General features: G+C 64.4%; 53 protein-coding genes and 2 pseudogenes (1 of these 55 running past the window's edge). 21 read left to right on the forward strand and 34 right to left on the reverse strand.

All coding sequences use genetic code 11. The features are described 5' to 3' along the window. Positions 1-70: 70 nt before the first annotated feature. The 4 genes from folE2 to V6E02_RS09145 form a co-directional block, all read right to left on the reverse strand. Positions 71-880, reverse strand: a complete 810-nt coding sequence (gene folE2, locus V6E02_RS09130) for a GTP cyclohydrolase FolE2 (RefSeq protein WP_347308487.1) — start codon at positions 878-880, stop codon at positions 71-73. Positions 881-920: 40 nt separating this feature from the next. Next, positions 921-2,807, reverse strand: a complete 1,887-nt coding sequence (dxs, locus tag V6E02_RS09135; protein ID WP_347308488.1) for a 1-deoxy-D-xylulose-5-phosphate synthase — start codon at positions 2,805-2,807, stop codon at positions 921-923. Positions 2,808-2,809: 2 nt separating this feature from the next. After that, entirely contained in the window at positions 2,810-3,655 is an 846-nt protein-coding gene (locus V6E02_RS09140) for a polyprenyl synthetase family protein (RefSeq protein ID WP_347308618.1), read from the reverse strand. Between the two features lie 62 nt (positions 3,656-3,717). Then, on the reverse strand, positions 3,718-3,951 hold the full coding sequence (locus tag V6E02_RS09145) for an exodeoxyribonuclease VII small subunit (protein ID WP_347308489.1): 234 nt from the start codon (positions 3,949-3,951) through the stop codon (positions 3,718-3,720). Positions 3,952-4,352: 401 nt separating this feature from the next. On the opposite strand from V6E02_RS09145, the gene V6E02_RS09150 reads away from it, so the two are divergent. From V6E02_RS09150 to V6E02_RS09170, 5 genes are all read left to right on the forward strand, one after another. Next, positions 4,353-5,456 carry an aromatic ring-hydroxylating oxygenase subunit alpha gene (locus V6E02_RS09150; RefSeq protein ID WP_347308490.1) on the forward strand — a complete coding sequence of 368 codons (1,104 nt, stop codon included), beginning with the start codon at positions 4,353-4,355 and terminating at the stop codon, positions 5,454-5,456. Between the two features lie 143 nt (positions 5,457-5,599). Next, on the forward strand, positions 5,600-6,478 hold the full coding sequence (locus tag V6E02_RS09155) for a DMT family transporter (protein ID WP_347308491.1): 879 nt from the start codon (positions 5,600-5,602) through the stop codon (positions 6,476-6,478). Positions 6,479-6,758: 280 nt separating this feature from the next. Further along, entirely contained in the window at positions 6,759-7,100 is a 342-nt protein-coding gene (locus tag V6E02_RS09160) for a SpoIIAA family protein (protein ID WP_347308492.1), read from the forward strand. A gap of 58 nt (positions 7,101-7,158) precedes the next feature. Beyond that, positions 7,159-8,442 carry a S1C family serine protease gene (locus V6E02_RS09165; RefSeq protein WP_347308493.1) on the forward strand — a complete coding sequence of 428 codons (1,284 nt, stop codon included), beginning with the start codon at positions 7,159-7,161 and terminating at the stop codon, positions 8,440-8,442. Then, positions 8,430-9,398 carry an FHA domain-containing protein gene (locus tag V6E02_RS09170; protein WP_347308494.1) on the forward strand — a complete coding sequence of 323 codons (969 nt, stop codon included), beginning with the start codon at positions 8,430-8,432 and terminating at the stop codon, positions 9,396-9,398. Before V6E02_RS09165 ends, V6E02_RS09170 begins: the two co-directional genes overlap by 13 nt. Positions 9,399-9,672: 274 nt before the next feature. On the opposite strand, the gene V6E02_RS09175 is transcribed toward V6E02_RS09170, so the two are convergent. Continuing rightward, positions 9,673-10,149 (reverse strand): DUF6231 family protein, encoded by a 477-nt coding sequence (locus V6E02_RS09175; RefSeq protein WP_347308495.1) that lies wholly within the window; start codon positions 10,147-10,149, stop codon positions 9,673-9,675. 434 nt (positions 10,150-10,583) lie between these two features. Between V6E02_RS09175 and V6E02_RS09180 the strand changes: the two genes are divergently transcribed. Next, a complete protein-coding gene (locus V6E02_RS09180) occupies positions 10,584-11,363 on the forward strand; it encodes a ParA family protein (RefSeq protein ID WP_347308496.1) in 780 nt (259 codons plus the stop codon). 5 nt (positions 11,364-11,368) lie between these two features. Here V6E02_RS09180 and rssA read toward each other — a convergent pair whose 3' ends face one another. From rssA to V6E02_RS09265, 17 genes are all read right to left on the reverse strand, one after another. Beyond that, positions 11,369-12,268, reverse strand: a complete 900-nt coding sequence (rssA, locus tag V6E02_RS09185) for a patatin-like phospholipase RssA (RefSeq protein WP_430626794.1) — start codon at positions 12,266-12,268, stop codon at positions 11,369-11,371. 4 nt (positions 12,269-12,272) lie between these two features. Beyond that, positions 12,273-14,078 (reverse strand): 3'-5' exonuclease, encoded by a 1,806-nt coding sequence (locus V6E02_RS09190; protein WP_347308498.1) that lies wholly within the window; start codon positions 14,076-14,078, stop codon positions 12,273-12,275. Positions 14,079-14,473: 395 nt separating this feature from the next. Further along, positions 14,474-15,196, reverse strand: a complete 723-nt coding sequence (locus V6E02_RS09195) for an LrgB family protein (protein WP_347308499.1) — start codon at positions 15,194-15,196, stop codon at positions 14,474-14,476. Continuing rightward, positions 15,193-15,552 (reverse strand): CidA/LrgA family protein, encoded by a 360-nt coding sequence (locus V6E02_RS09200; protein ID WP_347308500.1) that lies wholly within the window; start codon positions 15,550-15,552, stop codon positions 15,193-15,195. The genes V6E02_RS09195 and V6E02_RS09200 overlap by 4 nt, the downstream gene beginning before the upstream one ends. A 41-nt stretch (positions 15,553-15,593) precedes the next feature. Then, on the reverse strand, positions 15,594-15,827 hold the full coding sequence (locus V6E02_RS09205; RefSeq protein ID WP_347308501.1) for a hypothetical protein: 234 nt from the start codon (positions 15,825-15,827) through the stop codon (positions 15,594-15,596). Between the two features lie 16 nt (positions 15,828-15,843). Further along, positions 15,844-16,971, reverse strand: a complete 1,128-nt coding sequence (locus tag V6E02_RS09210) for a glycerate kinase (protein WP_347308619.1) — start codon at positions 16,969-16,971, stop codon at positions 15,844-15,846. Between the two features lie 2 nt (positions 16,972-16,973). Beyond that, complete coding sequence (locus V6E02_RS09215) at positions 16,974-17,924, reverse strand: D-2-hydroxyacid dehydrogenase (RefSeq protein ID WP_347308502.1); 951 nt, start codon at positions 17,922-17,924, stop codon at positions 16,974-16,976. Positions 17,925-18,006: 82 nt separating this feature from the next. Continuing rightward, positions 18,007-18,885: a 2-hydroxy-3-oxopropionate reductase gene (locus V6E02_RS09220; protein WP_347308503.1), complete on the reverse strand. Its 879-nt coding sequence runs from the start codon at positions 18,883-18,885 to the stop codon at positions 18,007-18,009. 29 nt (positions 18,886-18,914) lie between these two features. Beyond that, positions 18,915-20,285: an amidase gene (locus V6E02_RS09225; protein WP_347308504.1), complete on the reverse strand. Its 1,371-nt coding sequence runs from the start codon at positions 20,283-20,285 to the stop codon at positions 18,915-18,917. 13 nt (positions 20,286-20,298) lie between these two features. Beyond that, positions 20,299-20,451, reverse strand: a complete 153-nt coding sequence (locus tag V6E02_RS09230; RefSeq protein ID WP_347308505.1) for a hypothetical protein — start codon at positions 20,449-20,451, stop codon at positions 20,299-20,301. 6 nt (positions 20,452-20,457) lie between these two features. After that, a complete protein-coding gene (locus tag V6E02_RS09235) occupies positions 20,458-22,596 on the reverse strand; it encodes a TRAP transporter large permease (RefSeq protein WP_347308506.1) in 2,139 nt (712 codons plus the stop codon). After that, positions 22,593-23,180 carry a TRAP transporter small permease subunit gene (locus tag V6E02_RS09240; RefSeq protein WP_347308507.1) on the reverse strand — a complete coding sequence of 196 codons (588 nt, stop codon included), beginning with the start codon at positions 23,178-23,180 and terminating at the stop codon, positions 22,593-22,595. Before V6E02_RS09240 ends, V6E02_RS09235 begins: the two co-directional genes overlap by 4 nt. 57 nt (positions 23,181-23,237) lie before the next feature. Further along, a complete protein-coding gene (locus tag V6E02_RS09245; protein ID WP_347308508.1) occupies positions 23,238-24,386 on the reverse strand; it encodes a TRAP transporter substrate-binding protein in 1,149 nt (382 codons plus the stop codon). 170 nt (positions 24,387-24,556) lie between these two features. After that, complete coding sequence (locus V6E02_RS09250) at positions 24,557-26,050, reverse strand: CoA-acylating methylmalonate-semialdehyde dehydrogenase (RefSeq protein ID WP_347308509.1); 1,494 nt, start codon at positions 26,048-26,050, stop codon at positions 24,557-24,559. Positions 26,051-26,131: 81 nt separating this feature from the next. Beyond that, positions 26,132-26,758, reverse strand: coding sequence for a LutC/YkgG family protein (locus V6E02_RS09255; protein ID WP_347308510.1), 627 nt, complete (start codon positions 26,756-26,758; stop codon positions 26,132-26,134). Then, the gene (locus V6E02_RS09260) at positions 26,755-28,161 is read right to left on the reverse strand and encodes a LutB/LldF family L-lactate oxidation iron-sulfur protein (RefSeq protein ID WP_347308511.1); all 1,407 of its coding nucleotides are present in this window, start codon (positions 28,159-28,161) and stop codon (positions 26,755-26,757) included. Before V6E02_RS09260 ends, V6E02_RS09255 begins: the two co-directional genes overlap by 4 nt. Continuing rightward, complete coding sequence (locus V6E02_RS09265; protein WP_347308512.1) at positions 28,152-28,895, reverse strand: (Fe-S)-binding protein; 744 nt, start codon at positions 28,893-28,895, stop codon at positions 28,152-28,154. The genes V6E02_RS09260 and V6E02_RS09265 overlap by 10 nt, the downstream gene beginning before the upstream one ends. Positions 28,896-28,998: 103 nt before the next feature. Here V6E02_RS09265 and V6E02_RS09270 point away from each other — a divergent pair, with 103 nt between their 5' ends. Continuing rightward, complete coding sequence (locus V6E02_RS09270; RefSeq protein ID WP_347308513.1) at positions 28,999-29,775, forward strand: IclR family transcriptional regulator; 777 nt, start codon at positions 28,999-29,001, stop codon at positions 29,773-29,775. Positions 29,776-29,784: 9 nt separating this feature from the next. Here the strand turns inward: V6E02_RS09270 and V6E02_RS09275 are convergent, their stop codons facing one another. After that, positions 29,785-30,201 (reverse strand): Hsp20/alpha crystallin family protein, encoded by a 417-nt coding sequence (locus V6E02_RS09275; RefSeq protein WP_347308514.1) that lies wholly within the window; start codon positions 30,199-30,201, stop codon positions 29,785-29,787. Between the two features lie 100 nt (positions 30,202-30,301). Here V6E02_RS09275 and V6E02_RS09280 point away from each other — a divergent pair, with 100 nt between their 5' ends. Further along, entirely contained in the window at positions 30,302-30,802 is a 501-nt protein-coding gene (locus tag V6E02_RS09280) for a GlcG/HbpS family heme-binding protein (protein WP_347308515.1), read from the forward strand. Positions 30,803-30,862: 60 nt separating this feature from the next. Next, a complete protein-coding gene (locus V6E02_RS09285; RefSeq protein ID WP_347308516.1) occupies positions 30,863-31,264 on the forward strand; it encodes a hypothetical protein in 402 nt (133 codons plus the stop codon). A gap of 18 nt (positions 31,265-31,282) precedes the next feature. On the opposite strand, the gene V6E02_RS09290 is transcribed toward V6E02_RS09285, so the two are convergent. Next, a complete protein-coding gene (locus tag V6E02_RS09290; RefSeq protein WP_347308517.1) occupies positions 31,283-32,188 on the reverse strand; it encodes a LysR family transcriptional regulator in 906 nt (301 codons plus the stop codon). A gap of 90 nt (positions 32,189-32,278) precedes the next feature. On the opposite strand from V6E02_RS09290, the gene metE reads away from it, so the two are divergent. Then, positions 32,279-34,558, forward strand: a complete 2,280-nt coding sequence (gene metE / locus V6E02_RS09295) for a 5-methyltetrahydropteroyltriglutamate--homocysteine S-methyltransferase (RefSeq protein ID WP_347308518.1) — start codon at positions 32,279-32,281, stop codon at positions 34,556-34,558. 9 nt (positions 34,559-34,567) lie between these two features. On the opposite strand, the gene V6E02_RS09300 is transcribed toward metE, so the two are convergent. The 3 genes from V6E02_RS09300 to V6E02_RS09310 are packed head-to-tail and all read right to left on the reverse strand — an operon-like array spanning position 34,568 to position 37,278. Then, a complete protein-coding gene (locus V6E02_RS09300) occupies positions 34,568-35,698 on the reverse strand; it encodes a pyridoxal-phosphate-dependent aminotransferase family protein (protein WP_347308519.1) in 1,131 nt (376 codons plus the stop codon). 45 nt (positions 35,699-35,743) lie between these two features. Then, positions 35,744-36,529: a PP-loop family protein gene (locus V6E02_RS09305; RefSeq protein ID WP_347308520.1), complete on the reverse strand. Its 786-nt coding sequence runs from the start codon at positions 36,527-36,529 to the stop codon at positions 35,744-35,746. Then, on the reverse strand, positions 36,526-37,278 hold the full coding sequence (locus V6E02_RS09310; RefSeq protein ID WP_347308521.1) for a pteridine reductase: 753 nt from the start codon (positions 37,276-37,278) through the stop codon (positions 36,526-36,528). The genes V6E02_RS09305 and V6E02_RS09310 overlap by 4 nt, the downstream gene beginning before the upstream one ends. 205 nt (positions 37,279-37,483) lie before the next feature. Between V6E02_RS09310 and V6E02_RS09315 the strand changes: the two genes are divergently transcribed. Continuing rightward, positions 37,484-38,641 (forward strand): class I SAM-dependent methyltransferase, encoded by a 1,158-nt coding sequence (locus V6E02_RS09315; protein ID WP_347308522.1) that lies wholly within the window; start codon positions 37,484-37,486, stop codon positions 38,639-38,641. On the opposite strand, the gene V6E02_RS09320 is transcribed toward V6E02_RS09315, so the two are convergent. Beyond that, on the reverse strand, positions 38,568-39,509 hold the full coding sequence (locus tag V6E02_RS09320) for a LysR family transcriptional regulator (RefSeq protein ID WP_347308523.1): 942 nt from the start codon (positions 39,507-39,509) through the stop codon (positions 38,568-38,570). The genes V6E02_RS09315 and V6E02_RS09320 overlap by 74 nt on opposite strands. Positions 39,510-39,607: 98 nt before the next feature. Between V6E02_RS09320 and V6E02_RS09325 the strand changes: the two genes are divergently transcribed. Then, positions 39,608-39,940: a TusE/DsrC/DsvC family sulfur relay protein gene (locus V6E02_RS09325; protein WP_347308524.1), complete on the forward strand. Its 333-nt coding sequence runs from the start codon at positions 39,608-39,610 to the stop codon at positions 39,938-39,940. A 588-nt stretch (positions 39,941-40,528) separates the two neighbouring features. Here the strand turns inward: V6E02_RS09325 and V6E02_RS09330 are convergent. The 3 genes and pseudogenes from V6E02_RS09330 to V6E02_RS09340 form a co-directional block, all read right to left on the reverse strand. Beyond that, complete coding sequence (locus tag V6E02_RS09330; RefSeq protein WP_347308525.1) at positions 40,529-41,089, reverse strand: ferritin-like domain-containing protein; 561 nt, start codon at positions 41,087-41,089, stop codon at positions 40,529-40,531. A 27-nt stretch (positions 41,090-41,116) separates the two neighbouring features. Then, positions 41,117-42,046, reverse strand: a complete 930-nt coding sequence (locus V6E02_RS09335) for a ZIP family metal transporter (RefSeq protein ID WP_347308526.1) — start codon at positions 42,044-42,046, stop codon at positions 41,117-41,119. Between the two features lie 202 nt (positions 42,047-42,248). After that, positions 42,249-43,081 (reverse strand): annotated as a pseudogene (locus V6E02_RS09340) (transposase). A 239-nt stretch (positions 43,082-43,320) separates the two neighbouring features. On the opposite strand from V6E02_RS09340, the gene V6E02_RS09345 reads away from it, so the two are divergent. After that, the gene (locus V6E02_RS09345) at positions 43,321-44,250 is read left to right on the forward strand and encodes a LysR substrate-binding domain-containing protein (protein WP_347308527.1); all 930 of its coding nucleotides are present in this window, start codon (positions 43,321-43,323) and stop codon (positions 44,248-44,250) included. After that, positions 44,195-47,992 (forward strand): annotated as a pseudogene (gene hrpA, locus V6E02_RS09350) (ATP-dependent RNA helicase HrpA); the annotation flags it as partial. The gene V6E02_RS09345 and the pseudogene hrpA, both read left to right, overlap by 56 nt. A gap of 146 nt (positions 47,993-48,138) precedes the next feature. Here the strand turns inward: hrpA and V6E02_RS09355 are convergent. From V6E02_RS09355 to V6E02_RS09365, 3 genes are all read right to left on the reverse strand, one after another. Beyond that, the gene (locus V6E02_RS09355; protein ID WP_347308529.1) at positions 48,139-50,103 is read right to left on the reverse strand and encodes a PhoX family protein; all 1,965 of its coding nucleotides are present in this window, start codon (positions 50,101-50,103) and stop codon (positions 48,139-48,141) included. 151 nt (positions 50,104-50,254) lie between these two features. Further along, positions 50,255-50,959 carry a DNA/RNA nuclease SfsA gene (gene sfsA / locus V6E02_RS09360; protein WP_347308530.1) on the reverse strand — a complete coding sequence of 235 codons (705 nt, stop codon included), beginning with the start codon at positions 50,957-50,959 and terminating at the stop codon, positions 50,255-50,257. Between the two features lie 38 nt (positions 50,960-50,997). Continuing rightward, positions 50,998-51,576 (reverse strand): ankyrin repeat domain-containing protein, encoded by a 579-nt coding sequence (locus tag V6E02_RS09365; RefSeq protein ID WP_347308531.1) that lies wholly within the window; start codon positions 51,574-51,576, stop codon positions 50,998-51,000. Positions 51,577-51,826: 250 nt separating this feature from the next. Here V6E02_RS09365 and V6E02_RS09370 point away from each other — a divergent pair, with 250 nt between their 5' ends. The 7 genes from V6E02_RS09370 to V6E02_RS09400 all read left to right on the forward strand — a co-directional run. Next, entirely contained in the window at positions 51,827-52,084 is a 258-nt protein-coding gene (locus V6E02_RS09370; RefSeq protein ID WP_430626796.1) for an FmdB family zinc ribbon protein, read from the forward strand. A 56-nt stretch (positions 52,085-52,140) separates the two neighbouring features. Next, positions 52,141-52,773: a DUF502 domain-containing protein gene (locus tag V6E02_RS09375; RefSeq protein ID WP_347308532.1), complete on the forward strand. Its 633-nt coding sequence runs from the start codon at positions 52,141-52,143 to the stop codon at positions 52,771-52,773. 192 nt (positions 52,774-52,965) lie between these two features. Beyond that, a complete protein-coding gene (locus V6E02_RS09380) occupies positions 52,966-54,213 on the forward strand; it encodes an OmpP1/FadL family transporter (protein WP_347308533.1) in 1,248 nt (415 codons plus the stop codon). A gap of 79 nt (positions 54,214-54,292) precedes the next feature. After that, on the forward strand, positions 54,293-56,086 hold the full coding sequence (aspS, locus tag V6E02_RS09385) for an aspartate--tRNA ligase (protein ID WP_347308534.1): 1,794 nt from the start codon (positions 54,293-54,295) through the stop codon (positions 56,084-56,086). Positions 56,087-56,164: 78 nt separating this feature from the next. Further along, positions 56,165-56,479, forward strand: a complete 315-nt coding sequence (locus V6E02_RS09390) for a DMT family transporter (RefSeq protein WP_347308535.1) — start codon at positions 56,165-56,167, stop codon at positions 56,477-56,479. Between the two features lie 6 nt (positions 56,480-56,485). Then, complete coding sequence (nudB, locus tag V6E02_RS09395; RefSeq protein ID WP_347308536.1) at positions 56,486-56,926, forward strand: dihydroneopterin triphosphate diphosphatase; 441 nt, start codon at positions 56,486-56,488, stop codon at positions 56,924-56,926. Between the two features lie 4 nt (positions 56,927-56,930). Beyond that, a protein-coding gene (locus V6E02_RS09400; protein WP_347308537.1) for an endonuclease/exonuclease/phosphatase family protein crosses the window boundary here: on the forward strand, positions 56,931-57,179 show its beginning. It continues 501 nt past the right edge of the window; only the first 249 of its 750 coding nucleotides appear in the window; its start codon is at positions 56,931-56,933; its stop codon lies beyond the right edge, outside the window.

Raw genomic sequence — 57,179 nt, forward strand, 5'->3', positions numbered from 1 at the left:
TCCCCTGCCGCAGGGCGGAGCAGGGGCCCCGCGCCAGCGGGGATGCGACCCCGAAGGCAGGGACTTCGAGTCAGGCCACGCGCTTGGTCTTGTCGCGCTCGATCAGTGCGTAGGCGGAGTGGTTGTGAATGGACTCGAAGTTCTCCGCCTCCACCACATAGGCGTCGATGCGCGGGTCGCGGTTGAGGGCAGCGGCCACGTCGCGCACGATGTCCTCGACGAACTTGGGATTGTCGTAGGCCTTCTCCGTGACCCACTTCTCGTCCGGGCGCTTGAGCAGCCCAAACACTTCGCAGGAGGCCTGCTCCTCCGCGATGCGGATGAGATCCTCGATCCACACGAAGGTATTGGCGCGAGCGGTGATGGTCACGTGCGAGCGCTGGTTGTGGGCGCCGTAGTCGGAAATCTTCTTGGAGCACGGGCACAGGCTGGTGACCGGCACCACCACCTTCATGGTCTGGCGGTACGCCCCGTTCTCGATGGCGCCGATGAAGGTCACTTCGTAATCCATCAGGCTCTGCACGCCGGACACGGGGGCGGTCTTGTTGACGAAATAAGGGAAGGTCATTTCGACATACCCCGACTCCGCTTCCAGGCGCTTCACCATTTCCCGCAGCATGTGTTCGAAATTTTCCACGGAAATCTCCCGCTCGTAGCCGTTGAGGATCTCCAGGAAGCGGGACATGTGCGTGCCCTTGAAGTGGTGAGGCAGGTAGACGTACATGTTGAACACGGCCACCGTGTGCTGTACGCCCGCGCTCCTGTCGGCCACACGAATGGGATGGCGGACGGCTTTCACGCCCACCTTGTCGATGGCGATGTGCCGGGTATCGGCCGTGGCCTGGACATCGGCCATGGGCAAGACTTCGCATTGGTTCATGGGATCATCCTTCTGCTGACGGGGCGGGGCCCGGACGGGCTTACGAGTTGACAGTATAAGCGAGCTCAATACCCGAGTAAATAGCTCGGGTATGCTTTTGCACCGCCGCCACCACCCCGGCCACATCCAGGCCACATTCAGCCAGAAGCTGCGCCGGGTCCCCATGCTCCACGAAGCGGTCCGGCAGACCAAGCTGCAGGACCCGTTTCACAATCCCCTGTTTTTGCAGCGATTCCAACACCGCGCTGCCGGCGCCGCCCTGGATCACGTTCTCTTCCAGGGTGACCAGCAGATCGTGGCATTGGGCCAGTTCCCGCACCAGGTCGTCATCCAGCGGTTTGACGAAGCGCATATTAGCCACCGTGGCATCGAGCGCCTCGCCGGCGGTCAGCGCGGGGGCAAGCATGCTGCCGAAGGCAAGCAGGGCGATTCGGCTGCCATGACGCCGAACCTCCCCCTTGCCCACCGGCAGGGCTTGCATCTGCCGCCGCTCTGGCACGCCTTGCCCTGCGCCACGTGGATAGCGCACCGCCGCGGGGCTGTTAAGCAGGTAGGCGGTGTAGAGCATCTGCCGGCATTCGTCCTCGTCGGCGGGGGTGAAGAGGGTCAAATTGGGGATGCATCGCAGGAAAGAGAGGTCGAAGGCGCCGGCATGGGTGGGCCCGTCCGCCCCGACCAGGCCAGCGCGGTCGATGGCCAGCATCACCGGCAAATTCTGCAGGGCGATGTCGTGGATGAGCTGGTCGTAGGCCCGCTGCAGGAAGGTGGAGTAAATGGCCACCACCGGTTTCAGACCCTCGCAGGCAAGGCCAGCAGCGAAAGTGAGGGCATGCTGCTCGGCAATGCCCACATCGAAGAAGCGATCTGGGAAGCGCTCGGAGAAGGCGACCATCCCCGAGCCTTCACGCATGGCCGGGGTGATGGCAACCAACCGCGGGTCTTGCTCCGCCATGTCGCACAGCCAGTCCCCGAACACCTGGGTGTAGGTGCGCAGGGCGGCGCCTTTGGCCGCCACGCCCTGGCGTGGGTTGAAACGCGCCACGCCGTGGTAGAGACAGGGATCGTCCTCGGCGAGCTTATAGCCCTGTCCCTTCTTGGTCACCACATGCAGGAACTGGGGGCCTTCCAGCCGCCGGATGTTAGACAGGGTGTCGATCAGTACGTCCAGGTCGTGACCGTCGATGGGGCCGACGTAATTGAACCCGAATTCCTCGAACAGGGTGCCCGGCATCACCATGCCCTTGAAGTGTTCCTCGGCGCGCCGCGCGAATTCGCGGATGGGTGGCATCGCCTTCAGCACCTCGCCGCCGCGGCGACGCACCTCGGTGTAGAAACGGCTGGAAAGCAGCCGCGCCAGGTAGTTGGTGAGGGCACCCACATTGGGCGAAATGGACATCTCGTTGTCGTTGAGAATGACCAAGATGTTGGCATCGGATGCCCCCGCATTGTTGAGCGCCTCGAAGGCCATGCCACCGGTCAGGGCACCGTCCCCGATGATGGCCACCGCGCGCCGCGCCAGCCCCGCCCGCTTGGCCGCCACCGCCATGCCCAGCGCGGCGGAGATGGACGTGCTGGAATGACCGGTGCCGAAAGTGTCGTAGGGACTTTCCTCGCGCTTCGGGAAGCCGGCGATGCCGCCATGCTGGCGCAGGGTGGCCATCGCCTCGCGCCGGCCAGTGAGGATCTTGTGGGCATAGCTCTGGTGCCCCACGTCCCAAACCAGCCGGTCATCAGGTGTGTTGAACACGTAGTGCAGCGCGATGGTGAGTTCCACCGCGCCAAGGTTGGAGGCGAGATGCCCCCCCGTGCGGGAGACGCTCTCCACCAGGAATTCGCGCAGCTCGGCGGCCAGGCGCGGCAGCTCTCGGCGATCCAGCTGACGCAGCTCACCGGGATGATCGATACGCCTGAGGAGGGAATCGGGCATCTTCAGAACCGGCGCAACACGATGAAATCGGCGATCTCGCGTAGGCGGCGCGCGCGCTCGGCGAAAGGCGCCAGGGCGGCGACGGCTTCATCGCGCATCTCCTGTGCCAGGCGGCGCGCTTCGACTAACCCCAGTAGGCTCACGTAGGTGGGCTTGTTCTGCTCGGCATCCTTGCCCGCGGTCTTGCCTAAGGTAGCCGTGCTCGCTTCCGCGTCCAGCACGTCGTCCACCACCTGGAAGGCCAAGCCGACGAACTTGGCGAAATGGTCCAGCCGGGCGATGTCCACCTCCGCCAGCCCACCGCACAGGGCCCCCAGCATGACCGAAGCGCGGATCAGGGCGCCGGTCTTGTGCACGTGCATGAATTCCAGCTCCGGCAGCGTGAGGGTCTTGCCCACGCTGGCCAGATCGATGGCCTGACCGCCGGCCATGCCTCGGGAGCCTGCTGCCACTGCGAGCAAGGCCACCATTTCCAGCTGGCGCTGGGCATCGTCGGCGAGGGGATATTGGGCCAGAAGCTGGAAGGCCAAGCTTTGCAGGGCATCCCCCACCAAAAGCGCCGTAGCCTCGTCGAATTCCACGTGCACGGTGGGCTTGCCCCGTCGCAGCACGTCGTCGTCCATGCAAGGCAGGTCGTCGTGCACCAGGGAATAGGCGTGGATCAGTTCCACCGCACAGGCCACCACTTCCAGCCGGTCGGGATGCGCGCCCGCCACTTCCCCAGCGGCGAAAGCCAGCAGCGGCCGCACCCGCTTGCCACCACCTAGCACGGCATAACGCATGGCCTGATGCAGGCGCACCGGCGAGATGTCGGAGGCAGGCAGATGGCGCGCCAGTGCCGCCTCCATGCGTGCCTGGAGGCGGTGGGCCCAATCCTCGAAGGCGGGGGAAACGATCACGCGGCCGTCGTTCACTTGGCTAATTCGCCAGAGAAGTTCTCCAGCTCGCCCGACTCGCTCAAGATGCGCACCTGCTGCTCTGCATCCTGCAACTGCCGCTGACAGAGTTTGAGAAGCTCGCTGCCACGCTTGTAGGCGGCAAGGGAGTCCGCCAGGGAAAGCTGCCCGCTCTCCATGCTGGCGACGATCTTTTCCAACTCCGCCAGCGCGGCCTCAAAGCTCGGCGCTTTGGGGGCTTTGCTCATCACGCGCCCTACACAAGAAAAGAGGTTAAAGCTACCCCAAGCCAGGGGTGCCGGTCAATCCGGCCCGCGAGGCGTCGCTTGCCGCCAGCGTGAGGCCAGCGCCCGCATGTATTAGGAATGGCGAGTGCGTGACTGGTTTCCATCATCCTAAAGAAAGCGCGGCAACGGCCAGGAAAACGAGTCTAATTCGCGGCAATGGCACGCATCCCTCATCTCGGCCATACGTCGCGCGAGCCGAAACCCAAAAACGCGGGTGATCACTCACCAACCCGAGTGCCAAAGGTGGTGGACTCATACACGCGCTTGCCCCGGGTCACCAATTCGGACATAATCGTCGCCTTACGGTCCGGCGGTGCCGGCCGCCCAGGGTTGATCCAACGCGTTCATTCCGTTAGGGGCCTATGTCCGACCTGTCCACTTCCAGCGCGCTTGAGCGCAATCCCACCCAGCTTCCCATCGACTGGTATTTCGATCCAAAGATCTACGAGCTGGAGAAAAAGCTCCTGTTCGAGCAGGGGCCGGGCTACGTGGGCCACGCCCTGATGGTGCCCAATGCTGGCGACTATCAGGTGCTGGACTGGATGAACAGGGGCAAGGTGCTGGTCAACACTGGCCAAGGCATCGAACTGTTGTCCAACGTCTGCCGCCATCGCCAGGCCCTCATGCTCAATGGCCGTGGCAACGCGCGCAACATTGTCTGCCCGCTGCATCGCTGGACCTATGACCTCTCGGGTAAGCTGCTCGGCGCGCCCCAGTTCGCAGGCAACCCCTGCCTGAATCTGGAACGCACGTCCCTTGCCAACTGGAATGGCCTCCTATTCTCCGGTCCGCGGGACGTGGCGCAGGATCTGGCTGGGCTCGGTGTGGCGGCCCAGCTCAGCTTCGAAGGCTACATGCTGGACCGGGTGCTCATTCAGCCCTATGCCTTTAGCTGGAAGACCTTCATCGAAGTCTATCTCGAGGACTACCATGTGGTGCCCTTCCACCCGGGCCTCGGCCATTTCGTCAACTGCGATGAACTGAAGTGGGAGTTCGGTGAGTGGTACAGCGTGCAGACAGTGGGCATTGCCGACGCGCTCGCCAAGCCAGGCACGCCGGTGTACCGCAAGTGGCACGAACAAGTGCTGCGTTATGACGAGGGGCGACTGCCGAAGTACGGCGCCATTTGGCTCACCTATTACCCCAACATCATGGTGGAGTGGTATCCCCACACGCTGGTGGTGAGCACCGTCTGGCCCACTGGCATCGAATCCTGCGTAAACGTGGTGGAGTTCTACTATCCCGAGGACATCGTGCTCTTCGAGCGCGAGTACGTCGAGGCCGAACAAGCCGCCTACCAGGAAACAGCAGTGGAGGACGAGGAAATCTGCCAGCGCATGCAGGACGGGCGCAAGGCCCTTTGGCTACGCGGCGCCAACGAGGTGGGGCCCTATCAGTCGCCCACCGAGGATGGCATGCTGCACTTCCATGAGTTTTTGCGGCGACAGCTCACACCCCATTTGTGACCGACCCCATCGCCAAGCCAAAGCGTAAGATCGGCAGCAACTCCACGGCAAGGGCGCAAGGGCATGGCTGATGGTCATTGCATCTTTGTAAGCGGTGCGCCCGACACCCGCAGCCTCCTTTCACGCCCAGCGCTGGCCAGCAGATGAAATCCGGCTGGATGGTGGTCGCGGGCTTGCTGTTTGCGCTCATGGGCGTATTCGTCAAGCTCGGGGCGCGGCATTTCTCGGCGGCAGAACTGGTGTTCTACCGCTCCCTGGTCGGGCTTCTCATCATCTGGGGCATGGTACGCCGACGGGGCCTAAGTCTGGCTACCCCGCACCTGCGCATGCACGTCTGGCGAGGCCTGTCCGGTTTCTTCGCGCTAATGCTGTTCTTCTATGCCATCAGCGCCCTGCCGCTGGCCACCGCCATCACCCTCAACTACACCTCGCCCTTGTTCCTTGCCCTGCTGCTCACCCTGGTTTTGGGCCAGAAACCCGCCTGGTGGCTGATCGCGGCGCTCCTGCTAGGATTCGTGGGTGTCGCGCTCCTGCTCCATCCCCGCTTCGACGACACCGACTTCCTGGCCCGTCTCATGGGCTTGGCATCGGGGTTCCTCGCCGGGGTGGCCTATCTCAACGTCAAGCAATTGGGCGCGGCGGGCGAACCGGAATGGCGCGTGGTGTTCTACTTCACCCTGGTGTGTACCGTGGGCGCAGCCTTTTGGATGCTGGCGCATGAGTTCCACGGCATCGACTGGCGCGATCTGCCTCTGCTGCTGGGGCTCGGTCTCAGCGCCACGCTGGCACAATTGGCGATGACCCGCGCCTATCGGCTGGGCCACCCGCTGGTGGTAGGCAGTCTCGCCTACAGCACGGTGGTATTCGCCAGTCTGTTCGGCATTGCCCTGTGGGGCGAGGTGCTTGCGCCCCTGTCGTGGCTGGCCATCGGCCTCATCATCGCCAGTGGCGCCATCAGTAGCGCCGTTACCAGCCGGCGCTCTATCGCGCAAGACTCACGGAAGTCGCAACACGCTCAGTAATGGGCGGATGGGTCGCGCGCAACCGTAAATCCAAGCCGGGGTGGCCGTGACAAGCAGCGTTTTTGGGTAGTAGCACTCGCTGGGCTCGGCCGCAATGCCGGTTGGGGCGTTCCCCACGCAGTCGGCGACCATACGACTGCACAGCAATTTTCGTGGGCGCGCACTTGGGCAGGGCGCCACCCATGGGTCACGCCGTTAGCGGGGTCTCGTTAAGTCGCTCTTGCCCGCACTCGAGGGGCGTTCCTACAATGCACCATCCAATCCGGCCAAGGCAGACACCATGATCAGCATTTCCGTGGACAAAAACGTCGTCATCCTCTCGGTACTGGGGGAATTCACACTCGACGATTTCAAGCAGTTCGAAGAGCACGTGCTCTACGCCTCCAAACTCGGGCCGGTGAATCTGCTCATCGACCTGCGGGACATGGTGGGCTATACGCTGGACGTGGTGTGGGAGGAGCTCAAGTTCTCCCGGGAACACCAGTACGATTTCGACAAGGTCGCAGTCGTGACGGACAACCAGTGGGTGGCCTGGAGCGCCTGGCTGCAACGCATGTTCGTGGATGCGGACATCGAAGTGTTCGACGATTACGACGAGGCGCGCGCCTGGGTTGCCCAATAGCCCAGCAGCTGCGCGCGCCGCGCTTGGACCACCCTGGCGCGGCAGGTAGAATGACACGATGCGTTTGACCCCACGCGCCGGCCTGCTCTTCCTGCTACTACTGCTTATACCAGCCCTGGTGCCCGTCCGGGCCCAAACCCAGCAGATCTTCAGCCGCTACCAGGACCGCGTGGTGCAGGTGCGTATCCTGGAATCCTCTTCCGGCGCCAAGGCCGGCGTGGGATCGGGCTTCGTGGTCTCGGCCACCGGTCTCATCGTCACCAATTATCACGTCATTGCCGATCTCATCCACAAGCCGGAGCTCTATCGCGGCGAGGTGCTCACCGCCACTGGCCTACTCGCCCCCTTGCGACTCGTCAATTTCGACGTGGTGCACGATCTCGCCCTCGTCGCCAGCGACATCGCTTTTCCGCGCCACATGACGCTCGCCACGGGGCCGGTGGCCATTGGCGAGCGCCTCTATTCCATCGGCACGCCCTTGGATCTCGGCTTCACCATCGTGGAAGGCACGTATAACGGCCTCTTGGCGCATTCCCTTTACGAGAAGGTCCATTTTACCGGCTCCATCAATCCCGGCATGAGCGGCGGTCCCGCCGTGCTGGCGGATGGACGGGTCGTCGGCGTCAACGTGGCGACCGCCGGCAACCAGGTAAGCTTCCTGGTGCCGGCGCGCTACGTCAGAGAACTATTGGCACGTACCCCGCGCACGGAAGCACTCGATCCCGAGGCCGCGCGGGCGCTGCTGCGCCGTGACCTCATCGCCAACCAAGCGCGCTACATGGAGCAGCTATTGGGGAGGCCATTGACCACCACCAGACTGGGCGATTATCGCGTGCCGGGGCACGTGGCGCCATTTCTGCGCTGCTGGGGCGATGCTGAACGAGATCCAACGTATGTTTATGAGCAGGTGACACAACAGTGCTCCTCCGAGGACAACATCTACCTCTCGCGTACGCAGCAGACGGGCACGGTGCATTTCCAGCACGTCTTCCTGGCGGGACGCAACATCAATCGCTTCCGCTTCTACGCGCTCTATCAGGCGCAGTTCAATCAGCCCTACGAGAAGATTCCGGCTGAGCGGGAGGACGTTTCGCGCTTCGCCTGCCACACTGACTTCGTGCACCATGGCGGCCTTGATTTCAAGGCCGCGCTGTGCCTGCGCCGCTACAAGAAGCTGCCGGGTCTCTATGATGCCGTGCTACGCGCCGCCACGCTGGACCAGAACACGCGGGGCATGGTGACCACCGCGGTACTAGCCGGGGTCAGTGCCGACAATGCGCGCCGCTTCGCCCGCCACTATCTGGAGAGTTTCGCGAAGGAGAAAAGGCCGTGGAACCGCTGATGGTGGCGGAGGTGCTGGACAAGTCCGGTCGCGTGCACAGCCGGCTTCGGCTCGAGCAATTCCCGGTGCGGATTGGTCGCGCCTACCACAACGACATCATCCTCGACGACGAATTCGTCTCACCGGAGCATGCCCGCATCGAGCTCGACAGTTCCGGCCAGCCGGTAATAGTGGACCTCGACAGCGACAACGGCACCTATGTACTGCCGAAGCTTGAGCGCATCATGCGCCATCCACTCAGCGGCGAGACCCTGCTACGGCTTGGCCACACCCTGATCCGCCTACGCAGCGCCGATTACCAGGTCCCGCCCGCTCGACGCGACAGCCTAGGCCTCAACCGCGCCACGCGCTGGCTCACCCAAGGCGTGGGGGCGGCAATTGCCTACGGCATGGCGCTTAGCCTGATCATCCTCGAGCACCACCAGAGCAGTCCCGAAGCGCTCGGCCCGGAACAGATCCTGCTCGCGACTCTTTCCATGGCCCTAGCGATTCCCCTTTGGGCAGGACTGTGGGCCTTGGCCAGCCGCAGCTTCGCCCACCATGCCTATTTCGTGCCCCACCTGGCGATCGCCAGTGCCGCCGTGGCGGCCCTCTTCGTACTGGACACCCTGGGCCAGTACTATGCTTTTGCATTTTCCGCAGGCATTTCGGCGGATGTGATCTTCGAAGGCGTGACGGTGCTAGTGGTGGCTAGTGCCCTCTATGGCCATCTGCGTTTCGCGACCCTGCTCACGCCGCGCGGGGTGGGCACCACCGCGCTGGTGTCGGCACTGGTGCTGGTGGGTATGATCTATTTCAGCGACTACGTGGACGCCACGGATTTCAACGACGATCTGCCCTACCCAGGCGAGCTCAAGCCGCCAGCCTTTGCCTTCGGCAAACCCAAGAGCCCCGCCCGCTTCGTCGAGGACGCCAAAGCCATCCTGCGCACATTGGATGCCGGCCAGTGGGACTGACCGGTGGCCACGCCAGCCCAACTCGGCGAAGCGTAAGCTGTGGTGGAACCTCTCGAGAGCAGCGCTGCGTTCGCGGCAGCTGGCCGCCCCCAGCGCCGCGCCGCTGCAAGGGCGGCACCAAAGCGGCGCCTTGAGCAGCTACGACGAGGCTGCCGATCCTAGACATGGACGATCCGAAGAAACCAGGGCGCATTCTGATCTCCCTCGACGGAAGCGGGACAGCAAATCGCGGCTGCAGCCGCTCCCCCAGACGTATCTTCGAGTCACCAGATCGTCAGGAAGACAGCCAGGGATACTTGTCCCACAGCTCCGGGTGGGCCCAGTACTTGGCATTGAACCACTCGGGCGCGGGTTTGTAGGTGAAGAGATCGAAGCGGAATAGGCCGCTTGTCTGCCCATCCCTCTGCTTTAGTGCCAGACGCTCCATGCCCAGCGCGAAGAAATCGTTCTCGCCCCACTCTCCCAGCACGCAACGCACGTAGAGACGCGGGGTGTGCACGTCCCGCAGCCGACATAGCAAGCGCACGCCCTCCACCTTTGCGAGCCCTTCCAGCACGTCTATCACATAGACAAGATCGAAGCGCGCGGGCTCGTTGTCCGCCGGCAGCCAAGGTGGCGCAGCGTGATGGGTCAGCGCGCAACCGGTGGGCAGCGGCCCGGCCAGGCGACCCAGCACCAGCAGGCTACGGGCGCGGCAAGCGGTCACGAGCGTCGTCAGCTCAAGCGTGTCTTGGGTGGAGGCGTTGGACATTTTCGTATGCTACCCCGCGCACCGGTTTCGGTGCCAGTGACTTGGCAATCGGCGTCTTCTGCGGAGGTTACTGGCGCGACGCCGTTCCTCGCGGCGGATGGCCCACCGCAGGCGTCTTTACAACGGCCCGTTGGCGCCGCCCCACCAGCAAGACCTGCCCGAGCGGAAAAAACGAGCGGCCTGTGTCAGCCGGCTTAGGGAGCGGCTTTAGCCGCGACCATGTCGGGCGTATCCTCACTCTGCGTCTTCCCTTGGGTGAGGGCGAGGCGAGGAGACGATCGGGGCGCATGCTCTCATCACTTCAGGGCGCGTTAGGCCAGGATCATGAGCGGACTTTGCTACGCCACCACTTTATGTTCCCGCTGTAACAACTGGATTTGTTGCGTGTTTTTTCTCACAGCGCTATGCTGGGGCATGCCACCAGAGGGGGCGCCATGACCGTCATCACTGTGTTCAATCAGAAAGGCGGGGTAGGCAAAACCACCACCAGCCTCAACCTGGCCGCGGCCATGGCGGCACGCGGACAGCGGCCACTGCTCATCGACCTCGACCCGCAGTCCCATCTCACCCATACCCTTGGCATCAGCATAGACCGGAGCGAGGAGAGCATCTATGCCTTTTTCCAGCGCACTCGCACGCTGGCTGAGCTGGTTCGCCCGGCGCCCGCAGGCATGCGCCTGATCCCTGCCCATCTCGATTTGGCCAAGGCAGACGCGGTGTTTGGCAAGAGCTACAACATCGTCACGCGTCTTGCCGGCGCGCTGCGCACAGAAACCCTGGAGGACGCACAAGAACCGGTGGTCATCGATTGTAGCCCGATGCTTGGCGTGCTTTCGCTCAATGCCCTGTTCGCGTGCGAGCTGGTACTGGTGCCCATCTCCGCCGACTTCCTCGCCCTCAACGGCGCACTGAAGGTGGAGAAAACCCTCAAGGCCCTGGAACATGTGCTCAAGCGCCGGCTGCCCCGACGCTATCTCCTCACCCGTTTCGACCGGCGCCGGCGCATGGCGCGGGAAATTCTCGAAGCGGCGCGCAGGCATTTCGGGCAAGAAGTCTGCACCACCACCATCTGCGAGGACGTGCGCGTGGCGGAAAGTCCGGCGCTAAGCAAGAATGTGTTCGAACATGCGCCCAACTGCCGCGGCGCCCGCGACTACCAGGCCTTTCTGGAGGAATTGCTCGCCAGCGACTTCGCGCGCCAGAAGGCGGCGTGAGGCCGTCAACCCCAGCTCTCCAGCGCCTCGCGAATCTGCGGCAGGGCCGCCTTCACCGCACGCCGACCTTCCTCGATCGCTTCCCGGCCCCGGTGAAATTCCATCAAGCCAAGATGGGCGAGCCGCGGCGCCACCACGGCATCGGGCGGTTCCCCAGCCATGCGACTGCGGGCGATGCGCACCTGCATGATGTTGATGCTGGATGCCACCACGTCCAGCACCGAGGGCAGGGTCTGGCCATTGCGAGGAATGAATTCCGAAAGGCGCGCCTGCAGCCTGGTGAGCCAGGCGCTCACCTCGCCCTCCCGCGCGCTCTTACGCCGCCGCCGCAGATGGCGGCCCAGCACATCGACCAAGAGATCCACGGCGATGACCACATCGGCCCCCATGGCGCGCGCCAGCGATACGGGCACCGGATTGACCAACCCGCCATCCACCAGCAAATGACCGTCCCGTGCCACCGGCGTGAACAACCCGGGCAGAGCAATGGACGCCCGCACTGCATCCATCGTGGATCCTTCCCGTAGCCACACCTCGTTGCCACTGGCCAGCTCGGTGGCCACTGCGCCAAAGGGAATGGCCAATGCCTCCACCGGGCGATCCACGAAATTGCGCCGGAAAAAGTCCATCAGCCGTTCACCCTGGATCAAGCCACCAAAGAATTTCACGTCGAGGAAGGCGATCACGTCCGCCAGGCGCAGGCCCTGGACCCAGTTGGAAAAGCGCTCGATCTCCCCCGCCGCATAGGCCGCGCCCACCAGCGCACCGATGGACGTGCCGCATACCACGTCCGGCCGGATGCCAGCCTCCTCCAGGGCATGGATGACGCCCACGTGCGCCCAGCCACGGGCAGAACCGCTACCGAGGGCGAGCCCAATGCGGGGGCCTTGGCTCTGGGACATCAATGGGCTACCCAACCAGTCGCGCCACCAGCGGCGTGGTGCGCGAGTAACTCACGAAAAGCGCGTGGGTGGCACGGGTCATTGCCACATAGGCCAGGCGCACGTCATCGGCCAGGTCATCCCCGGCGAGGGCGCCCAGGCCTGCCACGGCCACACAGGGGAACTCCAGTCCTTTGCTGTTATGCATACTCAAGAAGCGAACGGCATCCCGATCCATATCGATGCGGTTGCGGTTTTCTTTCACCAGATCCACAGGGATGTTCTCTTTGTTGCAGATGCGGGCAATGCGTTGGCCGATGGCGTGTTGGGGATACACCACCGCCATCTCATTCCACCGATAGCCCTGCTGCCGCCGCTCCTTGAGCCATGCCGCGACCCCATAGGCCTCGCCATCGAAATCCACGCAGGCGCGGACCACCGGCTCCGGGCCTTCTCGGCCACCCGTTTCCGGCAACACGATGGTTTCGGCACCCTCTTCGAACCCGGGGGTTTGCAAGGCGTCGGCGGCGAAACGGCAGGCGAAACGCAAGATCTGCGCCGTGTTGCGATAGTTGACCTTGAGCACCGTGGTGCGCCCGGAAGCATCGATCCCCAATTGTCGCCACACTGGGCGCTTCCTGCCTTTGTAGATGGCCTGGGCGTCGTCATAGACCACCAACAGGGACCGTGTGTCGGGGTGGACCATGCGTGCCGCCAGCGCCAGCCATTCCGGTTCGAAATCGTGCGCTTCGTCTATGAGGACCGCCTCGTATTGCCCAGACGGAATCAAGCCTTTGTCCACGGCCTCGATCACGCGCCTCACACCCGCCTGCAAGCGGGCCTCGTAGTCAGGATAATCCTGCTCACTTGGCAGGGGCAGGTCGTAGGTTTGCAACATGCGCAAACACCAGGCGTGGAAAGTGGAGACGATCACCTTGTCCTCCACACCCCGGTCCTGCATGGCGTTCTCGATGCGCCCGGCAATGCCATTACCGTAGCACAGCACGAGAATGGGGCGCGTTGCCACCTTCGCCAGATGCTCGGCACGAAACACCAGAATCAGCGTCTTGCCCGAACCAGCCACGCCGCGGATGATGCGATGGCCCTCCCCTAGGCTGCGGGCGAGCTGTTCCTGTTGCAAGTCCATCACCGCCAAAAGGTGATCGTTGCGCCCTGCATCTTCCGTCCTTCCCAGGGGCAGCGCGATCTGCTGCACGCGGATTTCCGGAAACAGGATGGCGCGTATCCGGTCCATCTGGGGCATGGACAACATGCGGCCCGGACGGCGGAGCACCAGCGCCCCGAGGCGTTCACGAAATGCGTCGGGATCGACGTTTTCGGCCATTTCGTCGCGGCACACCACGCGTTCAGGGGCCATGACCTGGCCCAGGTCGGTGGCCTCGAACTGCTTGCGGGTGATATTGGTGAAGACCACGCCAAAACCAAAAGGCAGGTACAGCTGGCCCTGATCCGGGCCCTCCGGAACGAGTAGGGAAGGATCTTGCTTGAGCACGTCCACCACACGGTACATGTACTGTCGTACCTGTTCGATGGGATTGACATGCTTCACCCGACCGCTGGGGGTAAGCAAGGTCACCTCGAAGCGGTTAACCTCAAGGAGGCTGTCTAGCCGCCAGTCCTTGACCTCCAACACCACCAGGCCCCGCGCGGGGTGCAGGATGACGAAATCCGGATGTTGTCCAAAAGGCCCGACAGGCAAGTTGTGCCAAACCAGCGCGTTTTCTTCGAGACAATCGCGCAGACGCTCGGCGAGCCTCAGTTCGCCGCGGCTATCGAAGCGAGCGCTGCCGAGGGTGGGAATGAGCGTGGCCATCGACCGAGCTTTCCGAAACAGGTGTCCGCTTGCGTGTGGGCGTCACGCCGGCGCAGGCGGGAAGCCACGGACCTCTCTATGCTTGGGAGCGTCCTGGATTCCGGCGCTTAGCCCAGCGGCAAAAAACCAAAAGGGTGTCATGGCCCCGAAGTTGGGAACCACATCATTTCATGACTTGTCTTGGTCCCGACTACCGCCACGGGATCGCCACGCCCTAGTTGTAACCGTCAACGACATCTGTTTCGGCGCCATGCCGAGGATCTTTAAGGTGCACTTGCCATCCGCGCCCCAGGCGTTGCCGAAGCCAATTCATTCATTGCTCGAAGAAGGAGGTATCCCCGGCGTCTTTCACGATGCCTTGGTGTTCCCGTTCGATGTCTAGTCATGGCCGGCGCTCAATGATTCAACCAGTGGGCACCCAACGGCACCAACACCGCCGTCATCAGACCGTTGAGACCCATGGCCAGACCGGAAAAGGCGCCGGCCAGCGGGGAAATCTGGAAAGCGCGCGCGGTGCCGATGCCATGGGAAGTAAGGCCAATGGCGAAACCCTTGATGGCATCGTCGCGACAGCCCAGCCGCTCGAGCAGCCACACGCCCACCACGGCCCCGAAAATACCGGTCAAAACCACGAACACCGCAGTGAGACTGGGAATACCGCCGATCTTTTCCGAGATCCCCATGGCGATGGGCATGGTGGCGGACTTGGGTGCGAGGGACAGCGCCACCTCGCGACTCGCCCCCAGCGCGGTGGCAATGCCATAGGCCGAAGCCGCGGCGAGCGCGGAGCCCGCGACCAGTGTCACCACCAAGGGCAGCCACATGCGGCGCAGACGCTCGAAGTGTTGGTAGAGTGGCACAGCTAGGGCCACCGTCGCCGGCCCCAGCAGAAAATGCACGAACTGAGCGCCGTCGAAATAGATTGGGTAGGGCGTGTCGGTGAGGCGCAGCACCAGCATTAAGAGGGCCACCGAAAGCAGCACGGGGTTGGCCAGGGGGTGATGGTCGAGGCGCCGCGATACCCAGGTGGCACCCTGGTAGGCGATGAGGGTGAGTGTGAGCCACAGCAGAGGACTCGCGGCGAGATAGACCCATATGTGTCCCAGGCGGCCGCTCATGGGCGCGGCTCCTTGTCTTGCTGGCGGCGGTGCAAGGCGCGCAAGACCAGGGCCGTGGCGGTGAGGGTAAGCAGCGTCCCCAGCACCAGGCTTGCCACGATGGGCAGCCACTCCTCACGCAGGCGCGGCAGATAGAGCATCACCCCGACCCCGCCCGGCACGAACAAAATGGACAGGTGCGAAAGCACGCCGTTGGCCGTGTCGGACAGCGGTTGCGGCACGCCGCCACGCAAGACCAGCATGGTGAGCAGCAGGGCCATGCCCACGACTGGCCCCGGCACCGGCAACGCCAGCGCCTGCACCAGGACTTCGCCGGCGAGCTGAAACAGCAGTAGAAGGGTGAGCGCACCGAGCATGGAGGGCGATGATTTTCAGGGGAGCTAGCGCGACCGCCCGCTCACAATTGATCCAAGCGCACCCACTCGTTTTCCTTTAGGGCCACCTCATATTGGGCCCAGCGCGCGAATTCCTCCCGTGGCAGGGTGCCGGTGCGGCGACGGTTGGCCCCGGCGACCACCTTGAAAGTCACGCTGCCATCTTCGTTTTCACGGATGACCTGATACACGGCCCATTTGGCGCCATAAATGCCGTTGCTATAGCAGCGGCCGTAGCGGATCTCGTCCCCGGACACGGTGGTTTTCCCTGAATCAATGACAACGGGCGCGGTAGGCCCGTGCAGCCTCTTGCGCCGCGTCGGAGAGCAATTGTGCCGCCCGTGCCAGGGCGATCGCAAGCGGTAAGGTTGCGGGTGCAGCCTCAAAACAGCCGTCGAAATGAGCTTGCAAAAGGGGGCGAGCCGCTTCATCGATGCGGCCCGAGATGAGTGTCACCGGCACGCCGCGCGCGTGCGCCAGACGGGCCACTTCCAGAGGCAGCTTGCCGTGCAGGGTCTGGGCATCGGAGCGGCCCTCACCCGTCAGCACCCAGTCGGCAGCCGCCACGGCCTGGGGCAGGCCGACCCGCTCACACACCACCCGCGCCCCGGGTTCCCGTCGCGCGCCGATTAGAAGCAACGCATACCCCAAACCACCGGCTGCGCCCGCGCCCGGCTCGCGCGATACCGGCCGCCCGGCCCAGGCATCACATAAAGCCGCAAGACGAGAAAGCCGCGCATCGAACTCGGCGATCGCTTCGGGCACCACCCCCTTCTGCGGGCCGAAGGTGGCCGTGGCGCCGGCTGGTCCCACGAGAGGATTGTCCACATCGGTGAGCGCCGTAAACTCGCAGCGTGCGACACGCGCATCGAGACCCGTGAAGTCCACCCGTTTAAGCCGCGCCAGGCCCGCGGGTGTGGGCGCAAGGGTTGCCCCCCTATCGTCGAGCAGGCGCACGCCCAAGGCAGTGAGCAACCCGGCTCCTCCGTCGTTCGTGCTCGTGCCGCCCAGGCCGATGAGCAAACGCGTGAGCCCTGTGTCCAGCGCGTGGCGGATCAGCTCGCCGATGCCGCGCGTGGAACGATGGGCCACGTCGCTGTCCCTGGCGAGCGCCAGCCCGACGACCTGAGCCGACTCGATCACGGCGATGGGATGATCGCCATCTGGCAGCACGCCCCAGTCTGCCTCGATGGTCCTGCCGTCTGCGCCCGTGACGCGCGTGCGCCGCCGCTCGCCGCCTCCGGCATGGAGCAAGGCATCGAGCGTGCCCTCCCCGCCGTCGGCAAGGGGAAACAGGCGCAGCTGCGCCGCCGGAAACACGCGGCGCACACCGCTCGCCATGGCCTGCGCCGCTTCCAGTGCGGTGAGCGAACCCTTGAAGGAGTCCGGCGCGATGACAATGTTCACGTCACCACGTTGCGCGGCTCACCCGCCACGAAGGCCTCGATGTTGTCCACCAGCTGATCGGCCAGCGTCTGCATCGCCTGTCGGCTGGACCAGGCCACGTGGGGGGTGAGGATGAAATTGGGCAGCTCGAGATCGAGCAGGGGATTGCCCGCGCGTGGAGGTTCCACCGACAGCACGTCGAAGCCCGCCCCCGCGATGGCGCCGCTTTTCAGTGCGTCCACCAGGGCCGCTTCGTCGACCAATCCCCCGCGCGCGGTGTTGATGAGGATGGCGCTCGGTTTCATCATCAGAAACTCCCGTGCCCCGATGAGATGGCGCGTCTCGGGGGTGAGCGGCGTGTGTAGGGAAATGACGTCCGCTTCCTTGAGTACCGTCTCGAAGGGCGTGTAACCCGGACGCACACTGGGCGCGCCCTTGTGCTCGGCGATCAGCACCCCCATGCCGAAGGCCTCGGCGAGCCGGTGCATACCCTTGCCCAGGGAGCCGTAGCCAATGAGCCCCAGCGTGCTGCCGTGCAAGTCGTGGATGGGACGGGTGAACAGACAGAACTGATCCGCCGTCTCCCACAGCCCTGCGCGCAAGTCTTGCCGCCAGCCCAAGAGGCTACGCCGCAGGGCGAGCATCAGCATGAAGGCGTGCTCCGGCACGGTATGCACGGCATAGCCGCGAATGTTGGAAACGACGATACCGTGGCGCTTGCAGTAGTCGAGGTCGATGATGTCGGTGCCGGTGGCGGCCACGGCGATCATCTGCACACTGGGCGCCTGGGCCAGGATGTCGCCAGAGAGCTTCACCTTGTTGCTGATGACGATGGTCGCATCTTTCAGCCGGGCCACCACCTCATCCGGCCGCGTCTGGTCGTAATCGATCCATTCATGCGCGAATGACGGCCTGCGCATGTCGGCAATCAGGCTCTTGCGGTCGAGAAAGACGATTTTGTGTTTCATGCAGAATCCTTTAGCCACGAAGGTCACGAAGAGAAACCCAGAAAGATCTTCGTGAAACTTCGTGTCCTTCGTGGAGGAATGCCTAACGTTCTATGCCCGACGCGCGTTCGACGATCTTCATTACCGCCGCCGAATCCAGCTCCGCGCCGCCGATGCCCATCAGCGCGTTGAGGTGCTGCATCACCAGCGCCGCGCCCGGTAAGGCGAGGCCCAGCTCCTTGGCCGTCTGCATCACGATGTTCATGTCCTTCTGGTGCAGGCGGGTCTTGAAGCCGGGCTTGTATTCGTTGTCGAGCATGCGCTTGCCGTGCACCTCCAGGATGCGGCTGCCGGCGAAGCCGCCCATCAGCGCGTCGCGCACCTTGGCGGGATCGACGCCGTTCTTGCGGGCGAAGGTCAGCGCCTCGGCGACGGCCTCGATGGTCACCGCCACCACGATCTGGTTGCAGGCCTTGGCCACTTGCCCCGCCCCGTGATCGCCCACGTGCACGATGTTCTTGCCCATGGCTTCGAACACCGGCCTCACCCGTTCGAACACCTCGGCCTTGCCGCCCACCATGATGGATAGCGTGCCCTGGATGGCGCCGATCTCGCCACCAGAAACCGGCGCATCCAGCATGTCGATGCTTTGCTGCGCCAGCTCGGCTGCGAAGCGGCGGGTGGCGGTGGGCGAAATGGTGCTCATGTCCACCACGATGCTGCCCGGCTTCGCGCCGTGCACCACGCCGGTATCGCCGAAGAGCACCTGCTCCACGTCCGGCGTGTCAGACACCATGACGATGATGATCTCCGCCCGGGATGCGGCATCTGCAGACGAAGGGCACGGCAGGCAGCCGGCGCGCGCCGACTCCTCCATGGATTCGGGACGTCGCCCGTGGACATACACGGTATGGCCCGCTTTTTTGAGATTGATCGCCATGGGCTTGCCCATGATGCCCATGCCGATAAATGCGATGTTCATCGTGCTTTCCTCCGTTCGCGGTGTTCGATTCAGTTCGGGGTGATCGGTGCCAGCAGGGGCGCCAGGCCGATTATCCGCTCGCACCACTTCGCCACGCCCAGCAGCCGGTCGTCGCGCAGATAGCCGCCCACCAGCTGCATGCCAAGGGGCAGGCCATGGGGCCCGAAGCCGGACGGCAGCGTCACGGCCGGCAGGCCAGTGAGCGTCCAGATCGTGCAGAACAGCGGGTCACCCGTGTGTTCCAGCGTGGCCGGCGCCTCGCCGATGGCAGGTGGCGTGATGATTGCATCGTATTGATTCAGGATGGCGCGCATCTCGCCGTTGAGCTTGAGGCGCTGCGCCAGCGCCTGCTCGATCTCGGCATCGGAAATCGCCAGCCCTTCGTCGATCAGGGCGTTGAGCTGCGGGCTCAGCTCGGCCCGGTGCGCCGCCTGCAAGGGGCGCAATGCCCGCGCCCCTTCGCCGTACATGATGATGTGGTGCAGGCGATGCGCCTCCTCGAACAGCGGCGGCAGAGCGACTTCCTCCACCACCGCATCTGCATTGGCGAAGCGCGACGCCAGGGTGAGCAGGTTTTCCCGTTGATAGATTTCTGCCTCGAACCACACCGGCGAACGGACCAGGGCGAGGCGCGGTGGCGCCGTGCGCGCGGGCAATTTCTCACCAGGGCTGCACAGCACATGGGGCGCATCCACGCCGGCGGCATCGGCGGGGTCGAAGCCGGCCAGGCAGCAGGTCAGGCGTGCCGCATCGTCGACACAGCGCGCGAACACGCCCACATGATCCAGGGTCTTGCTGAACTGCAGCACGCCGGCGCGCGACACCAGTCCGCTCGATGGCTTGAAACCCACCACGCCGCAGAAGGCCGCCGGGCGGATCACGGAACCGTTGGTCTGGGTGCCCAGGGCCGCCGGCACGAAGCCCGCCGCCACCGCGGCCGCCGAGCCACTCGAAGAGCCCCCCGGGGTATGGGCCGGGTTCCAGGGATTGCGGGTCACACCTGGGGCATAGAAGGCGAGCTCAGCGGTCACGGTCTTGCCGAGCACGAAGCCGCCGGCGTCTTCCAATTTGCGCACCACGGCGGCCGAGGTCTGGGGCACCCGCCCGGAATAGATCGGAGTGCCGCACGCGGTGGGAATGCCCGCGGTGTCGATGACGTCCTTCACGGCGAGGGGAATGCCGTGCAGGCAATCCTTGCCGTCGGCGCGCAAAGGGCTTGCGTCGCAGGCGCGGGCCCGCGCCAGCGCTTGATCGGCGTCGAGCCAGGCAAACGCCTTCACCGTGGGCTCGAGGGCAGCGATGCGTTCCAGCAGGGCGCGGGTATAGGCCTCGCTGGAAAACACCCCCGCGCGCATGGCCGTCCCAGCATCAAGCAACCCGAGTCGGAACAGCTCCGTCACGATGGGCTCCGCGTCAGCCCCGTCCGGCATCCGGGTTGGGCCGATTCCGCGGCCTCGCGCCAGATCGTGCCGCGTCGTCCACCGCGCCGACGACCTCGAAGTGCGCGCCGAGGGAGGCGAGCACTGCGTCGAACACTTCGCGCGCGACCAGGATGGCGGGTTTCATCGTCCTTTATTTGTACAGCTGGGCCGGCAGCCACAGACCGATCTGGGGCCACAGGTAGAGCAGGGTCATGGACACCAGCACCAGCAGCAGGAAGGGCATGGAGCCGGCGAAGATCTGGCCCAGGGTGACGTTGGGTGGCGCGACACCCTTCAGGTAGAAGGCCGACGGCGCCATGGGCGGCGACAGGAAGGCCGTTTGCAGGTTGAGCGCCACCAGCAGGCCGAAGAACAGCGGGTCGATGTTGAAATGCGCCAGCAGCGGCACGAAGATCGGCATGAAGATCACGATGATCTCGGTCCACTCCAGGGGCCAGCCCAGGATGAAGATGATGGTTTGGGTCAGCAGCAGGAACTGCACCGGCGTCATGTTGAGCGACAGCACCCACTGCTCGACCACCTCCTGTCCGCCCAGGAGCGAGAAGGCGGCGGAATAGAGGCTGGAGCCCACGAACAGCCAGCACACCATGGCCGAGGTCTTGGCAGTGAGGAAGACCGCTTCCTTGAGCATGGGCGCGAGCTTCACCTGCCAGATGACGAGCACGGCCCAGATCAGGAAGGCAAACATGGAGAGCGTGCCCAGCCACTTGGGCACGGGATGCGTCGTTACCTGCGCCTGATACAAGACGAACCAGACGATGGAGGCGAGAAACACGCCCCACAGCACGATCCAGCTCGGCCACCAGCGTTTGCGCTGTTCCCTGGGCTTCTCCAGCGCCATGTAGATAGCGGCCAGCACGAAGCCGCCCAGCGCGCCGATGGCCGCGGCCTCGGTGGGCGTGGCCAGGCCGAACACGATGGACCCCAGCACGCCGAGGATCATCACCGCCAGCGGGAAGAAAGAGGTGAGCAGCATGCGGAACACTTCCAGCCGCGCAAAGTTGAACAGCAGATAGATCACCGCCAGGATGGCAATGCCGGCGCCGAGCACCTTCCAGAACCATTGCGGCGTCGGGTGGCGGGGCGCGGCCCCGACGGGCGCCGCCTGGGGCGGCTTAGCCACGCCGGGCACGACGGCGGGCGCTTCCGCCACCGCCGGCGGCTCGGCGGGGGCGGCTTCCTCGGCCGGGGGCTCCGACACGCCGGGCACGGTCTCTTCCGCCGGAGGCTCGGACACGCCGGGCGCGTTGCCCGTATCGCCGTGGTCGAGCGCCTCGGTGGACACGCCCATCTCCACCAGTCCGGAGGTGTCATAGCTTTCGTCGGGCTTGGTGAGGGCGTTCCAAGTGAGGCCCATGATGAGGATGAAGGCCAGCGCCGGCAGGCTCGCCACCAGCAGCTCCTTCCACACTTTCGCGCGCGGGATGCCGGGCACGCCGGCGATCACGGCGCGCAGCAGACTGGGCAGCGCGAGCCTGCCGTAGCGCGAGGCGAGCTCGGTCATGTGCGGCGGCAGCGGCACGGCGCGATCCTGGGCACTGAGACGCGGCGCCCAGTGCGGCTTGATGGTGGCCATGACCATCACGTACACGATGTACAGGCCGGCCAGCAGCAGGCCCGGGAAAAACGCGCCGGCGTAGAGCTGCACCACCGATACCCCCGCCGTGGCGCCATAGACGATGAGCATGATGGATGGCGGGATAAGAATGCCCAAGGTGCCGCCGGCGGCGATGACACCCGCCGACAGCTTGGTGTCGTAGCCGGCGCGCAGCATGGCGGGCAGCGCCAGCAGCCCCATCAGGGTCACCACCGCGCCGACGATGCCGGTGGCGGTGGCGAAGATGGCGCAGGTCACCAGCGTGGCCACCGCCAGCGAGCCGGGAATGCGCGCGGTGGCGACGTGGATGGCGTGGAACAGCTTCTTGATCAGGTTGGCCCGCTCCACCAGGTAGCCCATGAACAGGAACAGCGGCACGGCGATGAGCACGTCGCTGGTCATCACCCCGTAGGTGCGTTGCACCGCGAGATCCAGGGTCTGCTGCACCGCGAGGTCAGGGTTGACCGAGTGATAGGCGTACCAGGAGAACGCCACGCCCATGCCCATCAGGGTGAAGGCGCTGGGGAAGCCCATCATCATCGCCACCACGATCAGGCACAGCATGATGAGGCCGATGTGGCCGTTGGTCAGGTGCCCCCAAGGGGTGAAGATCGCGATGGCCAGCAGGATGATGGCCATCAGGGTGAAGCCGAATACGAGTTCCTTCTTCACTCGCCTGCCTCCGCGCTCGGTTCTTCCTTGACCATGGCCTTGAGTTCCTCCACGTCGATCTCCTCCACGTCCTTGGCGCGACTCGGCCATTTGCCGTCACGCAGGCAGATCACGCAGCGCAGGATCTCGATCAACCCTTGCAGGAATAGCAGGGCCCCCGCCACGGGAATCACGAACTTGAACGGATACAGCGGCAGCGGCTCGGGAGAAAAGGTGTTCTCGCGGATGGCCAGCGAGTCGTTGGCGTAAGTCCAGCCCGCCCAGGTAAGCGCGAGCACGCTGGGGATGAAGAAGCCGATATACAACGCCAGGTCCACCGCGGCCTGGGTGCGCTCGGAAAACGCGCCGTATAGGATGTCGCCGCGCACATGGCCCTGATGCGCCAGCGTGTAGGCACCCGCCATCATGAACAGCACGCCATAGAGCATGATCTGCGCGTCCAGGGCCCAGGCATGGGGATGGTTGAGGATGTAGCGGGAAAACACTTCCCAGGCCACCAGCAGTGTCAGCATCACGATGGACCAGGCGAAGAAGCGCCCGATGAACGTGGACAGGCGGTCGACCGCCAGCATCAGGTTCTGCATAGGGAGTCACTCATGGGGAAAAAGCCGCCGGCGGCAGCCGGCGGCAGTTGCGAAGGGTCAAGCCTTCTTCTTGGCAAAGTAATGGTTGTAAGCCATCTTGAAGTCCACGTTGGTGTCGTTCTGCCAGCGTGCGGCGCGGGCGGCGAAGGCGCGCTGGGAGTCCAGAACCTTCTTGAACATCGGGTTCTCCGCGCTCTTGGCCGCGATCACCTTGTCCCAGGCGGCGAGCTCGGCCTGCAGGATGGCATCCGGCGTCTTGTAGAACTTGACGCCCTGCTTGGTGGCCATCTCCAGGTAGTCCTTGGAGTAGCGGTCGATGGCCTTCCACGACATGTCGGCGGAAGCGGCCTCGATGGCGTGCTTGATGATGGCCTTGTGCTCGGCGCTGAGAGCATCGTATTTCTTCTTGTTGAAGAGTACCTCGAACTGCTCGCTCGCTTGGTGGAAGCTTTGCAGCATGCACACCTTGGCCACGTCCGGAAAGCCCAGCACGCGGTCGGAGGAGGCGTTGTTGAATTCCGCGGCATCGAGTAGACCACGGTCCATGGCCGGCACGATCTCGCCAGCGGGCAAGGGGTTCACCGCGGCCCCCAGCTCCTTGAAGATCTCCACCGCCAGCCCCACGGTGCGGTACTTGAGGCCGTGGAAGTCCTGCACCTTGGTCACCGGCTTCTTGAACCAACCCAGCGGCTGGGTGGGCATGGGACCATAGAGCATGGACACCACGTCCATGTTCATGGATCTGTAGATCTCGTCCAGCAATTCCTTGCCGCCGCCATAGTAGTGCCAGGCCAGCACCATGTTGGCATCCATGCCGAAGGCCGGGCCCGACCCCCACAAGGCCACAGCATTGTTCTTGCCGTACCAGTAGGCCACCACGCCATGGCCGCCATCCAGGGTGCCTTTGTTCACCGCGTCCAGCAGGTCGAAAGCCTTCACCACCGCGCCGGCGGGCAGCACCTCGATCTTGAGTTCGTTGCCGGACATGGCGTTCACCTTGCTGGCGAAGTCCAGGGCGTATTCGTGGAAGATGTCCTTGGACGGCCAGGTGCTCTGGAAGCGCAGGGTAATGGGGCCGGCCGCCTTGGCGATCATGGGAAAGCCGAGGGTAGTGGCGCCGGTGGCGGTTACCGCCGCGGCACCGAGGAATTTGCGGCGGCTCACCTTCTGGGGGCTAGCGGGGGATGGGGTTTCTTTCTTGCTCATGTCTGCCTCCTGATGTGTCTTGTTGAAGGAAAAAAGACCCGGTCACGTTAATACAGCTCGTTCCTGCCAACAACTTGCTAACATTCTTATTTTTGTATCGTGAAATTAGTTACTGACTGGTGATAAAGCGTAGACCTCATGAGGGATAATTTCAAGCGCCCCGTTGGCGGCTACATGGTCGGCATCACCAAGCCGCCACCGCTCGCACCGGGCTCGGCCGGCCAGCGGCTGGTGACGGTCTTGGTACGTGTATAGAACCACACGCCTTCCATGCCGTGCATGTGCAGGTCGCCGAACAGGGAGGCCTTCCAGCCGCCGAAGGAGAAGAAGGCCATGGGCACCGGGATAGGCACGTTGATGCCCACCATGCCCACTTCGATTTCATTCTCGAAGCGCCGCGCCGCCGCGCCGGAACGGGTGAAAATCGCCGTGCCGTTGCCGTAGGGATTGCGGTTGATCAGGGCGATGGCCTCGTCGAGGCTGGCCGCGCGCAGCACGATCAGCACCGGCCCGAAGATTTCCTCGCGGTAGATGTCCATCTCCGGCGTCACCCCGTCGAACAGCGTCGGCCCGACGAAGAAACCGCTTTCCCCGCCCGGCACCCGGATGCCGCGCCCGTCGAGCACCAGCCGCGCGCCTTCCCGCACCCCGCTGTCGATGAGGCCGACGATGCGGTCGCGATGCGCCGCGGAAATCACCGGCCCCATGTCGATGCCGGCCTGGTCGCCGCGGCCCACTTTGAGCGCGGCCGCCTTGTCCTTGAGTTTCGCCACCAGGGCATCGCCCACCGCGCCCACCGCCACCACCGCGGAGATCGCCATGCAGCGCTGGCCCGCCGAGCCATAGGCCGAGCCGATCAGGGCGTCGGCGGTGAAGTCGAGGTCGGCATCGGGCAGCACCACGGCGTGATTCTTGGCGCCGCCCAGCGCCTGGACGCGCTTGCCGTTGCGCGCCGCGGTTTCGTAGACGTATTTCGCGACCGGCGTCGAGCCGACGAAAGAAATCGCCCCCACACCCGGGTGGTTGAGTAGGGCGTCCACCGCTTCCTTGTCGCCGGGCACCACATTGAGCACGCCGTCCGGCAGCCCCGCCTCCTGGAACAGCTGCGCCATGCGCAGGCTGCAGGAAGGCACCTTTTCCGAAGGCTTGAGCACGAAAGTGTTGCCGCAGGCGATGGCCACCGGGAACATCCACAGCGGCACCATCACCGGAAAGTTGAAGGGCGTGATGCCCGCGCACACGCCCACCGGCTGCAGCAGGGAATGGCAGTCCACGCCGCGCCCCACGTCTTCCGCATGCTCCCCCTTGAGCAGATGCGGCGCGCCGGCGGCGAATTCGATCACCTCGATGCCGCGCTGCACCGAGCCGGCCGCGTCCGCCAGGGTCTTGCCGTGCTCTTCGGTCGCGAGCTGCACCAGCTCGTCCCGGTGCTGTTCCATCAGCTCGCGGAAGCGGGTCAGGATGCGCCCGCGCCGCAGCGGCGTCGTCGCGCGCCAGGCAGGAAAAGCGGCACGGGCCGCCTGCACCGCGCGATCGACATCGGCGGCGCCGGCGAAAGCGACCTTGCGCACGACCTCGCCCGTGGCCGGGTTGAACACATCGCCGCTGCGGCCGCTGGTGGCCGGCTCGCGCCTGCCGTCGATCCAGAGTGTCAGTGTTTCCATAGTCAGTCCTTCCTGCTGCAAAGGAGAAATGGGACCCGGAGACGCAGCCACGAAATACCCTGATTCCCGCTTTTGTGCTTCTCAATGATCCACCAGGATGATATGCACCCGATAGGGGCCATGGGCGCCCAAGGTCACCGTCTGTTCGATGTCCGCCGTGCGCGACGGTCCCGAGATCAGATTCACTGCTCGCGGCCAGCGCGCGGCCTCCCGCCGCAGCAGGGCGAAGGCGTCTTCCAAGGTGTCCACCAGACGCGAGCTCGCGAGCACGGCAATATGGGTTTCCGGCAGGAGGCTGGTGGTGGCAGGCGTGGTCTCGCCTGAGATCAGCATGAGCGTGCCGGTCTCGGCGATGCCGGCGAAGGCGCCGGTGAGCCCGATGAGATCAGTAGCTGCTGCTGGGCGACACAGGGCCTGCACACCCGCGCCTGCCCAGTCGAGCCCCTGCCACTCCACCCAACATACCAGCCGCGGCGGCAGATCCAGACTGGCCAAATAGCGGGCCACCTCGGTGGGCACGTCCTGTGCGCATGCCACGCGGGCCACCGTGCTGGCCAGCCGCTGCGCGCACTGCTCGAAACGCGCCACCCTATCCCCATTGGGCGCCGGCCCTGGGCCACGCAGCGGCAGCGCAAGGCTCGTCTCGATCGGCGTGTCGTCGCGACGCACACGCGCCAGCCGCGCAAGAATCGCCGCCCGCGCGCTCATGAAGCAGACCTTCGCCGGTAGAGTTCGTGGAAGGTGCGCCCACAGGGCGCCGGCACATCGCGGCCTTGGGTGAAGCCGCGCGCGAAAGGCAGCGAGGAGAGCCGCCCCTGTTTGCCGCCCAGAGCGTGCAGCAGGCGCACGGCCCAGGCGGTGACGCGCCGGTACAGCCAAGGCCGCTGCGCCAACCCCGTCCAAAGGCGAAGCGCGAGTCGCTCCGAAAAAGGCCTAAGCCCCCGCTCCACTTGGGCTCGGCGCAGGGCGCGCAAGAGATCCGGCAGGGGAATGTTCACCGGGCATACCTCGGCACAGCGGCCACACAGGGTGGAGGCATTGGGTAGGGGCAAGGTCTGCTTTAGGCCCACATAGGCAGGCGTGAGCACCGATCCCATGGGGCCCGGATAGACCCAGCCATAGGCATGGCCGCCCACGTTCTGGTACACGGGGCAGTGATTCATGCAGGCACCGCAGCGAATGCAGCGCAGGATGGGTTCCAGCTCGCCGCCTACCAGGCTGCTGCGGCCATTGTCCAAAAGCACGATGTGGAAATGCTCGGGCCCGTCGTGGTCGTGTGTATTACGCGTGCCGGTGAGCAAGGAGACATAGTTGGTGATGGGCTGGCCGGTGGCCGAGCGCGGCAACAACCGCAAAAGCGTCGCCGCATCCTCGAGGGTGGGCACCACCTTCTCGATGCCGGTGATGGCCACGTGGACGCGCGGCAAGGTGGTGGCCAGCCGGCCATTGCCTTCGTTGGTGACGATCATCACCGAGCCCGTTTCCGCGATCAGGAAATTCGCGCCGGAGATGCCCATGTCGGCGGAGAGAAAATGCGGCCGGAGGATTTCCCGGGCTTCGCGCGTGAGCTCGGCAATGCCGGTTTGGCGGGGACGGCCATGATGGCAGGCGAACAGATCGGCGATTTCATCGCGCGTCTTGTGTAGAACCGGTGCCACGATGTGGGAAGGGGGCTCGTGGGCCAGCTGCAGGATGTACTCGCCCAGATCGGTTTCCACCACCTTTATCCCGGCCGCCTCCAGCGCCTCGTTGAGCGCCACCTCCTCGCTCACCATGGACTTGGATTTCACCACCTTTTTCACGCCATGGCTGCGGGCAATGTCGCAGACGATACGCCGTGCCGCGGCCGCGTCCTCGGCCCAGTGCACCACGGCGCCGCGTGCGGTGGCTTCCTGTTCGAACCGTTCAAGCCAGCGATCAAGTTGCGCCAACACCCGGTCGCGAATGGCGGCGGCATGGGCGCGCACCGCGTCCGGATCATCGAGCTCGCGCAGGGCCTCCCTTCGCCCCTGCACGAAGCGGCACTCCGTGCGGCGCAGCGCCTGCTGCAGGCGTTCGTTGGCGAGCGCCTCGTGGGCGTTGCGCACGAAGCGCATGGTCTTCACTTGCACGGCACCACTCCCTGCTCGCCGGCGAGCACCTCTGCCACGTGCAGCACGCGCGTTACGGTATCGCCCCGCCGCCTGAGTCGGCCCTCGATGTGCATCAGACACCCCAGGTCGCCGCCCACCACGGCGGCAGCACCGCTCGCCTGGATCGCCGCGCATTTGTGCTCGGCCATGCGCGTGGAGAGTTCGCCAAACTTCACCGAAAAGGTGCCACCAAAGCCGCAGCAGGTCTCGCAGTTTTCCAGCTCCCGCAAGATCACGCCAGGCATGCGCGCGAGGAGGTTGCGCGGCTGGTTTTTCACGCCCAGCTCGCGCAGGCCCGAACAGGAATCGTGATAGGTGATGACACCCCGCCAGGTGCCAGGCGGCCGCTCGAAACGCAGCACCTCAACCAGGAAGCGGGTAAGTTCCCAGGTCCGCGCCGCCAGATCGGTCAGCCGCCTGCCGGCAGCAACGTCCGCAGGAAACAAGCGCGGATAGTGCACGCGCATCATCGCCGCGCAGGAACCGGAAGGCGCCACCACGTAGTCGCAGTCAGCAAAGTCTTCCACCCAGCGCAGCGCCAAGCGGCGCGCCGCCGCGAAATCACCGCTGTTGTAGCCTGGCTGGCCACAGCAGGTTTGACCGGCGGGAACCACCACCTGGCAGCCAGCGGCCTCGAGCAGCCGCAGGGCGGCGAAGCCAATGGATGGCCGCATCAGATCCACCAGACAAGTGACGAACAGTCCTACACGCACGACGGCACCGGGAGCGACATTGCTGTCAGTGTAGCCAAAAGGGCCTTGGCCCAGAAACACTTTTGCAATAAGATTTCGTCATCCGAAATCAGCCCTGCCCACCATGAGCGAGCGCGAAGGCAAGTCTTCCATCCAGGTGATCGACCGCATGATGAATCTGCTCGAGGTCCTGGCCGCGCATCCCCAGCCGGTGAACCTCAAGCAGCTGGCGACCCTCACCGGTCTGCACCCTTCGAGCGCCCATCGCATCCTCAACGTCATGGTGGAAAAGGGCCTGGTGGCCAAGCAGGAAGCCGGCAGTTATCGTCTCGGACTCAAGCTGTTGGAACTCGGTAATCTGGTCAAGGCACGGCTGGACATCCGGCGCGAGGCGCTGCCCTACATGCAGCAGTTACACCAGGAGCTTGGTGAGACGGTGAACCTTAGCCTGCGCCATGGCGACGAGATGGTTTACGTGGAACGCACGGCCAGTGGCCGCGCCATGATGCGCGTGGTGCAGGTGGTGGGCGCGCGTGCGCCGCTGCACATCACCGCAGTGGGCAAGATCTTCCTGGCCGAGGCCAGCGACGAGGAGGCCCGCGGCTATGCGCGCCGCACCGGGCTGCCTGCCTACACGCCGCACACCCTCACCAGCGAGGAGGCGCTACTGGAGGAACTCGCCAAGGTGCGCAAGAAGCACATCGCCTTCGACAACGAGGAGGCGGAGAAGGGCGTGTGCTGCATCGGCGCAGGCATTCGTGATGCGGACGGCAACCTGGTAGCGGGACTGTCCATCTCCGCGCCCGCGGAGCGTTTCGACCGCAACTGGGCGCCGCGGGTGAAGGAAACGGCGGATGCCATTTCCGCCGCCCTCGGCTGGCGTCCCCCAGGCCGCCGCTAAAGCGCGCCCTCAGCCGATCGGCAGTTCGCGCCTGCCGCCCGCTTTCTTGGGCAGGGTAAGCTCGAGCACGCCGTCGGCGAAACGGGCACTGGCGCGCTCCGCGTCAATCTCATGGGGTAGGACAAAGCTGCGGTAGAACAGGTGCTCATGGCGCTCGCGGCAAAGCATGCGTTCCCCTGCGCGGGGGGCGCGTGGGCGCGCCTGGCCGCTGATTTCCACCCGGTTGCGGTCCACCTTGACATGGATGGCCTCCTTGGCGACCCCGGGCAGCTCCGCGTCGATCACGAAGGCCTCCGGCGTCTCTAGCACGTCCATGTCGATGTGGCCGAGAGGCTGCTCGGCCGCTTGCACCGGTGGCTCAAATGCTTGCAACAAATCGCTGAAGGCAGGTAGATCGAAAGGTGTGGCAAGACGAACACGGGCCATGGGACGCTCCTTGCTCGGTTCACTGGAAAAACGTGAAGGCATACACCACAATAGGCGATACCCCTGCCATCAACAAGGTTCATGCACTGGAGGTCATGCCATGCCTTTGCCCCGCAGCCCCTTGCTCATTGCCTGCCTCGCGCTTTGTGCGGCCACGTCGGCACTTGCCAGCGAGCGCTACAGCGTCCCGCGCATGTCCATGGAGCTTGCACGCGACCTTGCCCAACAGGCGGTGGATGCCTGCCGCAGTCGCGGCTACAACGTGAGTGCCGTGGTGGTAGACCGCGACGGCAACCTACAGGTGGTGCTGCGCGACAGCCGGGCCAGCCGCTTCACCGTGGAGCTCGCCCGCCGCAAGGCCAATGCCGTCACCTTGGCCGGTGTCAGCGGTTCGGAATTCCGCCGTGCCCGGCAAGACATTCGCCCCGAGATCAACAGTGTGAGCGAGCTATTGATGCTGGAGGGCGCGGTACCCATCCGCGCCGGCGGGGTCCTGCTGGGCGCACTAGGTGTCTCGGGCGCCCCGGGCGGCGACAAGGACGAAATCTGCGCCGCAGACGCGGTGACCGCCCTGCAGGACCGGCTGGAGTTCGCCGACTGAGCGTGCCCAAGCCAGCGCCCTGCGCACGGGCCCCTTGTGATTCTCGACAGGAGGCTATCCATGGAAGAATCCTTCTGGCGCGACTCGGAAATCGCCCGCGAACCCTCTCGTCTGCCCGCTGCCACCTACAACCTCACGCGCATCCTGCTTGCCCGTAGTCCCCAGGCCTGCGTGTTCGTACCTATTCGCAGCATGCAGTATCTGGCGGTGATCGACCGCGAGGAAATCATCTTCGTTGACCGCGAAGGCGCGCGCCAGATCGAGCTCGCGTGGCAACGCTTCGACCCTCACGTGCGCGAGTCGCTGGAGGATCCCGTACCTTATGAGCGGGTCTATTACCAGGAGAAGGCGCGAGCGACCATGAAGCGCCTGCCGCGCGAATTCCATCTCGCCTTAGAACAACTCGCCCGCAAGCAGGTCCACGTGGGCCCGGCCAAAGTGCTCAAGCTCGACCGTTCCTGACCGCCACCCAAGGGCGCATCAGTCGGTAATCCCCCTCAGACCACGCCGCGCCGTATCCGCGAGCAGTGAGGCGAAGTCTGCATACAAGGTCTTCTCCCGCGCGCGCACCGCGGCGAACAGACGCCCCCACAGCCCACGCGCGCCAACCGGCCGCGCCAACACGTAACCCCGCTCCAGATAACTCTCCACCGCCCAACGGGGCAACACCGCGATGCCGCGGCGCGAGGCCACCAGTTGCAAAATGGCGACAGTAAGCTCCGCCGTGCGCCGCGGCGGGTTCACCCGCGCCGGTTTGAGCACGCGCCGCACCACGTCCAGCATGCGGTCTGGCACCGGATAGGTGATGAGGGTCTCGCCGGCGAAATCGCGTGCCGTCAGGTAAGACCGCGCCAGCAGTGCATGGCCGCGCGCCAGTAGTGCCACCATCTCATAGCGGAACAGGGGGAAATAGGCGATACCCCGCCGCGCGGGGGCCTCGGATACGATCACCAAATCCGCCTGATGGGCAGAAAGCAAGGCCAGCGGATCGGCATGGAAACCGGGCACGAGATCCTGTTCCACCTCGGGATGACGCTCCCGGTAGGCGTCCATGGCCGGCATCAGCCAGTCATAACAGGTGTGGCATTCGACCGCGATGCGCATCTCCCGTGTGCCGCCACCGGCTTTGAGGCGCGCTAAGTCCTGGCGCACTGCATCCACTTCCGGCAGCACGCGCCGGGCAAGCGCGAGTAGCCGCTCGCCCGCGGGACTCAAACGCAAAGGACGCCGACCTCGCTCCAACAGGGCAAGGTCGAGATAGGCCTCCAGTGCGGCGATCTGGTGCGACAGGGCGGACTGGGTCAAATTGAGTCGTGCCGCCGCGGCACTGATGCTGCCGGTTTCCGCCAGCGCCGCCAGGGCGCGCAGATGGCGCAGCTCTATCATGAATTTTCCTCATGTTGAATTGCAAAAGATGCGCTTGCTTCATGAATGGAGCTGGCGCGATTATGGGCGCCTTTGATCGAGGAGCACAAGATGACGACCACGATTCGCACGCACATCCTGGGATATCCGCGCATTGGTGCCCGGCGCGAGCTCAAGTTCGCACTGGAATCCCACTGGCGCGGCGAGCGGTCCGCAGCGGAACTGGAAGCCACGGCACGGGACCTGCGCGCCGCAAACTGGGCAGAGCAAGCCAAGGCGGGGCTGGATTTCGTCACGGTGGGCGACTTTTCCCTCTATGACCATGTGCTGGACCACATCCAGCTTCTGGGCTGCGAGCCGGCCCGGTTCGCCTTCCGCGACGACGAGCCGGAACTTGCACGTTATTTCGCGATGGCGCGCGGCGCGGTGCACTGCTGTGGGGGCCACGGCCAGGCGCTGGAAATGACCAAATGGTTCGACACCAACTACCACTACCTGGTGCCGGAGTTCACGCCGGATACCAGCTTCCGCCTGGCATCGCAGCGGCTGTTTGCCCAAGTGGAGGAAGCGCGGCGGCTCGGCCACCGGATCAAGGTCGTGCTGCTTGGACCATTGACTTTTCTCTGGCTGGGCAAGGAGAAGGCCGCAGACTTCTCCCGCCTGGAACTGATCGGGCGGCTGCTGCCGGTGTATGGACAAATCCTCGCGCAGCTTTCGCAACTGGGTGTGGAATGGGTGCAGTTGGATGAGCCCATCCTGGCCACCGAGCTCGCACCTGCATGGCAAGCGGCCTTCGAGCCCGCCTATGCCACCCTGGCAAGCGCCGGACCGAAACTGCTGCTCGCGAGCTATTTCGCGCCCATGGCTGAAAACGCGCGCCTGGCCTGCCAACTGCCGGTACACGGTCTGCACGTGGATGGCGTGCGCGGCGCGGCTGATCTGCCGGCGGTGCTGGACTGGCTGCCGGCCCACAAGGTGCTGTCGGTGGGCATCGTCAATGGACGCAACGTCTGGCGCACGGACCTGGATGCCGCCTTTGGCCGCCTGCGCCCGGCGGTGGAGCGTCGGCGCGAGCTATGGCTTGCCCCTTCCTGTTCCCTGCTGCATGTGCCGGTCAGCCTGGCCGGCGAGACGACACTCGATGCCGAACTACGCGGCTGGCTCGCCTTCGCCCAAGAAAAGCTGGATGAGCTCCAGACGCTTAAGCGTGCGCTGCGCGGCGAGTCGATCGACTGGTCGGACGCGCGCCGGCAAGTGGAAGCACGCCGGGCTAGCCCACGCGTGCATCGACCCGAGGTGGGGGCGCGCCTCGCCGCCCTGGGTGAGGAAGCCGGCTGGCGCGCTTCACCCCACGCCGTGCGCCGCGCCGCCCAGCGTGCTCATCTCAAGCTACCGTTACTCCCTACCACGACCATCGGTTCGTTTCCCCAGACCCCAGCGGTGCGCCAGGCCCGCGCCGCCTGGCGCCGCGGGGAGCTCACCGAAGCCGCCTACCGCGCCACCATGGAAGCGGAAATCGCCCATGCCATCCGGGTACAGGAGACGCTCGGGTTGGATGTACTGGTGCACGGAGAGCCCGAGCGCAACGACATGGTGGAATATTTTGCCGAGCATCTTACGGGCTTCGCCGTCACGCAGCACGGCTGGGTACAGTCCTATGGCTCGCGCTGCGTGAAGCCCCCGCTGCTCTACGGCGACGTGGCGCGCCCCACGCCCATTACCCTGCATTGGGCGCGCCATGCCCAGGGCCTTACCACCAAGCCGGTGAAGGGCATGCTAACCGGACCGGTGACCCTGTTCCAGTGGTCCTTCGTGCGCGACGATCTCCCCCAGGCCACGGTCTTGCTCCAGCTCGCGCTGGCGATGCGGGACGAAGTGGAAGATTTGGAACGAGCGGGCATCACCATCATTCAGATCGATGAGCCGGCGCTGCGCGAGGGTCTGCCTTTGCGGCCTGCTGCGCGCGCAGATTATCTTGCCGCTGCCACCCGCGCCTTCCGGCTGTGCGCCGCGGGGGTGGCGGATGCCACCCAAATCCACACCCACATGTGCTATGCAGAGTTCGCCGACATTCTGCCCGCAATCATCGCCCTCGACGCCGACGTGCTCACCATTGAAGCGAGCCGCTCGGGCATGGAATCCGTAAGAGCTTTCGCCGAGGCCGGTTATCCCAATGAGCTGGGGCCAGGCGTGTTTGACGTGCACTCGCCCCATGTGCCGGCGACGGAAGACATGGTGCGGCTGCTGGAGTACGCCGCGACGCTGTTTGCTCCGGAGCGACTGTGGGTCAATCCGGATTGCGGCCTCAAGACTCGCAGTTGGGAGGAAGTGGAGCCGGCGCTCGCCCACATGGTCGCTGCGGCGCGCACGCTGCGCGCCCGGCTCGGCTGAGGGCGGGCATCAATGGCCCAACACGGCGGCCAGCGCCGAGAGACAGCGTTCCACGTTCTCGGTCCGGGCACCGTAGCCCATGAGACCGATGCGCCAGATCTTGCCGGCGAGCTGTCCCATGCCGGCGCCGATCTCCAGGTCGTATTCCGTGAGCAGGCGCCGCCGCACTTCCGCCTCGTCCACGCCGGCCGGCACCCGGACGGCATTGAGCTGGGGCAGGCGGTAGGGCGCGGCCGGCAGGAAATCCAGCCCCAGCCGCTCGAGGCCCGCTTTCAGCCTTTCGTGCATGGCGCGGTGGCGCTGCCAAGACTGCTCCACACCTTCCTCGGCCAACAGCACCAGCGCCTCGTGCAGGGCGTACAGGGCGTTGATGGGTGCGGTGTGGTGATAGGTGCGCCTGCCCGCGCTCCAGTAACCCAGCACCAGGGTGAGATCCATGAACCAGCTCTGCCCTGGGTGCTTGCGCTTCTTCACGCTTTCCACCGCCAGCGGGCTGAAGGTGACGGGTGACAAGCCCGGCACGCAGGATAAGCATTTCTGACTGCCGGAATAAACCGCATCCAGTCCCCAGTCATCGACCCGCAGCTCCGAGCCGCCCAGGGAAGTGACCGCATCGACCAGGGTGAGGGCGCCCTGGCGCTTGGCGATCTCCGCTAGGGTCTTGGCATCGGAGACCACACCGGTGGAGGTCTCCGCATGCACGAAGGCCACCACCTTGACCCCGGGATGGTGCTTGAGAGCGTCTTCCACTTTGTTGGGATCCACCGGCTCACCCCAGGCATCCTCGATCACGATGGGCTCGCCGCGACAGCGCCGCACGTTGTCCACCATGCGTGTGCCGAACAGGCCATTGACGCAGACGATCACCTTGTCGCCAGGTTCCACCAGGTTGACGAAGCAGGTTTCCATCCCCACCGAACCCGGGCCGGAGACGGGGAAAGTGAGCTCGTTTTGGGTAAGGAAAGCCAGGCGCAGCAGGCTCTTGAGTTCCTCCATCATCTCCACGAAGGCGGGGTCCAGGTGCCCGATGATGGGGCGCGCCAGGGCAGCCAGCACGCGCGGATGAATGTCAGAGGGTCCCGGCCCCATCAGGGTGCGGCGGGGTGGCTCGAAGGAATGAATCGCAGCAGACTTGGTCATGGTTCTCTACACGGTTTCCTAGGGCGTCGGTTAGGCAAGCTGATATCAATCCACCACCAGCCGATCGTGTCGGTGGCGGGGCGGCATGTGGCGTTGCCCCTCCTTCATGGGACCCATGAGGGGACGCATGGCGGTGAGCAGATTGGGGAAGAGGCGTGCATGCTCTTTTTCCAGGCCGGCCAGCAATTGCTTCATATGCATGCGTTCGGTAGGTTTGCTAAAGCAGGCGGGGCAGTTTTCCTGGATCACCGGTAGGCCAGCGTTTCTCGCATAGGCGGCCGTCTGCCGTTCGCGCACATAAACGAAAGGGCGGATGACACGCAGGTCGCCGGCATCGATCACATAATGGGCCTGCATGGTGCGCAGCTTGCCGCCGAAGAAGGCGGACATCAGGAAGGTTTCTGCCAGGTCGTCCAGATGCTGGGCCAGCGCCAGCACGTTGTAGCCTTCCCGTCGCGCGCAGCCGTAGAGCAGCCCCCGCCGCAGGCGGGAACAAAAAGCGCAGAAGGAGTCGCCCTGCATCGAGGTCTTGGCCTGCTCCACGATGGGAAAGGACTCGTAAAAATAGGGAATGCCCAGCTGCGGCACGTAGTCTTTCAATGGCGCGGGGTCGAAATCCGGCGACTGGGGATCCACGGTGGCCGCCGCGAGCTCGAAACGAATCGGGGCCTTCTTTTGGAGATGGAGTAACACGTGTAGCAAGGACAGACTATCCTTGCCGCCGGAAAGCGCCACCAGCACCCGGTCATTGGCGCGGATCATGTCGTAGTCGCCAATGGCGCGGCCGGCCGCGGCCACCAGTCGCCTAGAGGGCGCCACGACGGCAGTCACAGGCTGGCGCTCCGGCCGCCGTCCACGGTGAGCATGTGGCCGGTGGTATAGGTCGCATCGAAGATGAGAAAGCGCACCGCCCGCGCGATGTCTTCTGGCGTGCCTTCCCGTTTGAGTAAGGTGTGGGCGATGATGCGCCGCCGTTCGCTGTCGTCGAAAGTGGGATCGTCCTCGGGCCAGAGAATGGGCCCGGGACCAATGGCATTCACGCGCACATTGGGGCCCAGTTCGTGCGCGAGGGACTTGGTCAGGGCCACCAGTCCCGCCTTGGCGATGCTGTACACCACATAGGCCTTCATCGGCCTTTCGGCGTGGATGTCGGCGATATTGACGATGCAGCCATGGGCATGACGCAGCGCATCCGCCGCCGCCTGCGAAAGAAACAGCGGTGCTTTGAGATTGGTACCGATGAGATCCTGCCAGTTTTCTTCGGTGATGCACCCCACTTCCGTCGGGTAGAAGCTGGAGGCGTTGTTGATGAGCACGTCCAGTCGCCCAAATTTCGCCAGCGTCTCCTCTACTAGCCGCGGCAGTCCGGCGATGTGGAGCAGGTCCGCCTGGATGAGCCCCGCACTGTCCGGACGCTTGGCATTGAGCTCGGCGGCGAGCGCCTCGGCCTCGCCGCGCGAGGAGCGATAGTGGATCACCAGGCGACAGCCCGCCTCATGCAGCATGCGCGAGATCACCGCGCCGACTCGCTTGGCGCCGCCGGTGATGAGAACCACCTTGTCTGCCTGATTATTGCTCATGCCCTTGCCGTTACCATTACAATGTCCTTGCCGCACCTATTGGAACTGACGAAAAAAGGCGACAGGCTGCGAGGACCGTGATCCCTGCGCCGGCGAAAATGAGGTGTGCCCATCGCCGTTTGCCCGGGTGCCCGTTTGCGCGATGAAGTCGTGCGCAAGCTGCCTCATCACGGGCGCTGTGCCTTTCGCCTCTGAAATCTATCACATGTCCGTCCTGCCCGCTCCCAACCCCGATGCTGCCGCCCACAGCGCGCGCGTGAGCGCCTTCCTGCGCGACGAAATCCAGCGCGCCGGCGGCTGGATCTCCTTCGCCCGCTATATGGAACTCGCTTTGTACGCGCCGGGGCTGGGCTATTACGCGGCGGGAAGCGTCAAGTTCGGGCCGGCGGGCGATTTCATCACCGCGCCCGAGCTGACCCCCCTGTTTGGACGGAGCCTCGCTCACTGCTTCGCGGACGTGCTGACCACACTGGGTCAGGCGGCCGATATTGTCGAACTGGGCGCAGGCAGTGGCCGGCTGGCGGTGGACCTGCTCGCCGAGCTCGACCGGCTGGGCGTTTTGCCGGCACGCTACCTGATCCTGGAACCCTCGGCCGAGCTCAAGGAGCGCAGCCGAGAGCGGATCGCGACGCTGCCAGCCCGGCTCGCGGAACGGGTGGGCTGGCTCGACCGCCTGCCCGACACCCTCCAGGGCATCGTCTTCGGCAACGAGGTGCTAGACGCCCTGCCGGTGCATCTGCTGCTGCGTCAGGGCGCAAGCTTTTTGGAGCGTGGCGTGGTGGTCACACCCCAGGGCTTCGCCTGGCAGGACCGCCCCTGCGACGACACGGCGCTCGTCAACGAGGCTGCGGCCCTTGCCTTGCCGGAAGGCTATGTCATCGAACTGCACCGGGCGGCCGGCGCGCTTTTGCGCAGTCTCGCAGAGCGCCTGGCAGCGGGGCTAATTCTCTTCATCGACTATGGCTTCGGGCGTGCCGAGTATTACCATCCCCAGCGAGCCCAGGGTACGCTCATGGTCCATTACCGCCACCACGCCCACGCCGACCCCTTCCTCTGGCCAGGATTGTCAGATCTCACCGCCCATGTGAACTTCACCGCCATCGCCGAGGCCGGCCTCGCAGCCGGGCTCGAACTGGCGGGCTACACGAGCCAGGCAGCTTTCCTGCTGGATTGCGGCATCACCGATCTACTGGCGCAGATTCCGGTTAGCGACATGGTGCGCTACGCGCAACAGGCCCAAGCAGTGGGCAAGCTGTTATCGCCGGCGGAGATGGGGGAGCTAATCAAGGTCATCGCCCTAGGCCGCGGGCTTGAGGGCCCGGTACGTGGTTTCGCACTACGTGATGCGCGTCATCGGCTGTAGCAGGGCCTGCCACCATCTCGGCCAATAGGGCCAGAGCCGTGCCGACCAGCCCTTGCCCGTCTTCCTCCCGATGCACGGCGTAGGCGGGTAGCGGCAAGCGCGGCGCGCTACGCACCACGTGTAGCCGCCCTGCGCTCACCCAGGGTTGTGCCATGCGCCAGGGCAGATAACAGCTCCCTCCTTCGTGCAACACGAGGTGCACCGCCAGCCAACCCACGTTTACCACCCGCGGCGGCGGCTCGAGCCCGGGAAACGCGGCGGCCTCCTGCTGATCGAAGCCGGGACCCCAGCGCACGTGAATGTATTCCTGGCCGGGCCGGCGCCGGGGTCGGTCGGACACCAGCACCAGTTCCTCATCCAACAGATGGCGCACCACCAACCCTGGCGTGTGGGTCGGTGTGTACATGAGGGCGAGGTCGAGACTACCTTCCGTGAGCCGGCCCATGAGGTCCGCCTCGAAGCCGATCTCGGCCTCCACCGCCACGTCCCCGTGGGTCTTGCGCAAGCGCGCGAGCCACGCCGGCAGCAGTCCTTCCCAGAGGGCGATGCGTGCCCCCACACGCAAGGTGTGGCGGTAGCGTGAAGGCAGACCCACCTCGCGCCAGGCTTGCTCCGCCACCCGCGCCAGCCGTTGCGCATAGGGCAGAAAGCGGCGGCCGGCGAGGCTGAGACTGGCTCCGGCCCGGTTGCGCTGGAACAATCGCGCGCCCAGGGCCTGCTCGAGACTGCGTATCCGTGCGCTCACCGTGGACTGGGTCACGTTGAGCTGGCGCGCCGCCTCCAGGAAGCTGCCCCGCGCCACGATGGCGAGAAACGTGCGCGCCTGCTCCACATCCAGGGACAGGCGCCGCGGCAGTGGATCGGTCATATGCATCACCTTTTTCGATAGCAACCGGCAAATAATATCGCTTGATTGCATCAAGCGCCGCCATTATGTTCTGGGCTGGATGTTGTTATGGAGAGCAAATGATGACGACCGAACTGGCTGTGGCCCGTGATAGCGAAGGCTACCTGATAAATCCCGAAGACTGGTCGGAGGAGGTGGCGCAGCAGCTTGCCCAAGAGGAAGGCATCACCCTCACCGGCGACCACTGGGACGTGCTGCGTTTCATGCGCCAGTACTGGAGCGAACACCAAGTGGCGCCGGACGTGCGCCACGTCCAGGATTACCTGGCCCAGCACGGCATGGATCGCAAAACCGCGAAGGAACACCTCTACCGGCTATTTCCCTACGGCTACGTGAAACAGGCCTGCAAACTGGCGGGGATGATCAAGCCCCGCGCGTGGAGCACAGGCTGAGGCCATTTCCATCGGGAGCGCCCATTGAGCTTTACGAAAGTCGTTGCCAGGCTGCGTAAGTAAACCGTCATTGCCGCGAAAGCGGGAATCCAGCGTATTCTTGGCCCTTTTTCCTAGGTCTCCGCTTTCGCGGGGAAGACACGGGCAAGACACAAGGCGCCCATCCGTCCTTACCCGTCGCATCGCGAATGGCGCCAAACAGGGTACCGAGATCAATGGAGATGCCCAAGCGCGCCCCGGGGCGCGCCGCCCTGCTTGGGAGGCTGCGATTCTATTGATCGTTACGTAAGTAGTTGACAGGCTGCGTAAGTGAAACGTCATTCCCGCGCAAGCGGGCATCCAGGGTATTCCTCGCCATGTTCCTGGGTCCCCGCTTTGGCGGGGACGACACAAGGGTGTCACCTACTTACGTAATGCTCAATAGCTGGGGGAAGCTCCGAGCCAGCGCCGAGTCCGCAAGCAACATGGCGAGGCCGGGGAGGAAGCAACGAAGGGCACTGTTGGTTTTCACGCTTGCGCCTGCCCAGCCGCCCAAGACGGGCCAGCCGATTTTGGCGCAGCCACCCGCAATGTCAAAACCCGGTCGCGCTAGCGCTGCAGATCGGCGAGTAGGCTGGCCAGGTCGTCGGCATGTTCCTCTTCCATGGCCAGGATACCCTCCAGCATGCGGCGGGTGGTCGGATCCTTGTCGCCGATGTAGCGGATCATCTCGCCGTAGCTATCGATGGCGATACGTTCGGCCACCAGGTCTTCCTTGATCATGTCGATCAGGCTGTCCCCCTCCACGTACTCCGCGTGGCTGCGGGAGGACAAACCATCCGGGTCGAAATTCGGCTCGCCCTTGAGCTGGACGATGCGGGCGGCGATCTGGTCGGCGTGCATCTGCTCCTCATTGGCATGCTGCAGGAATTCCTGCGCCACGGCATCGGCATTGATGCCGCTGGCCATGAAGTAATGACGCTTGTAGCGCAGGATACACACCAATTCGGTGGCCAGGGCCTCGTTGAGCAGCTTGATCACAGTCTCACGATCCGCCTGGTAGCCGGGTGTGACCGCGCCGTCTTCGATGTGCTTGCGAGCGCGCTCGCGCAGGGTCTTGATGTCGGTGAGGAAGGCGCTGTCGCCTTTGCCAGTCTTCTTACTAGCCATGTCGTCCTCCTGGTTGGGTTGGGATGTCTAGCCGAGCGTGGTATCGAGCACCATCATCACCGCGAAGCCTGCCATCAGGCCCAGCGTGGCCGCCGTCTGGTGCCCATTGCGGTGGGTTTCCGGAATCACTTCGTGAAAGACAACGAAAATCATGGCGCCGGCGGCCAGTCCCAGGCCGATGGGATAGGCTGCCGCCAGGCCACTGGTGAGTCCGACGCCCACCAGGGCGCCCAGAGGTTCCATGATGCCACTGGCCACCGCGACCCACATCGCCCGCAGGGGCGCAAGCCCTGCCGCCTTGAGCGCCATGGCCACCGCCAGCCCTTCGGGAATGTCCTGCAAGGCGATCGCGCTGGTGAGCGGCAGTCCCACCGAGAGATCCCCGCGGGAAAACGCCACGCCAATGGCCATCCCCTCCGGCAGGTTGTGGAGGGCAATGGCGAACACGAACAGCCACAGCCGCGAGATGCGGTTGCCACCCGCGCCATGCACCCCGAGATGGAGGTGCTCGTGGGGCATGAAATCGTCGAGCCCCAACATGAGGGCCGCGCCCAGAGCAAGCCCCAGCACCACCAGCGCCGCGCCGGATGCCGCATGCCCCATGACCTGCTCCCCGGCGGCAAGCCCCGGCAAAATGAGGGAGAAGCTGCTCGCCGCCAACATCATGCCCGCCGCGAGTCCCAACAGAGTGTCTTCCCATCGGCTGGACAAGCGATTGAGTCCCAGCGCAGGCAACGCGCCCAGCGCCGTGGCCAGAAACCCGGCCGCACCCCCCAAAAGAGCCAGACGCAACACGCCATCGATTTCACCAACGGCGGCCCGGTAGAGGCTCGCGCCCGACAACAACAACACCGCCAGGGCACCCACGCTCAAACCCAGCGCGGTATGGGGATGGGCGCGCGCCTGGGCGCGCCACACGCTGCGCCAGTTGGGCAAGGGATCAATGAGCTCGCTCATGTTCGGTCTCGCGCACACGGGGGCCACTGGCCATGAGCCCCAGCACACCTAACAGCCCGTTGAAAAAGTGTTCTTCGAACGCATCAGGGGCGCTGATTTCGAAGAAACGAGCCGCCCAGACGCGGCTGGGCAGCGATTGCGACGGGCATTTCGGCCTGTTTGCAAGCCGTTTTGCCCATTTCGGGCGCACGGATCCCACGGTTTACGCATGATGCGCGTCCCACCAGCCGCCAATGGCGCCCATGCGCACCAGGTTGTAGGTGGCAAAGCACAGCAGCGCCTGGCCCGTGAGCTTGGCCTGGCCGATCAGCTTGGTCTTGGCCAGACCGGCCACGGTCTTGATCCAGCCAAAGGCCTCCTCGATGCGCTTGCGCACCTTCAGACGGGTCTTGTCGCCCTCGTGGCGCTTGATGCGGCCATCCACCGCCGAGTGCTTGTCCTTGGCCGCCACGTGCGGCGTGATCCTGAGCCTTCTGCAGCCTGTGATGAAGTCCTTGGTGTCGTCGCCCTTATCGGCCCCGACCGTGGCGCGCTTGTTCTTGTTGCCCCGGCGCGCGAGCATCGCCAGCGCCGCTTCGCGCTCTGCGGTGCCGCTGGCATGGGTGATCTCGACATCCACGATCAGCCCGTTGCGGTTTTCCATGAGGATGTGCCCCATGTGGCACAGGCGGGACTTGTCCCCTGGGGCTTTCTTGAACAGCCGGGCATCGGCGAAGGTGGAGTGATCCCAGACCTTGTCCTCGATGTTCAGGCCGACGAACCAGCGGTAGAGCAGGTTGTAGTCGATCGCCTCGACCAGCAGCCGCTCGCTGCGGATGGAAAACAGAATCTGCAGCAGCAGGGCCTTCAACAGCATCTCCGGCGGCACCGAGGGGCGGCCACGGCGGGCGTAGACCGCTTCGAATTCATTGTCCATGCTCGCCAGCAGCGCATCGACTACGGCGCGCAGCTTGCGCAGCGGGCGGCCGCCGGCACTCGCTCTTCAAGACTGATGTAGCTGAACATCGCTCCCTGGAAATTCTGATTGCCCCTCATCGTCTTCCTCTGCGTCACTCTCGGCTGGCTTCAGATGGTAATGCCCCACGCGCGCGTCCGCCAGGGATTTTTCAACGGCCTGCTAATGGGTAATCTGGGTCAACCTGATCGTCACGTCAGTACGTGACGCCTGTTGGCCGTCTTGCAGTTACGCAAGCTCCAACGCTCCGCCCGAGCTGGGGCAGGCGGGCATCTGCCTGTATAATCGATGGACCGCGGCTTTTCCATCGATATTGCCCATGACCCTGCAAGAACTGCGCTACATCGTCGCGCTGGCCGATACCGGCCATTTCGGCCAGGCCGCCGAAGCCTGTCACGTCACCCAGTCCACCCTCTCCACACAAGTGAAGAAGCTGGAGGACTACCTTGGCCTGACGCTGTTCGACCGCAGTCTCAAGCGCATCGCACCCACCCCCGTGGGACGGGCCATCCTGGACAGCGCCCGAGTGATCGTGGCGGAAGCCGACCGCATCCGCGAGCTGGCACGAACCGTGACCGAGGATGTGATGGCCGTGACGCTAAAGTTGGGGGTGATTCCCACGGTGGGCCCCTATTACCTGCCCCACGCCTTGATTTCGGTGCACAAGGCTTTCCCCCGTCTCAAGCTGGTGTTGCGCGAGGCGCTCACCGCCAGCCTGCTCGCCAGACTGCGGGAAGGCCATTTCGATGCGGCGCTGCTCGCCTTGCCGGTGGAGGATGAAGGACTCGAGGTATTTCCCCTCTACCGGGAGCCTTTCCTGGTGGCGCTACCCGCGGGTCACCCCCTTGCGGCACGGGACCAGATCCGTCCCCGGGAGCTTGCGTACCAGCCCCTGCTGCTGCTGGAGGAAGGCCATTGCCTGCGGGAGCAGGCACTGGAGGTATGCGGCCAGGCAGGCCACCCCACCGAGGACGTGCAAGCCACCAGTCTGGAAATGCTGCGACAGATGGTCGCCATGGATCTGGGCCTCACCCTCCTGCCCCAGCTCGCCGCAGAAAACGCGCCGCGCGGCGAAAAGCGGCTGATTGCCCTGCGTCCCTTCGCCCCGCCGGTGCCCACGCGCACCATCGGCCTGGTCTGGCGCCGACGCAGTCCGCGCGTGGAAACCTTGGCTCGGCTTGCCCAGCACTTGACCGACACGCTGCCGCCAGGCGTTTGGCCCGCCGGGCGCCGCGAGCGGAAACGCTGACATGACACGCTCACCCGAGGTGCGCCAGAAGCGGATGGCGCGCGTGCCCCCTATCGTCTATCCGGAGGAACTGCCTATCGCCGCCCAGCGCGAGGAGATTGCCCGTGCCATCGCCGCCCATCAGGTGGTCATCGTCGCGGGCGAAACGGGCTCGGGCAAGACCACGCAACTGCCCAAGATCTGTCTGGAGCTGGGCCGCGGCCTCGACGGCGTGATCGGCTGCACCCAACCGCGGCGCATCGCCGCCCGCTCCGTAGCGGCGCGCATCGCGCGGGAACTGGGTACGCCGCTGGGCGACGTGGTGGGATACAAGGTGCGTTTCCAGGAAAGCGGAAGCGGCGAGAACCTGATCCGAGTGATGACGGATGGCATCCTGCTCGCCGAGACCCAATCCGATCCCCTGCTCGCGCGCTACGACACCCTCATCATCGACGAGGCCCACGAGCGCAGTCTCAACATCGATTTCCTCCTGGGCTATCTCAAGCGCCTGCTTAGCCCGCGTCCCGATCTCAAAATCATCATCACCTCCGCCACCATCAACACCGAGCGCTTCTCGCGCCACTTCGGTGATGCGCCGGTGATCGAGGTCTCGGGACGCCTCTATCCGGTGGAGATCCGCTACCGGCCAGTACGCAGCGAGGACGAAGATGCCAAGGAGCGGGATCTGGAACAGGCCATCGTCGATGCCGTGGATGAGGTAGCGCGCCTGTCCCGCGATGGAGACATCTTGGTGTTCCTGCCAGGCGAGCGAGAGATTCGCGATACCGCCGAACTTTTGCGCAAGCACCATCCGCCAGGCGTCGAGATTTTGCCCCTCTACGCGCGCCAATCACGGGAGGAACAGGACCGCGTGTTCGCGCCCCATGGCGCGCGCCGCATCGTCCTGGCCACCAACGTCGCCGAGACGTCCCTCACCGTGCCGGGCATCCGCTACGTGATCGACCCCGGACTGGCGCGGGTGAAGCGCTACTCCTACCGCAACAAGGTGGACCAACTCCTGATCGAACCCATTTCCCAGGCCTCCGCCAATCAGCGCGCCGGCCGCTGCGGGCGTGTGGCGTCCGGCGTCTGCGTGCGCCTCTATTCCGAGGCCGAGTTCCAGGCGCGGCCGCTCTTCAACGATCCTGAAATCCTGCGCACCTCGCTGGCGGGCACCATCCTGCGCATGGAGGCGCTTGGTCTCGGCGCAGTGGAGGATTTCCCTTTCCTGGATCCCCCCACCGGCCGCATGATTGCCGACGGCTATGGGTTACTCCACGAGCTGGGTGCGGTTGATGAGCAGCGCCGGCTCACTCGCATCGGCGCCGAACTGGCCAAGCTGCCCGTGGATCCCCGCATCGGCCGCATGCTCCTCGCCGCTCGGCAAGAGCACTGTCTTGAGGAAGTACTCATCATCGCTTCCGCCCTTTCCGTGCAAGATCCACGTATCCGTCCCATGGGCCAGGAGAGCGCGGCGGACGACCGCCACCGCCAGTTCGCCGATCCGCGCTCGGACTTCATGGGTTTGCTCAAGATCTGGGCCTTCTTCGAAGAGGCGCGTCTCCACAAGAAATCCAACCGCAAGCTGGTGGAACAGTGTCATGCCCATTTCCTTTCCTATCTCAGGCTGCGGGAATGGCATGACCTGCACGGCCAGCTCGCCGGTCTGGTGGCGGAAATGGGGATGCGGCCCAACACCACGCCCGCCACTTTCGAGCAGATCCACCGCGCCCTGCTCGCGGGTCTCATCGGCAACGTGGGTGTGAAGACCGAGGAAGGTCACTACCAGGGCGCACGCGACATCAAGTTCCACATCCACCCCGCTTCCGTGCTGCACCGCAAGGGCGCCAAATGGGTGATGGCAGCTGAGCTCACGGAAACCGGCAAGCTCTACGCCCGCTCCGTGGCAAAGATCGAACCGGAATGGGTGGAAGAGGTGGGTGCGCACCTGGTGAAGCACCATTATTTCGATCCGCACTGGGAAAAACGCGGCGCACAGGTGATGGCCTTCGAGCGCACCACGCTCTACGGCCTGACACTCACCCCCCGGCGGCGCGTGCATTATGGCCGCATCGACCCAAAGACGGCGCGGGAAATCTTCATCCGCGCGGCCCTGGTGGCAGGTGAGTACGACACGCAGGCACATTTCTTCCTGCACAATCAAAAACTGCTGGAGGAGATCCGCGAACTGGAACACAAATCTCGCCGCCAGGACGTGCTGGTGGACGAAGAACGCATGTTCGCCTTCTACGACACGCGCATTCCCCAGGACATCGTCAACGGCCAGGGATTCGAGAAATGGCGACGCGAGGCGGAGCGGGACAAGCCCCGCCTGCTATACATGACGCGCGAGGACCTCATGCGCCATGGCGCCGAGGACGTGACAGAAGAGTTGTTTCCGGCGAGCCTAAAGGTTAAGGGCGTGCCCTGCGCCTTAAGCTATCGTTTCGAACCGGGTCATCCCCTCGATGGCGTCACCCTGACCGTGCCGCTCGCGCTGCTCAACCGCGTGGACGAAGCGCGCTGCGAATGGCTCGTGCCGGGCATGATCCGGGAAAAACTCACCACCCTCATCAAGGGTCTGCCCAAGCGGCTGCGCGCCGCCTGTGTGCCGGTGCCGGAATTCGTGACGGCTTTTCTCGACGCCACAGTCGCGCCCTGGGCGGAACAAGGAAGTCCGCCAGCGCTCATCAATGCCCTCAACGCTTTCATCCAGAAGCGTACTGGCCTCACCGCCACTCGCGCCGACTGGCATCCGGAGGCGCTGCCCGCCCATCTGCGCATGAATTTCCGCGTCATCGACGAAGCCGGCGCAGAGCTTGCCTGCGGCCGCGATCTCGCCGAACTCAAGCACAAGCTGGGTCAGGCGGCGCAGCTCACTTTCGCCCTGTCCACCGCCAGCCAGCATGAGCGCGTGGGCCTCACCGAGTGGAACTTCGGCGATCTGCCGGAACGCATCCAGTTCACCCGGGGCGGACAGAGCCTGGTGGGCTACCCCGCACTCCTCGACGAAGGCGCATCGGTCGCCCTGCGTCTTTTGGATACGCCGGAAGCCGCCGCGCGCGAGACGCGCAAGGGCGTGCGTCGCCTGTTGTGGCTCGCCCTGCGGGAACAGATGAAGCAGTGGGAAAAGAATCTGCCCGGCTTCACCCAGATCGCCCTGCAGGCGCGGAGCGTGATGACGCCGGACGAACTGCGCGTCGATCTCACCACTGCCCTTGCCGACCGAGCCTTCATCGGCGACGATCCCCTGCCGCGCAACGAAAAGGAATTCGCCCGCCAGCGTGACCGGGCCAAGACGCGGCTGCCTGCAGTGGCCCAGGGCCTGGCGCGGCTGGCCGGTGAAATCTTCGCCGAATATGCCGCACTGAACCAGCGCCTGGCGGGGCGTCTGCCCGCACCCCTGGTGCAAGATGTGCGGCTGCAGCTCGCTCACCTGGTGCGCCGCCACATGTTCACGGAAACGCCCTGGGAACAGCTCGCACACTTCCCGCGCTATCTGCGCGCCATCGGCCAGCGCATCGACAAATACCCGGGCCATGCCGAGCGCGACGCACGCCACGCCGCGGATCTCAAGACCTGGTGGCAGCGCTACCAAGAACGCCTGGAGGCACAGCGCAAAACGGGCCGCATCGACCCGCGCCTGATGGCCTTCCGCTGGATGTTGGAAGAGATGCGTGTCTCCCTCTGGGCCCAGGGTCTGAAGACACCCTATCCCGTTTCCTGGAAGCGTCTGGAAAAGGCCTGGCACGACATGGCGTAAGGCTTGGCGCGCTGCGCCACTTTGCCACGTGAGCGAGACTTCGGGCGGGAAACATATTTCACGGCTGTTTCCCGGGTCTCGCTTCTGCGGGGACAACGGCGCATGTCACGCGGACGGCACCCTCAGCGCGTGCATCGCAGCAGCGCTCAAAAACCTGGCAAGCCGCCGATGTACCCCACCTGCGCTTCCAATCGCCAGTGTGGCACGCCGTGTCGGTTGCGCCCCCACTTCTCCGCGGCACGGGTAAGCAGCCGGTCTTTCAAGTCCTGGCTCATCCCCTTTGCCCAGTCGCCACCCTGATGTTGATCATTGGCCAGAATATAGGCGTGGCCGTTCAGGTTTTCGATCACTTTGAGCCCTGTGGCTTCGGCTCCGGCGGGCAGACTCAGGATGCGCGCGAGTTTTTTCGTGTCCACGTTATATGCCCAGACAAAGTTGTTCACGTGCATGGTGGAGTCCTCACCGATGAACAACGTGCGCATGCGTTCGGAAAAGAACAGGTTATCGGGATTGGCGATCGCCTCCGGATCGGCAGTGTTGCCCAGGTTGTCCACCGCGATGGATCGCCCCAGGAGCGCAGGCTCTACGTAGGCGCGCACCGGTACATATTCAGAATCGATCGGTTGGCCTTCGCTATCCTTCTGCCCAACAGCCAGCTCGAAGGTATAGGTGGCCCCCGCCAGATTCTCTTTGAGGCGGATGTGATCCACCGGCCCGCCGTCATTGGCCTTCATCGAACCTTGGATGGCACTCACGGCATAGTAGAGTTTCTTGCCGACATGATCGATCGCCACGCCTTCCCCTTTGCTGAACTCCGTGGTCGCGCCAAGATAGGCCGCGTAGCGCCGGGTTTCCAGGAAGGCCGCTGCCTGCTCCATTCCCGGTTTGAGTTTGAGCCAGACCGTTTCGGCGGAGCCGGCACGGATGGGCACGAAGCCGGGTTGCTCGCTCATGGCAATTTCGAAGATGTCTTCTGCTTTGATGCCTGATTCGATCAATGCCCTGATTTCCCCATGGCTGGCCGTCCCCAGCCGGATCCACTGGATATTGGCGCTGCCACCATCGGCGCCGTCGGGGGCAGTCTGCAGCCATTTCGCCGCGTAGAGCGTGCCACCGGCACCCGGGTCGTTTCGCCGCTGCCCGACGAACATGAACAGGCCCACGTAGGTCCCATCGTCACCGTAAAACGCCGTGCGCCCATCCTTGGCGAATTGCGCCATTTCCCAGCTCCCGCGGCCCATCTGATAATGCTTGACGACGCGCTGGCTGCCATCGCTTCCCAGCGCAAGCTCCACGTGATAGCCGTAACGGTAAGGATTGGCTTGCTTTTGCCCGCGGAAATAGACCTCGTTCATCGCCTTTAGGCCAGCCTGGGTTTTCTTGTAGCCCTTCTCCGTCGGCAGGAAGAACAGATCGTAGTCTTCTTCGCCCGCGAGATGCGTATTCCACGGCGTTTGCGAAGCGTTGCAGAAAATCCAGCCTCCTTCGACCGATGACAAATCCACCGGCCATTGTTTCTTCAGCGCCAGATGGCCGCTCTTGCGGTCTTGCGTTAGCTCGGAGACGGTCATCGGCATCGGCATGCGCGCATACCAATCCTGCGCCTTCCTGGCCTCTCGCCCATCGGTCAGCACGTCGTCGTACTCCCAGTTTGTGGTGAGGAACAGCTTGCCGCCAACAGTGAGCAGGGTATTGCCATCCGGGGTCTCGGCAAGCGCTCGATCGCCCGTCGGCTCGAGCACGGGGTTCATCTGGAAATCATAGATTTGCCCGGCGGCATACTTGCGACCCTTGACCGACGAGACGAGATCGGTGTTCTTGAACAGCGTCACATAGGTGAGTGGATACGCGCGGGACTTGCCGTTGGCGAACTTGATTTGCGCCACCGACCGGGTGTAGGTGATGAGCCTTTCGTCGTCCGTCTGCGGGGCGGGTGTGTGGGAGAATTCCACCGCTACGGGACGCGCGCCGCCCGCAGCGATGCCCGCCGGTGCCGTCATCGCAAACAGCACGCTAAGCAGGGCGGAAGCCAGTGGTGGGTTGCGGCTGATCATAAAATCCTCCAGGGAAAGCAGATTTGCCACCGTCCCCGTGCGCAACATGGCGGTCATCAGCATGCCAGGAAGGCCGGGACGCACCTCCTGCCCGCAACGTCCACGACTCGGAACAATCGTCTGCGGCAGGCAGAACATCTTGCTGCCTTCTCGTGACAGGCCCATGACGCATGCTGGGGATCGACCGTGGTCCCCGTTGGGCAAGGTTTCACGGGCAGCGTACCGGCACGGGCGTGGTGAGCACGATGCCCTCGGTGCTCACCTGGGCGCGGCAAGCGAAGGCCTCCACGCCAGCAGCCAGCACTTCACGCAGGGCGCGGCCGTAGGCCGGATCGATGTCGTCGGCCGGACGCACTTCCTGCACGTCCGCCCGCTGGACACAAAAGAAGATCACGCCGCGGTTGCCCAGCGCGACCAGGCGGGCCAGATCGCGCAGGTGCTTTTCGCCGCGGCGGGTGACCGCGTCCGGAAACAGAGCGACGCCCGCCCCCCTCTTGGCGGTGACGTTCTTCACTTCCACGTAGCAGTCGGGCAGCCCCGGGCCGCTCAAAAGCAGATCGATGCGGGAGCCTTGGCATCGCACCTCGCGCCGGAACTGGGTATAGCCCGCAAGCCCGGCGGGACAACCTGCGCGAATGGCTTCCTCCACCAGGCGGTTGCTCCGACCAGTGTGAACGCCCACTAAGACACCCGGTGCCGCTTCGACAAGTTCCAACGTGTAGGCGAGGCGACGCGCGGGGTTGTCGGCGCGCGATAGCCAAACGCGGAGCCCCGGCGTCTGGCAGCCGAGCATGGAGCCGGTGTTGGGACAATGGGCGGTGACGGTTTCGCCGGAATCCAGACGGACGTCGGCGAAGAAGCGCTGGTAGCGCGCAATCAGCGTGCCCGGCAGCAGGCGCGTTGCGAAACGCATAGAACACCGCAGCGCCTACATGCGCCACGGCAGGCGGCTCATTTCTTCTGCGGCTTCAAGAAGGTGATCACGTTACTGTTGGGTGCATTGCGCGAGCCGCATTCTGCTCCGCCCTGCTGCCAGTCGAGGAGGGATTCCGCCTCATGCAGCAGGTTGATCACCTCGATGTAATCCTTGTCCTTGACCATCATCAACGCGGTGCGGCCACCCTCGTTACGCGCCTTGACATCGGCACCGGCCTTGATCAACACGTCCACCACTTCCGCCTCGCCGGCGCCCGCGGCCAACATGAGGGGACGCACGCCATAAAAGATCTGGTGTTCGATGTCGGAACCAGCTTCCAGCAGCACCCGCACCACGTCGGCGAAGCCGCGGTCCAGATCCGGGTTGTAACAGGCGTGCATCAGGGCCGTGTAACCCCGCTCGTCTTCCGCCTTGACGTCCGCACCCGCAGCCAGCAGGTCACGCACGATCTGCACATGCCCAACACGCGCCGCCGCCATCAGCGGCGTGAGTCCACCGTCGCCCACCGTGTTGACCTCGGCACCCGCCGCGATCAATGCCTGCACCCGGCTCACGTCGCCGGCCTCGATTGCCTGGAACAACTCTTCCGTCATGGGAAAATCCTCATCGGGTTGCACTCGAATCCGGCCAAAAAACCTTCGCCGGTTCAGGGAATTACCTGATTGCCATTGTATCAGAGGCAGCGTCAGCGCAAGTAACGATCCCGGTATTGCGCCGACTGCGACCCGGGTGTCGCATGAAGGGCTTGTGTTTGGCCGCCTCGCCCCCATCTTGCGCGCGGACGGGCTCCGCCCGCGACGCAATTTGGCTGTATAATTCAAAGAGTTGTTTTAGGAGGGCATGATGCCGATCTACGAATACCGTTGCAGCAGCTGCGGCTTCCAGAAGGAATACCTGCAGAAGATGAGCGATGCGCCGCTCACCACCTGCCCCGAGTGTGGCAAGGAGACCTTCGCCAAGATGCTCTCGGCCGCGGGCTTCCAGCTCAAGGGTAGTGGCTGGTATGCCACCGACTTCAAGGGTGGCAATGCCGCGCCCAAGAAGGAAGAGACGCCCGCACCGGCCTGCGGCGCTGGCGCCTGCCCGGCCTGTCAGGCCTAAAGACGCCAGGAGATGCAGGCGGACCGGCCTCGCGCGGGTCCGCCTCATTTTTTGCCATGCGCACCCGACCCCTGAAACGCTATTTCGTCACCGGCCTGCTCATCTGGGTACCCCTGGTCATCACCGTATGGGTGATCAGCTTCCTCATCGGCACCTTGGATGGTGTGCTAGACCTGCTGCCGGAACGCTACCGGCCCGATGCCTGGCTGGGCACACATATTCCGGGCCTGGGCGCCATCGTCGTGCTCGCAGTGATTTTGCTTACGGGCATGGTCACCGCCAACTATTTCGGTCGCCAGCTGCTTGCCCTATGGGAGAACCTGCTGGCACGCATCCCGGTGGTGAAATCCATCTACAGCAGCGTCAAGCAGGTGAGCGACACCCTGTTCTCAGGCCAGGGCGAAGCCTTCCGCAAGGTGCTGCTGGTACGCTATCCCCACCCCGACGCCTGGTCGCTCGCCTTCCAAACCAACGTCCCGGCGCAAGTGCGTGCGGCCCTGGGGGAAGACTACGTGGGAGTGTTCATTCCCACCACGCCCAGTCCGGTGAACGGCTTCTACTTCTACGTGAGAAAGAGCGAAACCTGCGACGTGTCCATCAGCGTGGATCTTGCGCTCAAGTACATCGTCTCCATGGGGGCCGTGGCCACCCCTACGCGGGAGAAAGCCGCCACCTATCCCGGCAACTGAGGCCGGCGCGACCCCAGCACTTCGCTGCCGACTTTTACTGGTACGGAAAGACGCTATACTTCCGGCCTTTTTGTGCCCGGAGTTTCCATGCGTGCTTTCTCGCTTCCCAAAAACCGCGCCCTGCATCTCCTATCTCCCCTCCTGAGCGCATGGCTGCTGAGCGGGGCCGCCCCCGCTTGCGCCACGAATGGCATGAACATGGAAGGCTACGGTGCCGTGGCCACAGGGCTGGGCGGCGCCTCCCAGGCCTACGACAACGGTACCGCGGCGATGATGAACAACCCCGCCACGCTCGCCCTGATGCACGAGGAGCATCGGGCGGATCTCGCCTATGGTTTCCTCGGCCCGACGGTGGAGGCCCGCCATGGTGGCCTGTCGGCCCGCTCCAAGGCGGATGCCTTTTCCATGCCGGCCTTCGGCTGGATGAAAAAGCGCGGCGCGCTGGCCCTAGGCTTCGGCGTCTACGGCCAGGGCGGCATGGGTACGGAATACGGCGGCGATACCTTCATGAGCGCCGGCAGCGGGCTCACCACCCGCAGCGAGCTGTCGGTGGGCCGGGTGATCTTTCCCCTGGCCTACACCGTCTCGCCCAAGCTTGCCCTCGGCGCCACCCTGGATTTCGTGTGGATGGGTCTGGATCTGCAAATGGCCATGAACGGCAACCAAATGCAGGCCATGGGCTCCCTTGGCCAAGGCAGCGTGGCTGGCGCCCTCGCCTCGTCGCTGGGAAGCCTTGGTCCAAACGACGTGGCCTATTTCAACTTCTCCAATGACAATCGCTTCACCGGCCAGGCGCGTGGCTATGGAGTAGGAGGCAAGCTGGGCCTGGTGTATGAACTCGCGCCGCGGCTCAAGCTCGGTGCGAGCTGGCACAGCCAGACCGCAGTGTCGGACATGACCTCGAACCGGGCGGAGATCCGCCTGATCAATACCAGTGGCACCACGACCCTGCCCGGCAAGATTCGCATCCATGATTTTCAGTGGCCCGAAACCTTGAGCGTGGGGCTGGCCTGGCAGCCGCGCCCCGACTGGCTACTGGTGGCCGACTGGAAGCGTTTGCAATGGGCGCGGGTGATGAAGGATTTCCGCATGCGCTTCGAAGCCGACGCGGGCGGCGATCTGGAGCTTACCCTCAACCAAAATTGGAAAAACCAAAACGTGTGGATGCTCGGCGCAGCCTGGCAGAGGACGCCACACTGGACCCTGCGTGCGGGAGTCAACCTCGCGGCCAATCCAGTGCCGGACGCCCTCATGCATCCGCTGTTTCCCGCCATCGTGCGCAATCACGCCACGCTGGGCGTCGGCTACGCCATCGACCGGGCGCAGACTCTCGATTTCGGGCTGGCCCATGGCTTTAGCGTCGAAGCCACCAATGCCGCCGGCGTCACCGTGAATCATCGCCAGACCAATTGGCAGTTGATGTACGGTCGCCGCTATTGACGGGCCCCGGCCAAGGGGTTTCGGTATAATTTGCGGTTTTTCGCCGCGCCATTTGCGCAGCACCTCGAGGAAGCCCCCCATGCGTACTCATTACTGCGGCCACGTCAATCTCGACCACCTAGATCAGACCGTCACCCTGTGCGGCTGGGCCCATCGTCGGCGCGATCACGGCGGCGTGATCTTCATCGACCTACGCGACCGCGAGGGCCTGGTGCAGGTGGTATGCGACCCTGCCCAAAGCGGTGCCGAGCCGGATACCTTCGCCATTGCGGAAAAGGTCCGCAACGAATACGTGCTTCAGGTCACTGGCCGCGTGCGCCGGCGGCCGGAGGGTACGGTCAATCCCCATCTGCCCACGGGAGCGATCGAAGTGGTGGCAACACGGCTTGCCATCCTCAATCCCTGCGCGCCGCTGCCCTTCCAGCTGGACGAGGAACCATCGGAGAACGTGCGCCTCACCTACCGCTATCTGGATCTACGGCGTGAGCCCATGCAGAAGAATCTGCTGCTGCGCTACCGCGTGGCCAGGGCCATGCGCGACTACCTGGACCGTCATGGCTTCGTGGAAATCGAGACGCCCATGCTGACGCGCTCCACGCCGGAGGGTGCGCGTGACTACCTGGTGCCCGCGCGCCTGCACCCGGGCATGTTCTATGCGCTACCCCAGTCGCCGCAGTTGTTCAAGCAGCTGCTCATGGTGTCGGGTTTCGAGCGCTACTTCCAAATCACCAAGTGCTTTCGCGACGAGGACCTGCGTGCCGACCGCCAGCCCGAATTCACCCAGGTGGACCTGGAAATGTCCTTCGTGGAAGAGGAAGACGTGATGCAGCTAGTCGAAGGCATGATCCGCGAAACTTTCCAGCGCGTGCTCGGCGTGGAATTGGCCAATCCCTTCCCGCGTCTGTCCTGGCAAGAAGCCATGAGCCGCTACGGTTCGGACAAGCCGGATCTGCGCGTGCCCCTGGAGCTCACCGAGCTCACGGACGTGATGAAGAACGTGGAATTCAAGGTATTCGCGGGGCCAGCCAACATGCTGGGAGGGCGCGTCGCGGCGCTAAACGTCCCGGGCGGCGCGGACAAGCTCTCCCGCAGCGAGATCGATGCCGCCACGGAGTTCGTGAAGATCTACGGCGCCAAGGGCCTGGCCTGGATCAAGGTCAACGATAAGGCCAAGGGTCGCGAGGGGCTGCAGTCGCCGATCGTGAAAAACCTGCACGATGCAGCACTCGCCGCCATCTTGGAACGCACCGGCGCGCAAGACGGTGATCTAATCTTCTTCGGCGCCGACAAGGCCAAGATCGTGAACGACGCGCTGGGTGCGCTGCGTACCAAGCTGGGCCACGAGAAGGGCTATGCCAGCAACGCATGGAAGCCCCTCTGGGTGGTGGATTTCCCGGCGTTCGAATACGACGAGGAGGAAAAGCGCTGGGTCGCTCTGCACCATCCTTTCACCGCGCCCAAACCCGGCCACGAGGACCGCCTGGCCAGCGATCCTGGCAGCTGCCTGTCGCGCGCCTACGACATGGTGTTGAACGGCTGGGAAGTGGGCGGCGGCTCGATCCGCATCCACCGCGAGGACATTCAGGAGAAGGTATTCGCCGCGCTGGGCATCGGCATCGAGGAGCGACGCAACAAGTTCGGCTTTTTGCTGGACGCGCTGCAATACGGCGCCCCGCCCCATGGGGGATTGGCCTTTGGCCTGGACCGGCTGGTGGCCATCATGGCCGGCGCAGAGTCCATCCGCGACGTGATCGCCTTCCCCAAGACGCAGAAGGGCAACGACCTGATGACCCAGGCGCCCAACACCGTGGACGAAAAACAGCTGCGCGAGCTGAACATCCGCCTGCGTCAGGTGGACACGAAAAGCGCCTGAACGCCCGGTACATCAGGTTCCCGGCTCGGGAAGATCGTTTGTGAGCGCGTCCCGGCCTTGGAAGTGAAGGGCCCAAGTATGGAATGGTTCTACCTGTTCGCCGCCGGCATCTTCGAAATCGTCTGGGCCGTGAGCCAGAAATACTCAGAAGGCTTCACCCGCGCGCTGCCCACCGGGATTACCCTGGTCACCGCCAGCGCGAGCTTCGTCCTCCTCGGCCTGGCGATGAAGCAGTTACACCTGGGCACGGCCTATGCCGTGTGGACCGGCATCGGCATCGTCGGTACTGCGCTTTTGGGCATTCTGCTCTTCCATGAACCCGCCACCCCCCTGCGCCTGCTGTTCATCGGCCTCATCCTGATTGGTATCATCGGCCTCAAGCTGTCCTACTGACCTGCCGTGAACCCAAACTACAAGCTCCCGGAGTCCGTGCTGGTCGTCATCCACACCCGCGACGGCCAGGTGCTGCTGCTGGAACGTGCCGACCATCCCGGCTACTGGCAGTCCGTCACTGGCAGCCGCAATCCTGGCGAGTCTCTGCGCCAGACAGCGGTGCGTGAGGTGGCCGAGGAAACCGGGCTGGATGCCAGTCGCTATCCCCTCACCGACTGGAACCTGGAAAACGTGTATGAAATCTATCCCGAGTGGCGGCACCGTTATGCCCCAGGTATAACCCACAACACCGAGCACGTGTTCGGCCTGGAGCTGCCGCAACCCCTGCCAGTGCGTGTGTCGGCGCGGGAACACCTGGGCTATCAGTGGTTGCCCTGGCAGCAAGCGGCGCAGAAATGCTTCTCGCCGAGCAATGCGGAAGCCATCCGCCGGCTGTCGCAACGCTAGCATCATGTCGGACATCATCCACATCACCACCTACAACATCCACAAAGGCTTCTCCCAGTTCAATGCGCGCATGGTGCTGCACGAGTTGAAGGAAGAGCTGCGCCGCGTGCACACCGACATCGCCTTCCTGCAAGAGGTCTTGGGCGAGCACCGCGCCTATGCCGAGCGCCACAACTGGCCCACGCCCTCCCAATACGAATACCTAGCCGATTCCGTCTGGCCGGAATACGCCTACGGCAAGAATGCGGTCTAT

The sequence above is a fragment of the Thiobacter sp. AK1 genome, from assembly GCF_039822265.1.
In the GTDB taxonomy this organism is placed as follows: Bacteria; Pseudomonadota; Gammaproteobacteria; order Burkholderiales; family Thiobacteraceae; genus Thiobacter; species Thiobacter aerophilum.

Bases quoted from the DNA above. Each gene is read 5' to 3' on its own strand.
- V6E02_RS09345 (WP_347308527.1), top strand. From the start codon at position 43,321: ATGACCCTGCAAGAACTGCGCTACATCGTCGCGCTGGCCGATACCGGC.
- V6E02_RS09200 (WP_347308500.1), bottom strand. From the start codon at position 15,552: ATGCTCGGTGCGCTCACCCTTCTACTGCTGTTTCAGCTCGCCGGCGAA.
- V6E02_RS09335 (WP_347308526.1), bottom strand. From the start codon at position 42,046: ATGAGCGAGCTCATTGATCCCTTGCCCAACTGGCGCAGCGTGTGGCGC.
- V6E02_RS09255 (WP_347308510.1), bottom strand. From the start codon at position 26,758: ATGAGCGCGCGGGCGGCGATTCTTGCGCGGCTGGCGCGTGTGCGTCGC.
- V6E02_RS09330 (WP_347308525.1), bottom strand. From the start codon at position 41,089: ATGGCTAGTAAGAAGACTGGCAAAGGCGACAGCGCCTTCCTCACCGAC.
- V6E02_RS09285 (WP_347308516.1), top strand. From the start codon at position 30,863: ATGGAAGAATCCTTCTGGCGCGACTCGGAAATCGCCCGCGAACCCTCT.
- V6E02_RS09370 (WP_430626796.1), top strand. From the start codon at position 51,827: ATGCCGATCTACGAATACCGTTGCAGCAGCTGCGGCTTCCAGAAGGAA.
- V6E02_RS09240 (WP_347308507.1), bottom strand. From the start codon at position 23,180: ATGCAGAACCTGATGCTGGCGGTCGACCGCCTGTCCACGTTCATCGGG.
- V6E02_RS09250 (WP_347308509.1), bottom strand. From the start codon at position 26,050: ATGGAAACACTGACACTCTGGATCGACGGCAGGCGCGAGCCGGCCACC.
- V6E02_RS09310 (WP_347308521.1), bottom strand. From the start codon at position 37,278: ATGAGCAATAATCAGGCAGACAAGGTGGTTCTCATCACCGGCGGCGCC.
- folE2 (WP_347308487.1), bottom strand. From the start codon at position 880: ATGAACCAATGCGAAGTCTTGCCCATGGCCGATGTCCAGGCCACGGCC.
- V6E02_RS09180 (WP_347308496.1), top strand. From the start codon at position 10,584: ATGACCGTCATCACTGTGTTCAATCAGAAAGGCGGGGTAGGCAAAACC.
- V6E02_RS09270 (WP_347308513.1), top strand. From the start codon at position 28,999: ATGAGCGAGCGCGAAGGCAAGTCTTCCATCCAGGTGATCGACCGCATG.
- V6E02_RS09300 (WP_347308519.1), bottom strand. From the start codon at position 35,698: ATGACCAAGTCTGCTGCGATTCATTCCTTCGAGCCACCCCGCCGCACC.
- sfsA (WP_347308530.1), bottom strand. From the start codon at position 50,959: ATGCGTTTCGCAACGCGCCTGCTGCCGGGCACGCTGATTGCGCGCTAC.
- V6E02_RS09160 (WP_347308492.1), top strand. From the start codon at position 6,759: ATGATCAGCATTTCCGTGGACAAAAACGTCGTCATCCTCTCGGTACTG.
- V6E02_RS09390 (WP_347308535.1), top strand. From the start codon at position 56,165: ATGGAATGGTTCTACCTGTTCGCCGCCGGCATCTTCGAAATCGTCTGG.
- V6E02_RS09365 (WP_347308531.1), bottom strand. From the start codon at position 51,576: ATGACGGAAGAGTTGTTCCAGGCAATCGAGGCCGGCGACGTGAGCCGG.
- V6E02_RS09140 (WP_347308618.1), bottom strand. From the start codon at position 3,655: ATGGAGGCGGCACTGGCGCGCCATCTGCCTGCCTCCGACATCTCGCCG.
- V6E02_RS09280 (WP_347308515.1), top strand. From the start codon at position 30,302: ATGCCTTTGCCCCGCAGCCCCTTGCTCATTGCCTGCCTCGCGCTTTGT.
- V6E02_RS09290 (WP_347308517.1), bottom strand. From the start codon at position 32,188: ATGATAGAGCTGCGCCATCTGCGCGCCCTGGCGGCGCTGGCGGAAACC.
- V6E02_RS09355 (WP_347308529.1), bottom strand. From the start codon at position 50,103: ATGACCGCCATGTTGCGCACGGGGACGGTGGCAAATCTGCTTTCCCTG.
- V6E02_RS09275 (WP_347308514.1), bottom strand. From the start codon at position 30,201: ATGGCCCGTGTTCGTCTTGCCACACCTTTCGATCTACCTGCCTTCAGC.
- V6E02_RS09220 (WP_347308503.1), bottom strand. From the start codon at position 18,885: ATGAACATCGCATTTATCGGCATGGGCATCATGGGCAAGCCCATGGCG.
- V6E02_RS09320 (WP_347308523.1), bottom strand. From the start codon at position 39,509: ATGACCGATCCACTGCCGCGGCGCCTGTCCCTGGATGTGGAGCAGGCG.
- V6E02_RS09230 (WP_347308505.1), bottom strand. From the start codon at position 20,451: ATGAAACCCGCCATCCTGGTCGCGCGCGAAGTGTTCGACGCAGTGCTC.
- V6E02_RS09245 (WP_347308508.1), bottom strand. From the start codon at position 24,386: ATGAGCAAGAAAGAAACCCCATCCCCCGCTAGCCCCCAGAAGGTGAGC.
- V6E02_RS09155 (WP_347308491.1), top strand. From the start codon at position 5,600: ATGAAATCCGGCTGGATGGTGGTCGCGGGCTTGCTGTTTGCGCTCATG.
- V6E02_RS09215 (WP_347308502.1), bottom strand. From the start codon at position 17,924: ATGAAACACAAAATCGTCTTTCTCGACCGCAAGAGCCTGATTGCCGAC.
- V6E02_RS09150 (WP_347308490.1), top strand. From the start codon at position 4,353: ATGTCCGACCTGTCCACTTCCAGCGCGCTTGAGCGCAATCCCACCCAG.
- V6E02_RS09315 (WP_347308522.1), top strand. From the start codon at position 37,484: ATGTCCGTCCTGCCCGCTCCCAACCCCGATGCTGCCGCCCACAGCGCG.
- aspS (WP_347308534.1), top strand. From the start codon at position 54,293: ATGCGTACTCATTACTGCGGCCACGTCAATCTCGACCACCTAGATCAG.
- V6E02_RS09165 (WP_347308493.1), top strand. From the start codon at position 7,159: ATGCGTTTGACCCCACGCGCCGGCCTGCTCTTCCTGCTACTACTGCTT.
- dxs (WP_347308488.1), bottom strand. From the start codon at position 2,807: ATGCCCGATTCCCTCCTCAGGCGTATCGATCATCCCGGTGAGCTGCGT.
- V6E02_RS09195 (WP_347308499.1), bottom strand. From the start codon at position 15,196: ATGAGCGGCCGCCTGGGACACATATGGGTCTATCTCGCCGCGAGTCCT.
- V6E02_RS09145 (WP_347308489.1), bottom strand. From the start codon at position 3,951: ATGAGCAAAGCCCCCAAAGCGCCGAGCTTTGAGGCCGCGCTGGCGGAG.
- V6E02_RS09375 (WP_347308532.1), top strand. From the start codon at position 52,141: ATGCGCACCCGACCCCTGAAACGCTATTTCGTCACCGGCCTGCTCATC.
- V6E02_RS09325 (WP_347308524.1), top strand. From the start codon at position 39,608: ATGATGACGACCGAACTGGCTGTGGCCCGTGATAGCGAAGGCTACCTG.
- V6E02_RS09380 (WP_347308533.1), top strand. From the start codon at position 52,966: ATGAACATGGAAGGCTACGGTGCCGTGGCCACAGGGCTGGGCGGCGCC.
- metE (WP_347308518.1), top strand. From the start codon at position 32,279: ATGACGACCACGATTCGCACGCACATCCTGGGATATCCGCGCATTGGT.
- V6E02_RS09190 (WP_347308498.1), bottom strand. From the start codon at position 14,078: ATGGCCACGCTCATTCCCACCCTCGGCAGCGCTCGCTTCGATAGCCGC.
- V6E02_RS09175 (WP_347308495.1), bottom strand. From the start codon at position 10,149: ATGTCCAACGCCTCCACCCAAGACACGCTTGAGCTGACGACGCTCGTG.